At 52.1% G+C, this 57,671-nt stretch carries 50 protein-coding genes, 1 tRNA gene and 1 other RNA gene (2 of these 52 running past the window's edge); 29 read left to right on the top strand and 23 right to left on the bottom strand.

All coding sequences use genetic code 11. The features are described 5' to 3' along the window. On the bottom strand, positions 1 to 854 hold the 5' portion of the coding sequence (gene xylR / locus OGV77_RS07935) for a D-xylose utilization transcriptional activator XylR (RefSeq protein WP_043018691.1). The gene continues 325 nt to the left of window position 1, outside the view; the window shows 854 of its 1,179 coding nt (coding positions 1-854); its start codon is at positions 852 to 854; its stop codon lies off the left edge, out of view. Positions 855 to 1,215: 361 nt separating this feature from the next. Between xylR and xylA the strand changes: the two genes are divergently transcribed. The 4 genes from xylA (at position 1,216) to yiaA (ending at position 5,038) form a co-directional block, all read left to right on the top strand. Beyond that, the gene (xylA, locus tag OGV77_RS07930; RefSeq protein ID WP_003024252.1) at positions 1,216 to 2,538 is read left to right on the top strand and encodes a xylose isomerase; all 1,323 of its coding nucleotides are present in this window, start codon (positions 1,216 to 1,218) and stop codon (positions 2,536 to 2,538) included. 71 nt (positions 2,539 to 2,609) lie between these two features. Further along, positions 2,610 to 4,064 (top strand): xylulokinase, encoded by a 1,455-nt coding sequence (gene xylB / locus OGV77_RS07925; protein WP_087050765.1) that lies wholly within the window; start codon positions 2,610 to 2,612, stop codon positions 4,062 to 4,064. Between the two features lie 167 nt (positions 4,065 to 4,231). Further along, positions 4,232 to 4,600 (top strand): inner membrane protein YiaB, encoded by a 369-nt coding sequence (gene yiaB / locus OGV77_RS07920; protein ID WP_047407954.1) that lies wholly within the window; start codon positions 4,232 to 4,234, stop codon positions 4,598 to 4,600. Next, positions 4,601 to 5,038, top strand: coding sequence for an inner membrane protein YiaA (yiaA, locus tag OGV77_RS07915; RefSeq protein WP_075145496.1), 438 nt, complete (start codon positions 4,601 to 4,603; stop codon positions 5,036 to 5,038). It begins immediately after the preceding gene. 40 nt (positions 5,039 to 5,078) lie between these two features. Here yiaA and OGV77_RS07910 read toward each other — a convergent pair whose 3' ends face one another. Continuing rightward, the gene (locus tag OGV77_RS07910) at positions 5,079 to 6,074 is read right to left on the bottom strand and encodes an acyltransferase (protein WP_087050766.1); all 996 of its coding nucleotides are present in this window, start codon (positions 6,072 to 6,074) and stop codon (positions 5,079 to 5,081) included. 172 nt (positions 6,075 to 6,246) lie between these two features. Between OGV77_RS07910 and OGV77_RS07905 the strand changes: the two genes are divergently transcribed. From OGV77_RS07905 to glyS, 3 genes are all read left to right on the top strand, one after another. Next, entirely contained in the window at positions 6,247 to 6,555 is a 309-nt protein-coding gene (locus OGV77_RS07905) for a YsaB family lipoprotein (RefSeq protein ID WP_043018685.1), read from the top strand. 95 nt (positions 6,556 to 6,650) lie between these two features. Continuing rightward, positions 6,651 to 7,562: a glycine--tRNA ligase subunit alpha gene (gene glyQ, locus OGV77_RS07900; RefSeq protein WP_001168551.1), complete on the top strand. Its 912-nt coding sequence runs from the start codon at positions 6,651 to 6,653 to the stop codon at positions 7,560 to 7,562. Between the two features lie 9 nt (positions 7,563 to 7,571). After that, entirely contained in the window at positions 7,572 to 9,641 is a 2,070-nt protein-coding gene (gene glyS, locus OGV77_RS07895; protein WP_043018684.1) for a glycine--tRNA ligase subunit beta, read from the top strand. A gap of 66 nt (positions 9,642 to 9,707) precedes the next feature. On the opposite strand, the gene cueP is transcribed toward glyS, so the two are convergent. The 3 genes from cueP to OGV77_RS07880 form a co-directional block, all read right to left on the bottom strand. Next, complete coding sequence (gene cueP / locus OGV77_RS07890; protein WP_047407962.1) at positions 9,708 to 10,247, bottom strand: copper-binding periplasmic metallochaperone CueP; 540 nt, start codon at positions 10,245 to 10,247, stop codon at positions 9,708 to 9,710. 186 nt (positions 10,248 to 10,433) lie between these two features. Then, complete coding sequence (gene cspE, locus OGV77_RS07885; protein ID WP_000014594.1) at positions 10,434 to 10,646, bottom strand: transcription antiterminator/RNA stability regulator CspE; 213 nt, start codon at positions 10,644 to 10,646, stop codon at positions 10,434 to 10,436. Between the two features lie 279 nt (positions 10,647 to 10,925). After that, positions 10,926 to 11,216 carry an HTH-type transcriptional regulator gene (locus OGV77_RS07880; RefSeq protein WP_005133819.1) on the bottom strand — a complete coding sequence of 97 codons (291 nt, stop codon included), beginning with the start codon at positions 11,214 to 11,216 and terminating at the stop codon, positions 10,926 to 10,928. Between the two features lie 380 nt (positions 11,217 to 11,596). On the opposite strand from OGV77_RS07880, the gene OGV77_RS07875 reads away from it, so the two are divergent. Next, positions 11,597 to 12,307, top strand: a complete 711-nt coding sequence (locus OGV77_RS07875) for a DUF3053 domain-containing protein (RefSeq protein ID WP_016154915.1) — start codon at positions 11,597 to 11,599, stop codon at positions 12,305 to 12,307. Between the two features lie 58 nt (positions 12,308 to 12,365). Here the strand turns inward: OGV77_RS07875 and ghrB are convergent, their stop codons facing one another. The 6 genes from ghrB to OGV77_RS07845 all read right to left on the bottom strand — a co-directional run bounded on the left by ghrB (position 12,366) and on the right by OGV77_RS07845 (position 18,282). Beyond that, the gene (gene ghrB, locus OGV77_RS07870; RefSeq protein ID WP_087050767.1) at positions 12,366 to 13,340 is read right to left on the bottom strand and encodes a glyoxylate/hydroxypyruvate reductase GhrB; all 975 of its coding nucleotides are present in this window, start codon (positions 13,338 to 13,340) and stop codon (positions 12,366 to 12,368) included. A 22-nt stretch (positions 13,341 to 13,362) separates the two neighbouring features. After that, the gene (locus OGV77_RS07865; RefSeq protein ID WP_003827389.1) at positions 13,363 to 14,643 is read right to left on the bottom strand and encodes an MFS transporter; all 1,281 of its coding nucleotides are present in this window, start codon (positions 14,641 to 14,643) and stop codon (positions 13,363 to 13,365) included. Positions 14,644 to 14,707: 64 nt separating this feature from the next. Next, positions 14,708 to 15,646, bottom strand: a complete 939-nt coding sequence (locus OGV77_RS07860) for a sugar kinase (RefSeq protein WP_043018681.1) — start codon at positions 15,644 to 15,646, stop codon at positions 14,708 to 14,710. Between the two features lie 3 nt (positions 15,647 to 15,649). Further along, positions 15,650 to 16,399 carry a sugar phosphate isomerase/epimerase family protein gene (locus OGV77_RS07855; RefSeq protein WP_075145501.1) on the bottom strand — a complete coding sequence of 250 codons (750 nt, stop codon included), beginning with the start codon at positions 16,397 to 16,399 and terminating at the stop codon, positions 15,650 to 15,652. A gap of 99 nt (positions 16,400 to 16,498) precedes the next feature. Continuing rightward, a complete protein-coding gene (locus OGV77_RS07850; RefSeq protein WP_047407969.1) occupies positions 16,499 to 17,515 on the bottom strand; it encodes a LacI family DNA-binding transcriptional regulator in 1,017 nt (338 codons plus the stop codon). Positions 17,516 to 17,619: 104 nt separating this feature from the next. Then, the gene (locus OGV77_RS07845; RefSeq protein ID WP_043018678.1) at positions 17,620 to 18,282 is read right to left on the bottom strand and encodes an OmpA family lipoprotein; all 663 of its coding nucleotides are present in this window, start codon (positions 18,280 to 18,282) and stop codon (positions 17,620 to 17,622) included. Positions 18,283 to 18,441: 159 nt separating this feature from the next. On the opposite strand from OGV77_RS07845, the gene OGV77_RS07840 reads away from it, so the two are divergent. Continuing rightward, positions 18,442 to 20,775, top strand: a complete 2,334-nt coding sequence (locus tag OGV77_RS07840) for a molybdopterin guanine dinucleotide-containing S/N-oxide reductase (RefSeq protein WP_087050768.1) — start codon at positions 18,442 to 18,444, stop codon at positions 20,773 to 20,775. Here the strand turns inward: OGV77_RS07840 and OGV77_RS07835 are convergent. Continuing rightward, positions 20,744 to 21,184 carry an N-acetyltransferase gene (locus tag OGV77_RS07835; RefSeq protein ID WP_047407975.1) on the bottom strand — a complete coding sequence of 147 codons (441 nt, stop codon included), beginning with the start codon at positions 21,182 to 21,184 and terminating at the stop codon, positions 20,744 to 20,746. The two genes, OGV77_RS07840 and OGV77_RS07835, sit on opposite strands and share 32 nt — an antisense overlap. Next, the gene (gene tag, locus OGV77_RS07830) at positions 21,174 to 21,743 is read right to left on the bottom strand and encodes a DNA-3-methyladenine glycosylase I (protein WP_003846107.1); all 570 of its coding nucleotides are present in this window, start codon (positions 21,741 to 21,743) and stop codon (positions 21,174 to 21,176) included. The genes OGV77_RS07835 and tag overlap by 11 nt, the downstream gene beginning before the upstream one ends. Before the next feature lie 159 nt (positions 21,744 to 21,902). On the opposite strand from tag, the gene OGV77_RS07825 reads away from it, so the two are divergent. From OGV77_RS07825 to OGV77_RS07805, 5 genes are all read left to right on the top strand, one after another. Beyond that, positions 21,903 to 22,604, top strand: a complete 702-nt coding sequence (locus tag OGV77_RS07825; RefSeq protein ID WP_047407981.1) for an autotransporter outer membrane beta-barrel domain-containing protein — start codon at positions 21,903 to 21,905, stop codon at positions 22,602 to 22,604. A 251-nt stretch (positions 22,605 to 22,855) separates the two neighbouring features. Next, positions 22,856 to 24,058: an L-lactate MFS transporter gene (locus tag OGV77_RS07820; protein ID WP_047407984.1), complete on the top strand. Its 1,203-nt coding sequence runs from the start codon at positions 22,856 to 22,858 to the stop codon at positions 24,056 to 24,058. Between the two features lie 211 nt (positions 24,059 to 24,269). Beyond that, a complete protein-coding gene (gene eptB, locus OGV77_RS07815) occupies positions 24,270 to 25,964 on the top strand; it encodes a kdo(2)-lipid A phosphoethanolamine 7''-transferase (protein WP_087050769.1) in 1,695 nt (564 codons plus the stop codon). A gap of 91 nt (positions 25,965 to 26,055) precedes the next feature. Beyond that, positions 26,056 to 26,132, top strand: a tRNA-Pro gene (locus OGV77_RS07810). A 34-nt stretch (positions 26,133 to 26,166) separates the two neighbouring features. Next, a non-coding RNA gene (locus OGV77_RS07805) (RtT sRNA) lies at positions 26,167 to 26,299 on the top strand. Between the two features lie 208 nt (positions 26,300 to 26,507). On the opposite strand, the gene OGV77_RS07800 is transcribed toward OGV77_RS07805, so the two are convergent. Both OGV77_RS07800 and OGV77_RS07795 read right to left on the bottom strand, forming a co-directional pair. After that, a complete protein-coding gene (locus OGV77_RS07800) occupies positions 26,508 to 27,707 on the bottom strand; it encodes a hypothetical protein (protein ID WP_087050770.1) in 1,200 nt (399 codons plus the stop codon). Between the two features lie 324 nt (positions 27,708 to 28,031). After that, the gene (locus OGV77_RS07795; RefSeq protein ID WP_286502644.1) at positions 28,032 to 29,393 is read right to left on the bottom strand and encodes a hypothetical protein; all 1,362 of its coding nucleotides are present in this window, start codon (positions 29,391 to 29,393) and stop codon (positions 28,032 to 28,034) included. Between the two features lie 714 nt (positions 29,394 to 30,107). Between OGV77_RS07795 and dppA the strand changes: the two genes are divergently transcribed. From dppA to OGV77_RS07765, 6 genes are all read left to right on the top strand, one after another. Next, positions 30,108 to 31,715, top strand: a complete 1,608-nt coding sequence (dppA, locus tag OGV77_RS07790) for a dipeptide ABC transporter periplasmic-binding protein DppA (protein WP_043018669.1) — start codon at positions 30,108 to 30,110, stop codon at positions 31,713 to 31,715. Between the two features lie 166 nt (positions 31,716 to 31,881). Next, positions 31,882 to 32,901, top strand: a complete 1,020-nt coding sequence (dppB, locus tag OGV77_RS07785; protein WP_003837733.1) for a dipeptide ABC transporter permease DppB — start codon at positions 31,882 to 31,884, stop codon at positions 32,899 to 32,901. Positions 32,902 to 32,910: 9 nt separating this feature from the next. After that, positions 32,911 to 33,813, top strand: a complete 903-nt coding sequence (gene dppC / locus OGV77_RS07780) for a dipeptide ABC transporter permease DppC (protein ID WP_016154902.1) — start codon at positions 32,911 to 32,913, stop codon at positions 33,811 to 33,813. 10 nt (positions 33,814 to 33,823) lie between these two features. After that, positions 33,824 to 34,807 carry a dipeptide ABC transporter ATP-binding protein gene (gene dppD / locus OGV77_RS07775; RefSeq protein ID WP_005133837.1) on the top strand — a complete coding sequence of 328 codons (984 nt, stop codon included), beginning with the start codon at positions 33,824 to 33,826 and terminating at the stop codon, positions 34,805 to 34,807. Next, positions 34,804 to 35,808: a dipeptide ABC transporter ATP-binding subunit DppF gene (dppF, locus tag OGV77_RS07770; RefSeq protein WP_087050772.1), complete on the top strand. Its 1,005-nt coding sequence runs from the start codon at positions 34,804 to 34,806 to the stop codon at positions 35,806 to 35,808. Before dppD ends, dppF begins: the two co-directional genes overlap by 4 nt. A gap of 176 nt (positions 35,809 to 35,984) precedes the next feature. After that, positions 35,985 to 37,187: a sigma-54 interaction domain-containing protein gene (locus OGV77_RS07765; protein ID WP_087050773.1), complete on the top strand. Its 1,203-nt coding sequence runs from the start codon at positions 35,985 to 35,987 to the stop codon at positions 37,185 to 37,187. Positions 37,188 to 37,222: 35 nt separating this feature from the next. Here the strand turns inward: OGV77_RS07765 and OGV77_RS07760 are convergent, their stop codons facing one another. Further along, positions 37,223 to 38,521 carry an aromatic amino acid transport family protein gene (locus tag OGV77_RS07760; RefSeq protein ID WP_043018665.1) on the bottom strand — a complete coding sequence of 433 codons (1,299 nt, stop codon included), beginning with the start codon at positions 38,519 to 38,521 and terminating at the stop codon, positions 37,223 to 37,225. 117 nt (positions 38,522 to 38,638) lie between these two features. Further along, positions 38,639 to 39,835, bottom strand: coding sequence for a methionine gamma-lyase (gene megL, locus OGV77_RS07755; RefSeq protein ID WP_080625979.1), 1,197 nt, complete (start codon positions 39,833 to 39,835; stop codon positions 38,639 to 38,641). 426 nt (positions 39,836 to 40,261) lie between these two features. On the opposite strand from megL, the gene OGV77_RS07750 reads away from it, so the two are divergent. The 4 genes from OGV77_RS07750 to OGV77_RS07735 all read left to right on the top strand — a co-directional run bounded on the left by OGV77_RS07750 (position 40,262) and on the right by OGV77_RS07735 (position 45,761). Beyond that, positions 40,262 to 40,369 carry a type I toxin-antitoxin system toxin Ldr family protein gene (locus OGV77_RS07750; RefSeq protein ID WP_043018663.1) on the top strand — a complete coding sequence of 36 codons (108 nt, stop codon included), beginning with the start codon at positions 40,262 to 40,264 and terminating at the stop codon, positions 40,367 to 40,369. A gap of 225 nt (positions 40,370 to 40,594) precedes the next feature. Next, positions 40,595 to 42,601, top strand: coding sequence for a biofilm formation regulator HmsP (gene hmsP, locus OGV77_RS07745; RefSeq protein ID WP_286502643.1), 2,007 nt, complete (start codon positions 40,595 to 40,597; stop codon positions 42,599 to 42,601). A 157-nt stretch (positions 42,602 to 42,758) separates the two neighbouring features. Then, positions 42,759 to 44,045: a C4-dicarboxylate transporter DctC gene (gene dctA, locus OGV77_RS07740; RefSeq protein WP_003827429.1), complete on the top strand. Its 1,287-nt coding sequence runs from the start codon at positions 42,759 to 42,761 to the stop codon at positions 44,043 to 44,045. Between the two features lie 222 nt (positions 44,046 to 44,267). Continuing rightward, positions 44,268 to 45,761 (top strand): M16 family metallopeptidase, encoded by a 1,494-nt coding sequence (locus OGV77_RS07735; RefSeq protein WP_043018661.1) that lies wholly within the window; start codon positions 44,268 to 44,270, stop codon positions 45,759 to 45,761. A 49-nt stretch (positions 45,762 to 45,810) separates the two neighbouring features. On the opposite strand, the gene kdgK is transcribed toward OGV77_RS07735, so the two are convergent. Continuing rightward, positions 45,811 to 46,740, bottom strand: a complete 930-nt coding sequence (gene kdgK, locus OGV77_RS07730; RefSeq protein WP_087050775.1) for a 2-dehydro-3-deoxygluconokinase — start codon at positions 46,738 to 46,740, stop codon at positions 45,811 to 45,813. A gap of 230 nt (positions 46,741 to 46,970) precedes the next feature. Between kdgK and pdeH the strand changes: the two genes are divergently transcribed. Both pdeH and OGV77_RS07720 read left to right on the top strand, forming a co-directional pair. Next, on the top strand, positions 46,971 to 47,738 hold the full coding sequence (gene pdeH, locus OGV77_RS07725; RefSeq protein WP_043018659.1) for a cyclic-guanylate-specific phosphodiesterase: 768 nt from the start codon (positions 46,971 to 46,973) through the stop codon (positions 47,736 to 47,738). A gap of 77 nt (positions 47,739 to 47,815) precedes the next feature. Next, positions 47,816 to 49,876, top strand: coding sequence for an AsmA family protein (locus OGV77_RS07720; RefSeq protein ID WP_087050776.1), 2,061 nt, complete (start codon positions 47,816 to 47,818; stop codon positions 49,874 to 49,876). Positions 49,877 to 49,919: 43 nt separating this feature from the next. Here OGV77_RS07720 and OGV77_RS07715 read toward each other — a convergent pair whose 3' ends face one another. The 3 genes from OGV77_RS07715 to OGV77_RS07705 all read right to left on the bottom strand — a co-directional run bounded on the left by OGV77_RS07715 (position 49,920) and on the right by OGV77_RS07705 (position 53,551). Next, positions 49,920 to 51,242, bottom strand: a complete 1,323-nt coding sequence (locus tag OGV77_RS07715; RefSeq protein ID WP_003023312.1) for an MFS transporter — start codon at positions 51,240 to 51,242, stop codon at positions 49,920 to 49,922. 333 nt (positions 51,243 to 51,575) lie between these two features. After that, positions 51,576 to 52,604 (bottom strand): inner membrane protein YhjD, encoded by a 1,029-nt coding sequence (yhjD, locus tag OGV77_RS07710; protein WP_087050777.1) that lies wholly within the window; start codon positions 52,602 to 52,604, stop codon positions 51,576 to 51,578. A gap of 47 nt (positions 52,605 to 52,651) precedes the next feature. Continuing rightward, positions 52,652 to 53,551 (bottom strand): LysR family transcriptional regulator, encoded by a 900-nt coding sequence (locus tag OGV77_RS07705; protein ID WP_043018656.1) that lies wholly within the window; start codon positions 53,549 to 53,551, stop codon positions 52,652 to 52,654. A 119-nt stretch (positions 53,552 to 53,670) separates the two neighbouring features. Here OGV77_RS07705 and OGV77_RS07700 point away from each other — a divergent pair, with 119 nt between their 5' ends. Then, positions 53,671 to 54,429, top strand: a complete 759-nt coding sequence (locus OGV77_RS07700) for an SDR family NAD(P)-dependent oxidoreductase (protein WP_043018655.1) — start codon at positions 53,671 to 53,673, stop codon at positions 54,427 to 54,429. A gap of 15 nt (positions 54,430 to 54,444) precedes the next feature. Here OGV77_RS07700 and OGV77_RS07695 read toward each other — a convergent pair whose 3' ends face one another. Further along, positions 54,445 to 54,909 (bottom strand): YqeJ family protein, encoded by a 465-nt coding sequence (locus tag OGV77_RS07695; protein WP_043018654.1) that lies wholly within the window; start codon positions 54,907 to 54,909, stop codon positions 54,445 to 54,447. Then, positions 54,896 to 55,690: a winged helix-turn-helix domain-containing protein gene (locus OGV77_RS07690; protein WP_051642800.1), complete on the bottom strand. Its 795-nt coding sequence runs from the start codon at positions 55,688 to 55,690 to the stop codon at positions 54,896 to 54,898. The genes OGV77_RS07695 and OGV77_RS07690 overlap by 14 nt, the downstream gene beginning before the upstream one ends. A gap of 567 nt (positions 55,691 to 56,257) precedes the next feature. Between OGV77_RS07690 and OGV77_RS07685 the strand changes: the two genes are divergently transcribed. Together OGV77_RS07685 and OGV77_RS07680 are read left to right on the top strand one after the other, a co-directional pair. Beyond that, positions 56,258 to 56,698 carry a winged helix-turn-helix domain-containing protein gene (locus tag OGV77_RS07685; protein ID WP_043018653.1) on the top strand — a complete coding sequence of 147 codons (441 nt, stop codon included), beginning with the start codon at positions 56,258 to 56,260 and terminating at the stop codon, positions 56,696 to 56,698. A gap of 135 nt (positions 56,699 to 56,833) precedes the next feature. Continuing rightward, positions 56,834 to 57,671 carry the 5' portion of a methyl-accepting chemotaxis protein gene (locus OGV77_RS07680; protein WP_075145516.1) on the top strand. Its footprint extends 1,100 nt past the window's final position, so 838 of the gene's 1,938 nt are visible here — the first part of the coding sequence; its start codon is at positions 56,834 to 56,836; the stop codon falls past the right edge of the window.

Here is a 57,671-nt window from a genome sequence, read left to right as displayed (position 1 = left end):
GGGTCGGTTAAGGAACGGTAGTCGGTTGAGCGACGTTCAATGACACGCACCGGAGGAACCAAAATGCGTTGCAGCGGCAGTTCCTCGTTCGCCAGTAAACGGTGCAGGAGTTTAGCAGCCTGATATCCCATCTGCCTGGCTCCCTGAGCCACGGATGACAGCGCCACCCGGGACAGGTAGCGGGTCAATTCTTCGTTGTCTATTCCTATCACGCACAGTTTTTCCGGTACCGGAATATGCAGGTGTTCGCAGACTTGCAGGACGTGTCGTGCCCGCGCGTCGGTAACGGCGATAATACCGGTTTGCGGTGGCAGAGTTTGTAGCCAGTCCGCCAGTCGATTTTGCGCGTGCTGCCAGTTCTCCGGCGCGGTTTCCAGCCCCTGATAGACGACACCGCGGTACTTCTCTTTGGCAACCAACTGGCAAAACGCATATTCACGTTCCGCGGCCCAGCGTTTACCGCTTGAGGAGGGCAGGCCGTAAAATGCAAAGCGGTTAACTCCCTTCTCTTTCAGATGCAGGAAAGCGCTTTCTACCAGCGCGTGGTTGTCGGTGGCGATGTAATGTACCGGTGGGTAATCTTGCTCCAGATGGTAAGAACCTCCAACGCCGATGATGGGAACATCGACATCGGCAAGTAATTGCGCAATGTCATCATCGTCATAATCAGCAATAACGCCGTCGCCTAACCAGTCTTTAATATTATCGATACGGGCGCGGAAGTCTTCCTCAATGAATATATCCCACTCGGATTGCGATGCCTGTAAATATTCACCCACTCCTTCTACCACCTGGCGGTCGTAGGCTTTATTGGCATTAAATAGCAGAGTGATGCGGTGACGTTTATCAAACATAAGAACCTGTCCTGGAAAGGTTAACGTGGGCCTGTCGATACTAGCAAAACCGCAGGTACGACTGCTTGATGAAGCGTGACAAATTTCTTATTTGCCTGGCGCTACGCAAAATTCACATACTGTCAGCGGGATGACAATTGTCATTTTTTATCTACGCATTACGGTTTTTTGTTTAATGGCTAACCTTCGATCGCGATCGCTTTTTTATTTCTTTTTTCAGCGCGTTTTTTTGGGAGCCAGCGCACGTTTGGGTATTCTCTTAATAGCGGTGTGAAATAACGTAATTGAGCAATAAATCAGGAAATTCCAGTATAGCCATATCGCAGTTTACTTGCCGTATTACCTGATTATGGAGCTTATTATGCCGGCTTATTTTGACCAACTCGATCGTGTTCGTTTTGAAGGCACTCAATCCACCAACCCGCTCGCATTCCGCCATTACAACCCTGACGAAATCGTGTTGGGCAAGCGCATGGAAGATCATCTGCGTTTTGCGGCCTGCTACTGGCATACCTTCTGCTGGAACGGTGCGGATATGTTCGGTATGGGGGCTTTCGATCGCCCATGGCAGCAGCCTGGTGAAGCACTGGCGCTGGCGAAACGCAAAGCGGATGTGGCATTTGAGTTCTTCCACAAGCTGAACGTGCCTTATTACTGCTTCCATGACGTGGATGTTTCGCCGGAAGGCGCGTCTTTGAAAGAGTATAAAAACAACTTTGCGCAGATGGTTGATGTGCTGGCGGCAAAACAGGAACAAAGCGGTGTGAAGCTGCTGTGGGGAACGGCAAACTGCTTCACCAACCCACGCTACGGCGCGGGCGCGGCCACGAACCCGGATCCGGAAGTGTTCAGCTGGGCCGCCACGCAGGTGGTTACGGCTATGGATGCCACGCATAAGCTCGGCGGCGAAAACTACGTTCTGTGGGGCGGTCGTGAAGGCTATGAAACACTGTTGAATACCGATCTGCGTCAGGAACGTGAGCAGATTGGCCGCTTCATGCAACTGGTGGTGGAACACAAACACAAAACCGGTTTCCAGGGCACTTTGCTTATTGAACCGAAACCGCAGGAACCGACCAAACACCAGTACGACTACGATGCGGCGACCGTGTACGGATTCCTCAAGCAGTTCGGTCTGGAAAAAGAGATCAAACTGAATATCGAAGCCAACCACGCCACGCTGGCAGGCCACTCGTTCCATCACGAAATTGCTACCGCCATCGCGCTGGGTCTGTTTGGTTCTGTCGATGCCAACCGTGGTGACGCACAGCTGGGCTGGGATACAGACCAGTTCCCTAACAGCGTCGAAGAGAATGCACTGGTGATGTATGAAATCCTGAAAGCGGGCGGCTTCACCACCGGCGGCCTGAACTTTGATGCCAAAGTGCGTCGTCAGAGTACCGATAAATACGATTTGTTCTATGGTCATATTGGCGCGATGGATACCATGGCGCTGTCGCTGAAAATTGCGGCCCGTATGATTGAAGACGGTGGTCTGGATCAACGCGTGGCTAAACGCTATGCCGGTTGGAATGGTGAGCTGGGCCAGCAAATTCTGAAAGGACAGATGACGCTGACGGAAATTGCGCAGTACGCTGAGCAACACAACCTGGCGCCGGTGCACCAGAGTGGTCATCAGGAATTGCTGGAAAATCTGGTAAACCATTATTTGTTCGACAAATAACGGATCTCTGAGAACGTCGGTAAGCCCGGTCAGCTCGCGCTACCGGGCCTTTCTTTAAGGAACGATGCCCTATGTATATCGGGATAGATCTAGGTACATCAGGCGTAAAGGCTATTCTGCTCAATGAGCAGGGCGATGTGGTCGCTTCGCACACGGAGAAACTCACCGTCTCGCGGCCTCATCCGTTATGGTCTGAACAAGACCCTGAGCAGTGGTGGCGGGCAACGGATCGTGCGGTGACAGCGCTGGGCCAGCAGCATTCACTTCGCGAAGTGAAAGCGCTGGGGATTGCCGGACAAATGCACGGCGCCACGCTACTGGACGAGCAACGGAAGGTATTGCGTCCAGCTATCCTGTGGAATGATGGACGCTGTGCTGAAGAGTGCGTGATGCTCGAGAACCTGGTTCCGCAGTCGCGCGCCATCACCGGCAACCTGATGATGCCTGGCTTTACCGCGCCAAAGCTGCTGTGGGTGCAGCGCCACGAACCGGAGATTTTCAGCCGGGTTGATAAAGTCCTGCTGCCGAAAGATTACCTGCGCCTGCGTATGACCGGCGATTTTGCCAGCGATATGTCTGATGCGGCAGGTACGATGTGGCTGGATGTCGCGAAGCGTGACTGGAGTGATGTCATGCTGGCCGCCTGTAAGCTGACTCGTGCGCATATGCCTGCGCTCTATGAAGGCAGCGGTATTACCGGAACATTGTTGCCAGAGGTCGCCCACGCCTGGGGTATGCAGGAGGTTGCGGTGGTTGCCGGCGGCGGCGATAACGCGGCGGGAGCAGTGGGTGTGGGCATGATGAATGCCGGTCAGGCGATGTTATCGCTGGGTACTTCCGGGGTCTATTTTGCGGTCAGCGACGGCTTTCTCAGCAAACCGGAAAGCGCAGTCCACAGCTTTTGCCATGCCTTGCCTGAACGATGGCATCTGATGTCCGTGATGCTTAGTGCGGCGTCCTGCCTGGACTGGGCGGCAAAATTAACCGGACTGGCGAGCGTTCCTGCGTTGATTGCTGCTGCGCAAGAGGCGGATGAACACGCTGAGCCGGTCTGGTTTTTACCCTATCTGTCCGGGGAACGTACGCCGCACAACAACCCACAGGCAAAGGGCGTATTTTTCGGTCTGACGCATCAGCACGGGCCGGCGGAACTGGCGCAGGCGGTGCTGGAAGGCGTGGGTTTTGCGCTGGCCGATGGTATGGACGTGGTTCATGCCTGCGGCGTGCAGCCCGCCAGCATCACGCTGATTGGCGGCGGGGCGCGCAGCGAATACTGGCGTCAGATGCTGTCTGACATCAGCGGATTGCAGCTGGATTACCGTACCGGCGGCGATGTCGGTCCTGCACTCGGCGCGGCGCGACTGGCGCAAATTGCCATGAATCCGCAGCGGCCTTTATCAAACCTTCTGCCTCAGCTTACGCTGGAACAAGCGCATTATCCGGATGCCGGGCGCCACGCGCTTTACCAACAGCGTCGGGAAACCTTCCGCCAAATCTATCAGCAATTAAAACCGCTGATGTCCTGACCCTAAATCCCCTCTGGTAAACAGTGGGGATTTATCAAATATATATTTCAATCTAATAAATAATTAGCGTGCATGAATTTATTCTGAAAGTCCGGCGTAGTGGCATTTTTCTGTGTTGTCTTTAGCGGGTTATTCATATTGTATCCATGATGGATAAGGAGATCCCAATGAAGACGACAAGGCTGTTGCCATGGATATTATTCCTCTCTGGCGCGTTGATTTACGTTATTGGCTTATGGCGAGCATGCCCGTTATTGAGCAGCAAAGGCTATTTTTTTGGTGCGCTGATGACGGGAATGTTTGTGACGTACGCTTACCAGCGTGCTGAAAATCTCAATCAGAACGACGAACGCTTCGCTTCCGTGTGTCAGATGGTGGCGCTCATAACGATCGGATTGTTGCTGGTGGGGGTGTGGAATACCCCGTTAGCACCCATCGAAATGGGGCTGTACCCGGCGGCATTCTTTGTGTGTTTACTGGGGCAAGTTTTACTCATGCGCCCAGCAGAATATTTATCTAAAGGACAGGAACTCTAAATGGAAAACAGGACATCAACTTATTCACCCGCATTTAGCATTGTGTCGTGGGTCGCGCTGCTCGGCGGTATTGTGGTTTATCTGTTGGGGTTGTGGAACGCCGATATGCAGTTGAACGAAAAGGGGTATTACTTTGCTGTTTTGGTGCTTGGTTTGTTTTCTGCTGCGTCTTATCAAAAAACGGTACGGGATAAATATGAAGGGATCCCGACTACGCCGATTTACTACGTAACCTGCCTGGCCGCGTTTGTTATTGCGGTGGCGTTGTTGGTTATCGGTTTGTGGAATGCCACGCTGCTGCTAAACGAGAAAGGATTTTATGGCCTGGCCTTCTTTTTGAGCCTGTTTGGTACCGTTGCGGTACAGAAAAATATCCGTGATGGTGGTTTGGATCAATCAAAAGAAACGCCAGCAGTAGCGGAAGATTTTACAGAATGATCGCTTGCCCTCGATGGTTACCGATCGAGGGCTTTTCTTTTTAGCTCACCAGCCTGCGCGTATCGATACGCTGCAACAGTATGGACAACAGTAAACTACCAGCCAGCGTAGCGCTGAAAATCCACAGCATATCCAGCGGTGGCCAGCTCTTGAGTTCAAGGCCGTTGGTGCGCAGCGCGTGAATGATCAGCGCATGAAAGCCATAAATGCCCAGCGAGTGGCGGGAAATAAGGCCCAGTACCGGCAAAGTGCGCGTGCTGAGCGTATTTTTGACCAGCGTCAGGAGCGAGACGGCGCAAATAAACACTGCCGGACCGCAGTAGAGATACCAGGTATCGGCAAAATTGCCTCGCCAGCGCAGTTCATGCAACGTGCCCCGAGAAATAATAAACACCGCGGTGATGAACAACGCCGCACAGAGCAAGGTGAGCGTGCGCTTTTGCGTATCCATCATGCCAATCGCCCGACCCAGCAGGCCGTACACGATGTAATAGAAAGTGTCGCCACTGATGTACAGATTGATGGGCAGCCATTCAAAACCGCCAATTTTTTGCGAAACGGTGTTGGGATTGGCAATCACCCCAATCACTACCATGAGCGCCAGCAGCATCTTGCCGCTGATATTTTTCACCTGTATCAGCGGTGAAACCAGGTAGATGACGGCGATCGCGAAGAAAAACCACAGGTGATAGAACACCGGCTTTTGCAGCAGGTTTTTCAGCGACAGCCCGGCGTTGATCGAGGTAAACAGCAGGATATAGGCCAGCGCCACGCTGCTGTAAAACAAAATGCAGAGCGCGATGCGCGTGAAATGGCGCGGTTTGGCGCTGCGCTCGCCAAAAAACAGGTAGCCCGAAATCATAAAGAACAGCGGGACGCTGACGCGAGAGGCTGAATTGAGCACATTGGCCAGATCCCAATTCAGCGGGCTGACGCTTTGCGCATTGGTGATGTACCAGGTCGTGGTGTGGATCATCACGACCATGAGACAGGCTATCCCGCGCAGGTTATCAATCCAGAAAATTTTGGGCTGCATCAGTTCCTCTGTATCCGTTAAAAAAAGTCTGACCGAAATTTTGCGCGCGTAGCTCACTGGAATAATCCGAGTTCTTACGCTAAAGCTTGAGATGGTCTGATGAGATTCTCAAAATAGGATCCGTTTCCAGACACTAATAATAAGACTGACCAGCAAACCAGGCGGTAATAAAATGATGATGAAGTATTTCTTTCCCACGATCGCTACCCTCATGCTGGTAGCGTGCGCTAACACACAGCCGCCTGCACCCGCGCAGAAGGCGCAAAAGGTTAAGGTCAGTGCAACACGCTCGCTGGATATGGAGTCGCTGTGCAAAAATGAGGCGGCACAACTTTATAACACCGGCGCGCAGAAAATTGATATCTCCGGCCTGGAACAATTCCAGGGCAGCTATGAGATGCGTGGTTCGACCTTCCGTAAAGAGAGTTTTGTCTGCTCTTTTGATGCAGACGGGCAGTTTTTGCACCTTTCCATGCGCTAAGTTCCCCCTTTTTCCCGTTTCGTACTGTATATCTTGCAGCCAGCGGGTATACTGACCGCTTCCTTTAAATCCACACGTATCCAGCACGAAATAATATGCAAAAGTTTGATACCAGGACCTTCCAGGGCTTGATCCTGACCTTACAGGATTACTGGGCTCGCCAGGGCTGCACCATCGTTCAACCATTGGACATGGAAGTCGGCGCGGGCACATCTCACCCAATGACCTGCCTGCGTGCGCTGGGGCCGGAACCGATGGCGACTGCTTATGTGCAGCCTTCTCGTCGTCCGACCGATGGCCGCTATGGCGAAAACCCGAACCGCTTACAGCACTACTATCAGTTCCAGGTAGTGATTAAGCCGTCTCCGGACAACATTCAGGAGCTGTACCTGGGTTCTCTGAAAGAGCTGGGTATGGACCCGACCATTCACGATATCCGTTTCGTGGAAGATAACTGGGAAAACCCGACGCTGGGGGCCTGGGGTCTGGGTTGGGAAGTGTGGCTGAACGGCATGGAAGTGACGCAGTTCACCTACTTCCAGCAGGTTGGTGGTCTGGAGTGTAAACCTGTGACCGGGGAAATTACCTACGGTCTGGAACGTCTGGCCATGTACATTCAGGGCGTAGACAGCGTTTACGACCTGGTCTGGAGCGACGGCCCGCTGGGTAAAACCACTTACGGCGACGTTTTCCATCAGAACGAAGTGGAGCAATCCACCTATAACTTCGAATACGCCGACGTGGACTTCCTGTTCACCTGCTTCGAGCAGTACGAGAAAGAAGCGCAGCAGCTGCTGGCGCTGGAAAATCCGCTGCCGCTGCCTGCGTATGAACGTATCCTGAAAGCCGCCCATAGCTTCAACCTGCTGGATGCGCGTAAAGCGATCTCCGTCACCGAGCGTCAGCGCTATATCCTGCGCATTCGCACCCTGACCAAAGCAGTGGCAGAAGCTTACTACGCTTCCCGTGAAGCCCTTGGCTTCCCGATGTGCAACAAAGACAAATAAGAGGCGGCCATGTCTGAGAAAACTTTTCTGGTGGAAATCGGCACTGAAGAGCTGCCACCAAAAGCACTGCGCAGCCTGGCTGAGTCCTTTGCTGCGAACGTTACTGCGGAGCTGGATAACGCTGGCATCGCGCACGGCAACGTGGAGTGGTTCGCCGCGCCGCGTCGTCTGGCGCTGAAAGTCGCGAATCTGGCGCAAGCGCAACCTGACCGTGAAGTTGAAAAACGCGGCCCGGCCATTTCCCAGGCGTTTGACGCTGAAGGAAAACCGAGCAAAGCGGCAGAAGGTTGGGCGCGTGGCTGCGGCATTACGGTTGACCAGGCTGAGCGTCTGACCACCGACAAAGGTGAGTGGCTGCTGTATCGCGCGCATGTGAAAGGTGAAAGCGCTGAAGCGCTGCTGCCGAATATGATCGCCACCTCTTTGGCGAAACTGCCTATCCCGAAACTGATGCGCTGGGGCGCGTCTGACGTGCACTTCGTGCGTCCGGTTCACACCGTGACCCTGCTGCTGGGCGACAAAGTCATTCCGGCAACTATTCTGGGTATTCAGTCAGATCGCGTGATCCGCGGACATCGCTTTATGGGCGAGCCGGAATTCACCATCGATTCTGCCGATCAGTACCCAGAAATCCTGCGTGAGCGCGGCAAAGTGATTGCAGATTACGCTGAGCGTAAAGCGAAAATCAAAGCCGATGCTGAAGAAGCGGCGCGTAAGATTGGCGGTAACGCTGACCTGAGCGAAAGCCTGCTGGAAGAAGTCACCTCGCTGGTGGAATGGCCGGTAGTGTTGACTGCGAAGTTCGAAGAGAAATTCCTCGCGGTTCCGTCTGAAGCGCTGGTACACACCATGAAAGGTGACCAGAAGTACTTCCCGGTTTACGCGAACGACGGCAAACTGCTGCCGAACTTTATCTTCGTTGCCAACATCGAATCGAAAGATCCGAGCCAGATTATCTCCGGTAACGAGAAGGTGGTTCGTCCACGTCTGGCGGATGCCGAGTTCTTCTTCAATACCGACCGTAAAAAACGTCTGGAAGACCATCTGCCGCGTCTGCAAACCGTGCTGTTCCAACAGCAACTGGGTACGCTGCGCGACAAGACTGACCGTATCCAGGCGCTGGCGGGCTGGATTGCTGGTCAGATTGGCGCTGACGTTAACCACGCAACGCGTGCTGGCCTGCTGTCTAAGTGCGACCTGATGACCAACATGGTCTTCGAGTTCACTGATACCCAGGGCGTAATGGGCATGCACTACGCGCGTCACGATGGTGAAGCGGAAGATGTGGCTGTGGCGCTGAACGAGCAGTATCAGCCGCGTTTTGCTGGTGATGACCTGCCGTCTAACCCGGTTGCCTGTGCCGTGGCGATTGCCGATAAGATGGATACTCTGGCGGGTATCTTCGGTATCGGTCAGCATCCGAAAGGTGACAAAGACCCGTTTGCGCTGCGTCGTGCCGCGCTGGGCGTACTGCGTATCATCGTTGAGAAGAACCTGAACCTGGATCTGCAAACGTTGACCGAGGAAGCGGTTCGTCTGTATGGCGATAAGCTGACTAACGCCAACGTGGTGGATGACGTTATCGACTTTATGCTTGGTCGCTTCCGCGCCTGGTATCAGGATGAAGGTTACACCGTCGATACCATCCAGGCAGTACTGGCGCGTCGTCCGACTCGTCCGGCTGATTTTGACGCACGTATGAAGGCGGTTTCGCACTTCCGTACGCTGGAAGCCGCGTCCGCGCTGGCTGCCGCGAACAAGCGTGTATCGAACATCCTGGCGAAGTCTGAAGAGACGTTGAATGACCGCGTAAATGCGGCAACGCTGAAGGAGCCGGAAGAAATTGCGCTGGCGATGCAGGTTGTGGTGCTGCGCGATAAGCTGGAGCCTGTTTTTGCAGCCGGTCATTACCAGGAAGCGCTGGTTGAGCTATCGGCGCTGCGTGAACCGGTTGATGCGTTCTTTGAGAAAGTGATGGTTAACGTGGAAGATAAAGATCTGCGTATTAACCGTCTGTCTATGCTCGAAAAACTGCGCGAACTGTTCCTGCGCGTGGCGGATATTTCTCTGCTGCAGTAATGGTCCTGAGCTGACTTAGAAAATGCCGGATGGCGGCTGTGCCTTATCCGGCATTTTTTTATGTTGTTAGCGCAACTGTAATTTTGTCAGACAGGTCTGGCTGTCTTCCATCGTCGTGATGGGATACTGCGCTGTTTTACCGTTGTAGCTTACTGCGATGGTACCTGTCATATTGCGCGGTAACCATATCCCGACGAAGCCATTTCGACCGCTCTTCATCTCTTTTTGGACCACCAAGCCCCCCTTGTTATCTGTCACTTTGACATTGAATGTTTTCTCCGGCATTTCACCCTGGCAGCCAGAAAGGCTGTGGTTGAAGCAAGGATGTGTTTGCCATTCATAAGGGGCAAATGACAGATAGAACTTGTCACCGAGCGGCAGGGTATAAATCTGATCGCCCGACGAGAGCTTTAATTCGGTACTGGTGATGGATGCGGAGTACGGCAGCGGGCGGCTCTGCGGCGACTGGTCAATGGTTTCGACGATTTGCTCGACGGATTTACCGCTGAGCCCATTCTCCGCCAGAAAAGTCGCTGGCGGGGTTGCAGCGAACGCGCTACCGGTTGTGAGCAAACCTAATATCAGCAGCAGTGAGGATTTCGACATAGCTTCAATTCCTTGTGAATGTTGTGGAATACAGACTGGCTCACTATAAAGCTTGCCCTTAGGGAAAGGTCAAAGGGACGACGGGTAAAGTAATGCAAAGAAGCGTTTGGGGGGAAGTCTTGCGAAGTACAGATAAAAAAAATCCCCGCCGTATGGCAGGGATTCAGAATTTTGAGTTTTTTAAGCTTACAGGCTGGTTACGTTGCCAGCTGCCGGGCCTTTAGCGCCGCTTTCGATGGTGAAGGAAACTTTCTGACCTTCATCCAGAGATTTGTAGCCATCGTTCTGGATAGCAGAGAAGTGTACGAACACGTCTTTAGAGCCATCGTCAGGAGTGATGAAGCCGAAACCTTTGTCAGCGTTGAACCATTTTACGATACCAGTCATTTTACCGGACATAGTGTATTACCTTTTAAAAAATAAGTGTGCCTTTCGGCGATATGGCGTGCTCTACAGATTTTTTAACAGTAAAGGAAATGCTCACTACGAGGGGTATCAACGATAACTCTTGAAGGGACTTGCCTTACTAACTGCTGTAATGGTCTGTACGTCAAACCGTTGAGGGCATTAACTCATTTTACGCATGTGGATGCAACTACTATTTTCTTATTTGTGGATACTCTCCGTAAGGGAACGGTCCTTTTACCGGACCGTTCTTAGGTAAAATTGAAAAATAGTTCAATCCATCAATTGCTTACTTAGTCTTGGGTCTGCCTGAATCAGGCGCATTAACTTCAATTCGGTACTGGAAGGCTTTACGCGTTTAGACTCCCATTCATGAACCATTGCGACCGTAACGCCCATCACCCGGGCAAAATCGTCTGTTTTTAAACCTGTCCCTCGTCGTAGCTGTTCAAATTCGGTGAAAGGGTTGGTTTTTTGCGTCAGAGTGACCGTCTGCGATACATCTTTAAAAACAATCTGCTCCAGACTGCTCAGCAGTTCAAACATAGGATCTTTGTATTCCATTGAGAACTCCTACAAATCACACAGCGGGATCGTGAATTTCATCGAAGCTCATTAAGAGTAGTCGGAAAAAATGAAGCCGGATTTAAGCTTTGCGTGATGGATTCGTTTCAGCGGATCGTGGCCGATAATCTTTTGCAGGCTAACGAACTGATAACGGTCGGGATCTCCGAACGAGCGAACCCGATTGTAAAGATGACTAAAATATGACGCCGTGGGGCAAATGCAGCATTGTTTAGCAAAACGAAGGGTGGCGGGAGTGGTTATTTTCCCCCACAAGATTAAGCGGAAAGGGTATCTTGCGGGGCTGACCTGGACTATCCTTGTCAACGTCAGGCACGCGGGTGTCGTTGTGCGCATTTTTGGGTGAAAGGAGTATTAAAATGGCGACAGGTAAGTCCTGCTCTCGCTGGTTTGCGCCTGTTTTGGCGCTCTTAATGGTAGTTGGCCTGAGTGGGTGTTTTGATAAAGAAGGCGATCAACGCAAAGCGTTTATCGATTTTCTGCAGAATACTGCAATGCGTAGCGGAGAGCGTTTACCAACGCTGACCGCCGATCAGAAAAAACAGTTTGGCCCGTTTGTGTCCGATTACGCGATTCTGTATGGCTATTCACAGCAGGTTAATCAGGCGATGGACTCCGGTCTGCGTCCGGTGGTTGATAGCGTAAATGCGATTCGTGTTCCTCAGGATTATGTGACTCAGCGTGAACCGTTGCGTCAGGCAAATGGTGCGCTGGGCGTGTTAGGGCAACAGTTGCAGAATGCGAAACTGCAGGCGGATGCTGCGCATGGCGCGCTGAAGCAGGGCGAGGATCTGAAGCCGGTCTTTGACCAGGTCTACAACAAAGTCGTCACTGTACCTTCAGAGGCGTTACAGCCGCTGATTCCTGCCGCGCAAATCTTCACGCAGCAGTTAGTGCAGGTCGGTGATTTTGTCGCGCAGCAGGATACACAGGTGAGCTTTGTCGCCAACGGTATCCAGTTCCCAACGTCACAGCAGGCAAGTCAGTACAACACGCTGATTGGCCCGTTGGCTTCTCAGCATCAGGCATTTAATCAGGCCTGGACTGCTGCGGTGAATGCCGCTCAGTAATTAAGACGCTGTAATACATGAAAGGCCGGGTGAGCGTAAGCGCTACCCGGCCTTTTGTTTATGGCGCGACCTGCGGGTTCACGCAGTTTTTCTCAAGGCGTCCTTGCAGCGCATCGATTAAATTATCCACCGCACAGGCCGCCATGTTATAGCGTGTTTCATGCGTGGCTGAACCAATGTGCGGCACGGCAACCACGTTTGGCAGCGACAGCAGCGGTGAGTCAGCCGGTAATGGCTCCTGCTCAAACACATCCAGGCCTGCGGCATGAATTTCCCCATTTTGCAGGGCGGCAATCAGCGCTTTTTCATCTACCACTGGTCCACGTCCGGCATTAATGAAAATGGCGGAAGACTTCATTTTGGCGAACTGTTCGGTGCTGAACAGATGATGCGTTTCTTCGGTTAACGGCAGGATCAGGCAAACAAAATCAGACTCCTGCAACAGCGTATCAAGATCGCAGTAACGTGCATTGAAGCGCTCTTCCGCCTCCTGGTGATGACGACGCGCGTTGTAGAGAATTGGCATGCTAAAGCCGAAATGCGCGCGTTGTGCCAGTGCCAGGCCAATACGGCCCATGCCGACAATCCCCAGCGTTTTGTGGTGTACATCGGTACCAAACCAGTCCGGCCCGATACTTTTGGTCCATTCGCCAACTTTAACTCGTTCAGCGACTTCTACCACGCGGCGAGCGGTGCTTAACACCAGTGCCATCACCGTATCGGCGACGGTTTCCGTCAGCACGGTTGGCGTGTGCATCAACAGCACCTTACGCGCGTTGAGAGCATCGACGTCGAAGTTGTCATAGCCTACGGAAATTGTGGATGTCGCACGCAGCCTGGGCATTTTCTCCAGCAGGGCGGTATTGACGGCTTCACTGGAGCCCAGCAGACCTTCTGCATTGGCAAAAGCGTCGGCGTGCTGTGCGACCGTGTCCGGGCGCAGGTTAGGCACCTGAGTCACAGTAAAATGCTCTTCCAGGCGATGCAGTAAATCGTCAGGTAACGCTTTATAGAGAATAATGGACGGCTTCATGCGAATCTCCGTAAGTTAAAATTTAAGCGTGGCGTGCGCCAATAGGTAGCTGTTGATTATTAGCAGGCTTAACGATCAAAGTTAGCCATACTGAGACAAAAAGCGCTACCCCCATAAAAATGTACGAGGCGGACGGGCTGCCGGTTGCGCCATTTAGGTAGCCGACAAACCATGAACCAAAGAATGAGCCTAGCGCGCCCATGCTGTTTATCAGCGCCATTGCTCCGCCGGCGACGTTGCGCGGCAGCATTTCCGGAATGATGGCGAAGAAGGGGCCATAAGGGGCATACATTGCCGCACCCGCAATAACCAACAGCGTGTAAGAAATCCAGAAGTGGTCTGCGCCCACGGCCCATGAGCCGATAAAAGCGAAAGCGGCAATGAGTAACAGCGGCCAGACAAACAGTTTACGATTTTGCAGCTTATCGGAGGCCCAGGAGACGAGGATCATCGCCGCCGTCGCCGCCAGATACGGTACGGATGACAGCCAGCCAACCTCTACCATCCCCAGATTTGCACCGCCGTTGCGGATAATCGACGGCAGCCACAGGACAAAACCATAGACGCCAATACTCCAGGCGAAATACTGCATGCACAGCAGGATCACGTTACGTGAGCGGAAAGCCTCGCTGTAGTTACGTACGGCTTTGATGCCTTGCTGCTCTTTTTCCAGCTGCGCCTGAAGCGCGGCTTTTTCAGATTCTGACAGCCAGCCGACCTGAGACGGTTTGTCTTTTACCAGCACCCACCAGCAGAACGCCCAGATGATGGCCGGGAAGCCCTCGATGATAAACATTTCCCGCCAGCCCAGCGCCTGAATCAGGTAACCGGAAACCACGGACATCCACAGGACGGTGACCGGATTACCGAGGATCAGGAAGGTGTTAGCGCGCGAGCGCTCGGATTTTGTAAACCAGTTGCTGATATAAATCAGCATTGCCGGCATCACGGCGGCTTCAACGACGCCAAGAATAAAGCGAATGGCGGCAAGCATTGGAATATTGCTGACCATCCCGGTTAACGACGCGCAGGCACCCCAGAGGATCAGACAGACAAAAATCAGTTTTCGTACGCTGCGGCGTTCGGCATAAATTGCGCCCGGGATCTGAAAGAAGAAATAACCAAGGAAAAACAGCGCGCCCAGCAGGGAAGAGATCCCTTTGGTAATGCCGAGGTCCTCGTTGATACCTGCGGCGGAGGCGAAGCTGAAGTTCGCGCGGTCAAGGTACGCCAGGCTATACGTGATAAACACGATTGGCATGATGTACCACCAGCGTTTTGCTGCATTAGTTGAGCTATTCATAGACTGCCCTCTGGTTATGCTGTTACGCCGCCTCTGTATGTAGGGTACAGAGTTGGCCGGGAATTTATTCCCCTAATTGTTCACGTGTGGGTAATCCTTCGCTGTCGCCCTGAACCTGAATGGCCAGTGCGCCAATTTTATTGCCGCGGGTCACCGCCTGATGTAGCGAGCGGCCTTCGAGCAGGGCGCTGATAACGCCCACGGCAAAGCCATCGCCTGCGCCGACCGTATCGACCACGTTGTCGACTTTTACCGGCGCAACGCAGCCTTGTTCACCGCTGGCCGTTTTGTACCAGGCGCCATCAGCCCCGGTTTTAACGATCACGGCCTTCACGCCATGGCGCAGATAAAAGTCGGCGATGGCTTCAGGCGTTTGCTGACCGGTTAAAATCATGCCCTCTTTTAACCCGGGTAGAACCCAGTCAGCCTGAAATGCCAGCCGGTTCAGTTTTTCCACCATCTCGGCTTCGCTTTTCCACAGCACTGGGCGCAAATTCGGGTCGAACGAGATGGTCTTCCCCTGGGCCTTCATGGTGCGGGCGGTATGCGCCAGTAGTTCATAAGAGCTGGAGGAAAGCGCGGCTGCTACGCCGCTCAGGTGCAGGTGGCGCGCGCTGGCGAAATAGGCCTCGTGATAATCCTCAACGCTGAGGCGGCTGGCAGCGGAACCTTTGCGGAAATACTCCACAATGGGATCGGTTCCATTTTCGACCTTGGATTTAAGCTGAAAGCCGGTAGCGTAACGCCCGTCCTGGGTGACTCCCTGCGCATCAATCCCTTCTTTTTCCAGCGACTTAACGATAAAACGGCCAAAACTGTCGTTGCCAACGCGGCTCACCCAGCCGACCTTCAGGCCCAGACGGGCAAGACCGGTCGCCACGTTAAGCTCCGCGCCTGCAACGCGCTTGATAAACTGCTCCACATCCGCCAGTTCGCCAGTTTGCGTGGCGACAAACATCGCCATCGCTTCACCAATAGTGACCACATCCAGTGAATTTTTCATACGTTACTCCTCGCGTAACAGCTCGACGTAGTGGCGGGTAACCGCCGTCAGATCCTGCCCTTCCAGGGGGAACTCAATGCCGCGCGGGACGTCGTTGGGCAGCGTTTTTAGCAGCGCCATCCAGCGCGAGTCTGTTGCATCTGGCGGTACGGCGCGGTAGCTGTCGCGATGTGTGACAGCGGCTTTGACATGGATATAGCCAACGGTTGACGCCAGGTTTTGTGCTGCTTCTTCCGGGGAGTCGCCCACCCACAGCCAGTTGCCCATATCGAAGGTTAAAGATATCGGCAGGTTTTGCGTCTGACAGGCTTCGTTAAAGCGCTGCATCGGTTGCAGGCGTCCGCAGGCGGTTTGATCGTTCTCAACAACCAGCTCCATTCCGCTGTTGTCGAGCCATTCGCGTAAAACGTTGAACTGTTCGGTATGGGAAAAATGGCCGAGGGAGACTTTTAACCACAGCGCCTGCAGGGCCTGCGCTTCTTCAAGTAGCGCGGGAAGTTGAGGGTTGAGGTTACCGTTCGCAAGGAACAATGGCTCAGGCGCTGAGTAACAGGCCAGCAGGCCGAAGATTTCGATAGCAGAAGCCATCGTAGGGAGCGTTTTCAGCTCGGCATCGGTTAATAACTCGCGGCGGATTTCAACGCCGTCAGCACCGGCTTCGGCAATGATAGGCAATAATGCCGTTTGTCCGCCTGCGGCCCGCACCTGGTCTTGGCCGTAAGCGGCGGTGACCACCATAATTTTTCTTTTCATGGAAACTCCAGACTAACGTTCTTGTAATAACGCTAGATGGAACCGGTTCCAAAGAAAAGCCTGGGATGTCGAATTTATGATCACCATCACGAAGGTAATTTAACGGGCGGTAGAGCCGCGTACGATCAGCTCGCCGGAGAAGACCTGTTCCTGAATGGCAGAAGAGCCGCCATCAATTCGGCTTACAACCTGCTCAACGGCAGTGTAGCCAATCTGCCAGGTGGGTTGTTTCAATGTGGTAATACCGACGCCCGCCAGCTCTGCCCATTCCAGTTCGTCAAAACCGAGCAGGCCGATATCGCTGCCCCAGTTAAGGCCAATGCGCTTCAGGGCGCGGGCAACCTGTAGCGTGAGGGCACCATTGGCGGAGATAACGGCTTTACGCATGCCCCGATGCTGCTGGTGGAACTGGCGCAGCGTGTCATCCAGTTGCGTATTGTCCGTTAGCGGGACTTCGGCATTTTGCGCGATAACGCCGGGGTACTGCGCGAGCGTGGCGCGAAAAGCGCTCAGACGTTCGCGGCGCGTATTCACCATGCCCAGCGGTTCGCTGAGGAACAGGATGGCTTCAAAACCTTGCTCGACCAGATGCTCGGTGGCAACCGTTGCCGCCTGGGTGTTATCCAGCCCGACCATATCGCAGGCGAAATCGGGAATTTTACGGTCAATCAGCACCATCGGCAGCGCAGACTGCTGCAGGCGGTTCAGCCCCTCTTCGCGCATCCCGACGGCGTTGACCACAATCCCTTCAACCTGGTAACTGCGCAGCAGGTCGAGATAATGCAGCTCCTGATCCACTTCGTTGTTGGTGTTACACACCAGCGGGGTAAAGCCCTTATCGCGACAGGCGGCTTCAATACCGCTTAACACGTTGACGGAGTAAGGATTTGTAATATCGGCGATGATCAGGCCAATCAGGCGGGTACGACCGTGTTTCAGGCCTCTTGCCATCAGGCTGGGGCGGTAGTCGAGATCGGCAATGGCTTGTTCAATGCGGGCCAGCAGCGCGTCGGAAAGCAGGTGCTTTTCACCGTTGAGATAACGTGAAATGCTGGTCTTGCCGGTTTTTGCGGCTTTCGCCACATCGCTGATGGTTGCTCGTGTTGATTTGCTCATCGCTGATTTCCCTGAGTTTGGTGACAACACCTTAACGCGAAAATCAACGATGGCAAGTGCTTCATGCCGGATGGATTCGACCTGTCTCCATCCGGCACAAAACGTTACTGAAGTGGGCTTAAGGTGATTTCTACGCGACGATTCTGCGCTTTACCTTCTGCCGTGCTGTTGCTGGCGATCGGATTTGCCGGGCCCATACCCTGAGTGCGGATACGGTTAGCCGCGACCCCTTGAGTGATTAAGGCGCTGGCGACGGAGTCCGCGCGCTGCTGCGACAGACGCATATTCAGATCCTGGCTGCCGGTGCTGTCGGTGAAGCCCAGCACGTTGACGGCGGTTTTATTGTACTCTTTCAGTACCATTGCTACGCCGGTCAGGGTGTTGGCACCAGCAGGTTTCAGGTTGGCACTGCTGCTGTCGAAGGTGACGTTATTTGGCATATTCAGAATGATGTTATCGCCACTACGCGTCACGCTGACGCCGGTTCCCTGCATTTTTTCGCGCAGTTTTGCTTCCTGCACGTCCATGTAATAGCCGACACCGCCGCCAACGGCCGCGCCAGCCGCTGCGCCAATCAGTGCGCCTTTGCCGCGATCTTTCTTCGAAGAAGAGAGTGCGCCAATGCCCGCGCCGACCAGAGAGCCAATACCCGCGCCAATGCCGGATTTACCCGCTTCGCGTTCGCCGGTGTAAGGGTTTGTTGTGCAGCCAGAAACCGCCAGGGCGCCGCTCACGATGGCAGCAATAACAAAAACACGTTTCTTCATCTTAATTCCTTAATGACTTTTTCTTCTTTGCCACAGCGACCGTGGCGGTTGATTATGACGTGTGAACATGAAGAAAATTCCAGGGAAGACTCTGAAATTTGTAAGTAACATTGAACGGCATAATAAATAAGCCGTCACATCGCATTCAGGAGCACCATCTTGGCTAATTCACCCGCACATTACTCGGTATTAACCGCCGCTCACTGGGGACCAGTCCTTGTCGAAACCGATGGGGAGACGGTTTTCTCCTCGCGTGGCGCGCTGCCTGGCACCCATCCCAACTCTTTGCAAACCGTGGTGCGCGACCAGGTTCACAGTAAAACGCGGGTACGTTTTCCGATGGTGCGTAAAGGCTTTCTCGCCTCGCCGGATAACCCACAGGGGGTGCGCGGGCAGGATGAATTTGTTCGCGTCAGTTGGGATGACGCGCTAAATCTTATCCATACGCAGCATAAACGCATCCGTGACAGCTACGGCCCGGCCTCGATTTTTGCTGGTTCCTACGGCTGGCGTTCCAACGGCGTGTTACACAAAGCCGCGACGCTGTTACAGCGTTATATGGCGCTGGCGGGCGGTTATACCGGGCATCTGGGGGATTACTCGACGGGGGCTGCGCAGGCCATCATGCCGTACGTGGTGGGCGGCAACGAAGTTTACCAGCAGCAAACCAGCTGGCCGGTGGTGCTGGAGCACAGCGAGGTGGTGGTGTTATGGAGCGCCAATCCGCTGAATACCCTGAAGATTGCCTGGAACGCTTCTGACGAACAGGGGATCGCTTACTTTGCGGCTTTACGCGACAGCGGGAAACGATTGATCTGTATCGATCCGATGCGATCGGAAAGCGTCGATTTCTTTGGCGATAAGATGGAATGGATCGCCCCGCATATGGGGACTGACGTGGCGTTGATGCTGGGTATCGCGCATACGCTGGTGGAAAACGGCTGGCACGACGAGGACTTTCTCGCCCGGTGCACGACCGGTTATGCCCGTTTTGCCAACTATCTGCTGGGTAAATCTGACGATGTTGCAAAAACGGCGGAGTGGGCAGCCGACATTTGTGGCATTCCGGCAGCGAAAATACGTGAGCTGGCGGCGATATTTCACCAAAACACCACCATGCTGATGGCAGGATGGGGGATGCAGCGCCAGCAGTATGGCGAGCAGAAGCACTGGATGATCGTCACCCTGGCCGCCATGCTCGGACAAATCGGCACGCCAGGCGGTGGCTTTGGGCTGTCGTACCATTTTGCCAACGGCGGCAACCCAACGCGCCGGTCTGCGGTGCTGGCCTCAATGCAGGGCAGCATTAAAGGCGGCACCGACGCGGTGGATAAAATCCCGGTGGCGCGTATTGTCGACGCGCTGGAGAACCCCGGCGGTTTTTACCAGCATAATGGAATGGACCGCCATTTCCCGGACATCCGCATGCTGTGGTGGGCGGGCGGCGCTAACTTCACTCATCACCAGGACACCAACCGTTTAATTCGCGCCTGGCAGAAACCGGAGCTGGTGGTTATCTCGGAATGTTTCTGGACTGCCGCAGCGAAGCATGCCGATATCGTGCTGCCGGCGACAACGTCGTTTGAGCGTAATGATTTGACCATGACCGGCGATTACAGCAACCAGCATCTGGTGCCAATGAAGCTGGTCGTACCGCCGCAGGACGAAGCGAGAAATGATTTTGATGTCTTTGCCGAGCTGAGTGAACGCTGGGAAAAAGGCGGATATGACCGATTTACCGAAGGTAGAAGCGAACTGGCGTGGCTGGAGACCTTTTACAATATTGCCGGGCAACGCGGGGCCAGTCAGCAGGTGACATTGCCGCCTTTCGCCGAGTTTTGGCAGCGCAACGCCCTGATCGAAATGCCAGAAAACGCCGCCAGCGCGCAGTTTATCCGTTTCGCGGATTTTCGCCGCGACCCGCAGGCGCATCCGCTGAAAACGGACAGCGGAAAAATTGAAATCTACTGTGAGAGGATTGCCGGTTACGACTACGCAGACTGTGCGGGACACCCGATGTGGCTGGAGCCTGATGAGTGGTTCGGTAACGCAGAGCCGGAGCAGTTACAGTTGCTTTCCGCTCATCCGGCTCACCGTTTGCACAGCCAGCTTAACTACAGCGCGTTGCGCGAACAGTATGCGGTAGCGGATCGTGAGCCGGTCACGATCCACCCGCAGGACGCCCACGCGCGCGGCATTGTGGATGGCGACACGGTCAGGGTGTGGAATCAGCGAGGACAAGTTCTGGCGGGAGCGGTGGTGTCGGCAGGTATTAAACCTGGCGTCATCTGTATTCATGAAGGCGCCTGGCCTGATTTGGATCTCGCTGCTAACGGTATTTGTAAAAATGGCGCCGTCAACGTGCTGACCAAAGATCTCCCCAGCTCGAAGCTGGGGAATGGCTGCGCGGGCAACACTGCGCTGGCGTGGCTCGAAAAATACAGCGGACCAACGTTGACCCTTACGGCGTTTGATCCGCCTGCCAGCCCATAATCCACGTGGGATGGTGAGTTTCCTCCTGCCATGCGCCGTCTTCAATGCGAAAACCCAGCGCATGGTAGAAGTTCACCGCCGATTGGTTCTTCTGGTAGACCTCAAGGCTGAGTATCGAAAAGCGCTGCTGCACATGCTGCACCAGCGCTTTGCCGATCCCGTTTCTGATGGCGGCAGGCGCGACAAACAGCGCGCCGAGAAAGCGGTCATCAATAACGCTGGCAAAGCCTTTGAGCTCGCCTTCTTCTTCCCACACCCAGGTTTGCGCGGCGGGCAGGTAAACATCACGCACGATGGATTCACTTTCGCGCCAGTAGCGCTCTTCGATAAACGGGTGGGCATGGATTGTGCTTTCCATCCATAGCGCCAGAATCGCCGGTAGATCGTCAGCCTTTGATTCACGAATCATGTTGTTCTCCCGGATAGCAGATGCAACTGGTGACATGATCGTTGACCAGGCCGCACGCCTGCATAAAGGAGTAACAAATGGTGGTGCCGACAAATTTAAACCCGCGTTTTTTTAACGCTTTAGACAGCGCATCTGACGCAGGCGTCGAGGTGGGGATATCGCTCAGGTTGGCGGCGCGGGTCACTTGCGGTTGGTTATCAACAAATGACCAGACGAACTCGCTAAACGACTCTCCGTTTTGCGCCATGGTCAAAAAGGCGCGAGCGTTGCCGATAATGGCCTGAATCTTTCCGCGATGGCGAATAATGCCAGCATCCAGTACCAGCCTCTCCACATCCTCTTCAGTCATGGCCGCCACTTTTTCCGGGTCAAAATGGTGGAAGGCGTGGCGATAATTTTCCCGTTTCTTTAGTACGGTAATCCACGATAATCCGGCCTGCTGGCCTTCAAGGCAGATCATTTCGAACAGCTTTTTGCCATCGGTTTCGGGGACGCCCCATTCCTTGTCGTGGTAGGCAATGTAAAGTGGGTCCTGGCTGACCCATCCGCAACGCTGCATATTCTTCCTCGCTGTTTTTACTGGCGTAAAAATTTCATTCGGCCCGCCTTGACGCGCCAGCTAAAAAGACAATATTTAATACAGGGCCTGATGGGCCCGATATCCTTCACACAATGACAATAATATCGCCGAATTCGGCTCTTTTCTGGAGTCGCGTTGATGATTATAAGAAACAGTAGTGGTCGCCAAAGGTTAACTCTGGCGAGCGTCATAGTTTGTGCGCTGTCCATCAATACAGCATATGGCTGGCAACAAGAATATATCGTTGATGCGATGTCAGGGCATACGGCTGAACGTTATACATGGGACAGCGATCACCAACCACGTTATAACGACATTCTGGAAGAACGTATTCGCTCCACTCAAAACGTGGCGGGGCCCGTGGTGAATCTGGCGGATGAGACGCCTATGGAGGCAACCAGCGGCATGAGTATGGGCTGGAACTTCCCGCTTTCAAGGCAGGTGACAACCGGTCCGGTTGCCGCGCTGCATTATGACGGTTCAACCACGTCTACTTACAACGAGTTTGGCGATAGCGCGACGTCGATAGCGCAGAACGATCCGTTGTGGCATGCCAGCGTCAGCACGTTAGGCTGGCGAGTGAACTCCCAGTTCGGTGATGTGCGACCGTGGGCGCAAATCAGCTATAACCAGCAGTTTGGCGAGAATATCTGGAAAGCGCAGTCGGGACTCAGCCGCATGACGGCGGCGGGTCAGGACGGTAACTGGCTGGATGTTACCGTCGGTGCAGACATGCTGTTGAACCCGCACATGGCGGCTTATGCGGCGCTCTCGCAGGCGGAAAATAGCACCAACAACAGCGACTATATGTACACCATGGGTGTGAGCGCCAAATTTTAACGTAAAAAATCATCAGGAAAACATCTCTGTTACATATTGAGATCAACAATCACACGCGCCTCAGCGATAGCGTGTACTAACTCATGCGATAAAATTCAGTAACCCGACTTTTTGTCTCGTCATTCATTCCACAATCCAGGCATTTCATTCCGTCCTGGCGGCATTTCATGCCGTTTTCTCCTGCTCATAAAAGCGCTTCGGTATGGTTGTTGGCAGAGAATTTCCCATTTTGTTTATGCAGGAAGACTGCCATGAAAACTTCTGATTATCAGCGTACCCGCTGGCTGACTCTGATCGGCACCATTATTACCCAATTTGCTTTAGGTTCTGTTTATACCTGGAGCCTGTTTAATGGCGCACTCTCTTCTAAGCTTGATGCGCCAGTGAGCCAGGTTGCATTTTCCTTTGGCTTGCTGAGCCTCGGGCTGGCGATTTCCTCTTCCGTTGCCGGCAAGCTGCAGGAGCGTTTTGGCGTGAAACGCGTCACCATGGCCTCCGGTGTTTTACTCGGCGTCGGCTTCTTCTTAACCGCCCACTCCGACAGCCTGATTATGCTGTGGCTGAGCGCCGGTGTGCTGGTTGGTCTGGCGGATGGTGCAGGTTACCTGTTAACGCTTTCCAACTGCGTGAAATGGTTCCCGGAGCGTAAAGGGCTGATTTCCGCCTTTGCCATCGGTTCTTATGGCCTTGGCAGCCTCGGTTTTAAATTTATCGACAGCCAGTTACTGAGTACCGTAGGCCTGGAAAAAACCTTTATGATCTGGGGCGCGATTGTGCTGGTAATGATCGTCTTTGGCTCCACGCTGATGAAAGATGCGCCGAATCAGGAAGTGAAAACGAAAAATGGCGTGGTCGAGAATGACTTCACCCTGGCGCAGTCCATGCGTAAACCGCAGTACTGGATGCTGGCGGTCATGTTCCTGACGGCGTGTATGAGCGGCCTGTATGTGATTGGCGTGGCGAAAGATATCGCACAAAGCCTGGCGCATATGGATGTGGCAACGGCGGCAAATGCGGTTACCGTGATTTCTATCGCGAACCTGTCGGGCCGTCTGGTGCTGGGGATTCTGTCCGATAAAATCTCCCGTATTCGCGTTATCACCATTGGCCAGGTCGTTTCGCTGGTGGGTATGGCTGCTCTGCTGTTCGCGCCGCTGAATGACGTCACTTTCTTTATGGCGATTGCCTGTGTCGCATTTAACTTTGGCGGCACCATCACCGTGTTCCCGTCACTGGTCAGCGAATTCTTCGGTCTGAATAACCTGGCTAAAAACTACGGTGTTATCTACCTGGGCTTCGGTATTGGCAGTATTTGCGGTTCCATTATCGCCTCGCTGTTTGGCGGGTTCTTTGTGACCTTCTGCGTTATCTTTGCGCTGTTAATCATTTCGCTGGCGCTTTCTACCACCATTCGTCAGCCACAACGTAGCGTCTACACCGAGGCGCACGCCTAAACCTATTAGTGGTCTGATTAATACCTGGCGCATATATTTACAAAAATATATGCGCCATTTTCATTCTCTATAAGCACTTTTTCTCCCTCCTGTGGTCTACTTACCCGCGCCCGTAGACATTTCACTTCTGCTGTTGTCGCATTTTTCCTCTGTCCGGTCTGATTGATCGCTGCACAGGGTGTTTTTATCCCGATTTCCAGGGTTTGTTTGCATGAGATACATTAAGTCGATGACGCAGCAGAAACTCAGTTTCTTGCTGGCAATCTATATCGGTTTGTTTATGAACTGTGCCGTATTTTTCCGTCGCTTTAGTGGATATACGCACGAGTTTACCGTCTGGAAAGGACTCTCCGCGGTTGTTGAATTGGCCGGCACTGTGCTGGTGACCTTCTTTTTACTCCGACTTCTCTCGTTATTTGGCCGACGCGCCTGGCGTGTGCTGGCAACCTTTGTGGTGCTGTGTTCTGCCGGCGCCAGTTATTATATGACCTTCCTGAACGTGGTAATTGGCTACGGCATTATCGCCTCCGTTATGACCACGGATATTGATTTATCGAAAGAAGTCGTCGGCTGGCATTTCATCGTGTGGCTGGTTTCGGTCAGTATTATCCCATTGGTGCTGATCTGGAGTAACCGCTGCCGCTATACCCTGATGAGACAGATTCGTACACCGGGTATGAGATGGCGTAGCGTGGGGGTAGTATTGTTAGCTGGCCTGCTGGTATGGGCGCCGATTCGCCTGCTGAGCATGCAACAGAGAAGCGTTGAACGTGAAACGGGGATCGATCTACCCAGCTATGGCGGGGTTGTGGCGAACTCTTATTTGCCGTCAAACTGGCTCTCAGCGCTGGGTCTGTACGCCTGGGCACAGGTGGATGAATCTTCAGACAACAAATCGCTGATGAACCCGGCGAAGAAGTTCACCTACGTTGCGCCCAAAAATCTCGACGACACCTATGTGGTCTTTATTATCGGGGAAACCACGCGTTGGGATCATATGGGGATTTTTGGCTATGAGCGCAATACTACGCCAAGACTCGCCCAGGAGAAAAATTTGGCCGCATTCCGGGGATATTCCTGCGATACGGCAACTAAACTTTCGCTGCGCTGTATGTTTGTACGTCAGGGCGGGGCGGAAGAAAACCCGCAGCGTACCCTGAAAGAGCAAAACGTCTTTGCTGTGCTCAGCCAGTTAGGGTTCAAGACCGACCTCTACGCGATGCAAAGCGAGATGTGGTTCTACAGTAATACCATGGCGGAGAACATCGCTTACCGTGAGCAGATTGGCGCTGAGCCGCGTAACCGTGGCAAAAACGTTGACGATATGCTGCTGATTACCGAGATGCAGCAGTCTTTGCAGAATAATGAAGATGGTGACAAGCATCTGATTATTCTGCACACCAAAGGCTCGCATTTTAACTACACTCAGCGCTACACCCGCGAATATGCGCAGTGGAAGCCGGAGTGCGTCAATGTTGATAGCGGCTGCTCGAAGGCCGAGATGATCAACTCGTTTGATAACTCGGTAACCTATGTTGATCACTTTATTACCAAAGTGTTCGATCAACTGCGCGATAAGAAAGCGATTGTGTTCTACGCCGCCGACCACGGTGAGTCGATTAACGAGCGTGAGCACCTGCACGGTACGCCGCGTAAAATGGCGCCGCCAGAGCAGTTCCGCGTTCCTATGATGGTGTGGATGTCAGACAAATATCTGGAAGACCCAGACCATGCGAAGGCGTTTGCACATCTGAAGCAAGAAGCTGATATGAAGGTGCCGCGTCGTCATGTGGAACTGTACGACACTATTTTGGGTTGCCTCGGTTATACCTCGCCAAATGGCGGTATTAACGAGAATAACAACTGGTGCCGCATTCCGGACGCGAAGAAGGTTAAGGCTCAGTAATTGGGCTGCTGACTTTCTCACCGATCAAATGGCATTTTGATGCTAAGGGATTGACGGGCGCGCTGCTGAGCAGTAAGATGCGCCCCGCATTCGGTGATTGGCGCAGCCTGGTAGCGCACTTCGTTCGGGACGAAGGGGTCGGAGGTTCGAATCCTCTATCACCGACCAAATTAGAAAAGCCCGCTCTTTGAGCGGGCTTTTTGCATTCCGGAATCCACGAGGATGAGAACCTCCGGGGGCAAGAGGTTCGACTCGAGCGCAGCGAGAGAACGTTGCGCCAGCAACGGCCCGTAGGGCGAGCCACGCAGTGGCGAGTAATCCTCTATCACCGACCAAATTCAAAACCCTGCTCGTTGAGCAGGGTTTTTTACTTTAGCGCCATCAGGCAACGGCTGAACCGCTCAGATCAACATACCAGCCGTCATCACCGCGCGTTACCGCTGTGATTTCCCAGTCAGCCGGGGCATTCAGTAGTGAAATGTTCAATTCATCGGTTGAAGCATTTTCGATGATAAGCCCGCAGTCACCGGTCCAGGTGACGGTCTAGCCATCCTCACTCAGCGAACCATAACGCAGGTTGCATTCATGGTAATCAAGTTTAGAGGCGCTATAGGGGGCAATGCACAGCAAGCCAGGCTGGGTATCCGGTTTGCTCATGCAAAAAGAGGTATAATCTCGTGGGTTGAACTGGATAAAATCGGTAATAAACTCGCTTTGGAGGACAAAACCTTCCCAGTTTTCGGCGTCTACTGTATTCGTCAGGCGCACAAAGACCGGCACGGCATTACTTGTATAAACTGCGGTTACGGCAGCGGAGGTGTGGTTTAATGCGACAGGAATATTATCCACACCCGTATTGGTGATCAAGTTGCGAAACTCATTGAAGTCAAAACCTACGCCATCTGTAGGGTAAGGTGTTGTGAAAAAAAACAGCGGTGAATTTGCTGTACTAAAAATTGATGCTGATTGGTACAGCCAGTTATTTGCATCATCTTTTAAATTCACGCTGAACTGAGTGCTTAAAACTGACATGTCACCGCGATATTCCTCTTGATCGTAAAAAAAACTATGGTCGTAGTTTTCCACAATGTATTCGTAGTGAACAATAAAATGGTTGTCACTCAATTTTTCAATCGTATAGTGTAATACACTGACATCTGGCGTTAGGGTAATCGTCTCTGATTCAGGTAAATAAGTGACGGTAACGCTGGCTAATTTATCGTAACTGGATTGACAGCCTTCGGGATATTTGGCCGTCGTAGCCTCGGCAGTCAGTGAGGTAGACTCAGAAAGCTGCGTTTCTGGGTTTAAAAAAACCATAACGCCAGGGATGTTTTGCTGGGTATGATTAAAATAACAATCCGTGTTAATATGGGGTAATGATGAAACATATGAATCTATAGATGTTCTGAAGTTATTCAGTTTGTTAGTGACATCCATGCTGACAATAATTTCATTTTCAGGTAGGGAAATTGCAAAAACGCCAGATAAGTTCTCAATATTATTTGTCAGTACTGTCAGGTCGCTGACATCCTCATTAATAAAAAGCTCTGAACGATAAGGAATAACCGACTCATTTTCCTGAACAGCATCAATACTCTGAAGAAAAAGTTTATTCCCGTTTACCTTAACCGAACGAAATGCCCAGATACCATACTCAAAGACATCTAATACTTTATGCACTGGCAGGGTAATGGATGTGCCCTGAAAATTGGTCTCAGTATAAAAAATCATATCGCTCATTATATTTCTCCATTTCATATTTAATTGTGGATGCGGCTGGTTGTTAGCCGTGAATCAAATTTAATGGAGAAGGCAGGGTTAAATGAAATCACATCAGATAAAAATCGGTTTATTTATAATTTTGATAGAAAAATGCAGCTGGCATCTATGATGCTGTGTGATTTAATGGGAGATGGTGATGTCGGCTGTTGAGGCCAACGCGCCAATTTTCACTCAGGTCTTGCCCCTTATAATGCGAACTTAAGATAAGTTTGAAAGCATAAAAAAGCCTCATCAGAGAATCAATGAGGCTTTTGTCGTCTTATAAAAGGAGATTATTGCCTGTCAGGCAGGAACAGAGCCGCTCAGATCAACGTACCAGCAGTCGTCACCGCGTGTTACGGCTGTAATCACCCAGTCTTCAGGAGCATCACTACCCAGCGACAGGGTCAGAGTATCAGTGGAAGCATATTCAATGTTAAGCGTTGTTTCTCCTGCCCAAGTGACGGTCGCACCATCAGTACTCAGAGAGCCATACCGAAGTATGCAGGTATTAAAATCCTGAAGATTATTGTTCTCATTTACCACGCATACCATACCGGGTTGTGCAGCATCTGGGTTATTAGCACAGAAAGTATGATATTCAATGGGGTAATGGATAGTGAATATTTTGGTGTTAAAGTAGCTTTCAATGACAAAATCTTTCCAGTTTGCGGAAGCATCTGTATTTGCCAGTCGTAATAACACCGGGATTCCGCCTGCGCAATACGCCAATGACACTTGATTTGAGCTACCGCTGTCAAAAATATTATTGAATCGAGGTAAGGAAGTTGATGTTGTAAAACTGCGATATTGGCTCATATCATATCCATCGCCGCCTGCAGGGTAATCTGTCCAAAGCCACGATGTTTTATAATTAGAATCTGAAATAATCTCCATGGATTTATAGTTCCAGGCGCCGCTTTCATTTCTGACGTTAGAAAACTGATCTTCAGGAGTAATTGCATTATAACTACGATAATCCTCCTCAGGATGCATTATACAATGATCGTAGATCCCGCAGTCATAGGTAAAATGAGCGAGGAAGTGATTCTCATCCACTTTTTCTACGGTAACAGAGACTTGTTTGGCCGCGGGTGTCACGACAACGTCTTTTGTTTCTGGAGAGTACGTAATCGTCGCAGTCGTTGCTGTTCCATAACCTGCACCAATGCTGCCGACTGAGTAAATTGAAACTGATTCACAGGTCAGATATACAGATGAGGATAGTAACGTCACCGGGTTCAAAATAGCGAGCGTGCCTGAAATAGTATCTGCACTGTAGTTTTCATAGCAATACGAATCGAACAGAGGCGGTTGTTTTGCTTCACTATCAATGTTTGTTTTAAACCCTCGCATGTCACAGTGCGGATCCATACTGACAATGATATCATCACTGTTTAGGTTAAAAACCGTGACTGATGACAAAGAGTCCTTCACATGAATAGTGTCCGCTAAATCACGGATATCTTCACTCATGAAATTTTCTTGTTGATTGACAGGATCAAAGTCGATATATGATGCGCTAACCATAGCCTTGTTATTTTTAAGTCTTACTGAGCGATACGTCCATTTTTTTAGAGCATATACTTCAACTTTGTCATGGCTTGCAACAGTCAGGCTTTCTCCCTGGAAATCTGGTTCAGTATAAAAAATCATGTCACTCATTGTATTTCTCCATTTCATATTTAATTTTGGATACGGCGGGTTGTTGGCCGTGAATCAAATTTAATGGAGGTAACAGCAATGAATGAAATCACATTAGATAAAAATGGCTTTATTTATATATTTATAGCGGAACGCCATCCCCTCAATGATGCTGTGAGATTTTACGAGAGGAGATGATGTCGGCTAGTGAGGATAACGTGCCATTTTGTGACATCTTCTATTGATTTTATGTATGAGCTTGCGCTGAGAAAGGTGTCTGAACTTATGTCTGAAAGTAGCATTTTCACCTGTGCGTTTTAACGTTCACAGAAGGTCATGCTCACATATTCAGCAAAATGTGAGTTATTTTTCATAATCTGCGTAAAATTTATACTCTAAGTGTTGCAATATGTTTGGTTTTTTATGCTGAGTCAGAGGGCGTAGCATAAATTTCCCTGCTGGAAATGTTTCAGAAATGTTTTTTTTATCTTTGTTCGGGATTTCTCATCCTCCGCGTAAATCAAGGCTCCCTTATTGACGTTTACACATTCTGTTGACAGATTGTAGGGCATGAGGGGCATTTCATGGAGAATCCGCACTGCAACTCAGTCGCTTATGTGAACGGAATCCCCATCCTCTTAACGCCGACCCGGCCGGGTAAAAAACAAAAAAGGCCAGGCGGTGCAAACCCACTGCAAAGGGTAAAACAACAAACATCACATTTGGAGCAGAAGAATGAGTATTTCCTTGAAGAAGTCAGGGATGCTGAAGCTTGGTCTGAGCCTGGTGGCCATGACCGTCGCAGCAAGCGTACAGGCTAAAACTCTGGTTTATTGTTCAGAAGGATCTCCTGAAGGCTTTAACCCGCAGCTTTTCACCTCTGGCACCACCTATGATGCCAGCTCCGTACCGATCTATAACCGCCTGGTTGAGTTCAAAACGGGTACAACTGAAGTCATCCCGGGCCTTGCTGAGAAGTGGGAAATCAGCGAAGACGGTAAAACCTATACCTTCCACCTGCGCCAGGGCGTGAAGTGGCAAGACAACAAAGATTTCAAACCGACGCGCGATTTAAACGCCGATGACGTGGTGTTCTCTTTCGATCGTCAGAAAAATGCCCAGAATCCGTACCACAAAGTGTCCGGCGGCAGCTATGAATACTTCGAAGGGATGGGTCTGCCAGATCTGATCGCCGAAGTGAAAAAAGTGGACGATAAAACCGTTCAGTTCGTCCTGACTCGCCCGGAAGCACCGTTCCTGGCTGACCTGGCGATGGACTTCGCTTCTATTCTTTCCAAAGAATATGCGGATAACATGCTGAAAGCCGGTTCCCCGGAGAAAGTGGATCTGAACCCTATCGGTACCGGTCCATTCCAGCTGCAGCAGTACCAGAAAGACTCCCGTATTCTGTATAAAGCATTCGAAGGTTACTGGGGCACCAAGCCGCAGATCGACCGTCTGGTCTTCTCCATTACGCCTGACGCTTCCGTGCGTTACGCCAAGCTGCAGAAGAACGAGTGCCAGGTGATGCCGTACCCGAACCCGGCAGACATCGCGCGCATGAAGCAGGATAAAAACATCAACCTGATGGAGCAGGCCGGTCTGAACGTTGGCTACCTCTCTTTCAACACCGAGAAGAAACCGTTTGATGACGTGAAAGTCCGTCAGGCGTTGACCTACGCGGTGAACAAAGAAGCCATCATTAAAGCTGTTTATCAGGGCGCTGGCGTCGCCGCGAAGAACCTGATCCCGCCGACCATGTGGGGCTATAACGACGATGTTAAAGACTACACCTACGACCCTGAGAAAGCCAAAGCGCTGCTGAAGGAAGCCGGTCAGGATAAAGGCTTTACCGTTGAGCTGTGGGCGATGCCGGTACAGCGTCCGTACAACCCGAACGCTCGCCGTATGGCGGAGATGGTTCAGGCCGACTGGGCGAAAATTGGCGTTCAGGCCAAAATTGTGACCTACGAGTGGGGCGAGTATCTGAAACGCGCCAAAGCGGGCGAGCATCAGGCGGTGATGATGGGCTGGACCGGTGACAATGGGGATCCGGACAACTTCTTCGCCACCCTGTTCAGCTGTGCGGCAGCGAAAGACGGTTCCAACTACTCTCGCTGGTGCTACAAGCCGTTTGAAGACCTGATTCAGCCGGCGCGTGCGACTGACGATCACAACAAACGTATTGAACTGTACAAGCAAGCGCAGGTAGTTATGCACGATCAGGCTCCGGCTCTGATTGTTGCTCACTCCACCGTGTACGAACCAGTGCGTAAAGAAGTGAAAGGCTATGTGGTTGATCCATTGGGCAAACACCACTTCGAAAACGTTTCTGTCGAATAATTAAAAGCAATTAAGGAAGCGCTGCGCCCCGGTATTGTGTAGGCCGGATAAGCGCAGCGCCATCCGGCGTAATGCTTTACCCGCGATGCAGTTTGCGTGGGATAAGATTTGTGAGCAATACAGACTCACGGTTCCAGGCCGTGCGTCATTAGAGAGAATCCGGGTTATGTTGCAGTTCATTCTCCGACGTTTGGGACTCGTCATCCCCACGTTTATCGGTATCACTCTTCTCACTTTTGCCTTCGTCCATATGATCCCCGGCGATCCGGTAATGATCATGGCGGGTGAACGTGGAATCTCCCCTGAGCGTCATGCTCAACTGTTGGCTGAACTCGGTCTGGATAAACCGATGTGGCAGCAGTACCTCCACTATATCTGGGGGGTTATGCATGGTGACTTAGGTATCTCGCTGAAAAGCCGCTTACCGGTATGGGAAGAGTTCGTACCTCGCTTTAAAGCAACGCTGGAACTCGGCGTTTGCGCGATGATTTTCGCCGTCGCGGTGGGTATTCCGGTGGGCGTACTTGCTGCCGTGAAGCGCGGCTCTATTTTCGATCACACCGCCGTTGGCCTGGCGCTGACCGGTTACTCCATGCCGATCTTCTGGTGGGGCATGATGCTGATCATGCTGGTTTCCGTGCAGTGGAACCTGACGCCGGTTTCCGGTCGGGTGAGCGACATGGTGTTCCTTGATGACTCCAATCCCCTGACCGGTTTTATGCTGATAGACACCGCCATCTGGGGGGAAGAGGGCAACTTTATTGATGCGTTGGCGCATATGGTTCTGCCGGCGATGGTGCTGGGTACCATTCCTCTGGCGGTCATTGTGCGTATGACCCGTTCATCGATGCTGGAAGTGCTGGGCGAGGATTACATTCGCACCGCGCGCGCCAAAGGCCTGACCCGTATGCGCGTCATCATCATTCACGCTCTGCGTAACGCGATGCTGCCCGTGGTAACCGTAATCGGCCTGCAGGTCGGTACGCTGCTGGCTGGGGCGATCCTGACCGAAACTATCTTCTCCTGGCCGGGGCTGGGGCGCTGGCTGATCGATGCGCTGCAACGCCGTGATTATCCGGTGGTGCAGGGCGGAGTGCTGCTGGTCGCGACGATGATTATTCTCGTCAACCTGCTGGTAGACCTGCTGTACGGCGTGGTGAACCCGCGTATTCGGCATAAGAAGTAAGGGGCCATCATGTCACAGGTTACTGAAAATAAAGTTATTGCTGCACCGGTGCCAATGACTCCGCTGCAGGAGTTCTGGCACTATTTTAAACGCAACAAAGGTGCGGTTGTTGGGCTGGTGTACGTTGTGGTGATGATCCTGATTGCGGTCTTTGCCAACGTCCTTGCGCCGTACAATCCGGCAGAACAGTTCCGCGATACGCTGCTGGCTCCTCCTGCGTGGCAGGAAGGCGGTACCATGGCGCATCTGTTTGGTACTGATGATGTGGGCCGCGATGTGCTGTCCCGCCTGATGTACGGTGCGCGTCTGTCGCTGCTGGTCGGCTGTCTGGTGGTGGTGCTCTCCCTGCTGATGGGCGTGATTCTCGGGCTTATCGCCGGCTACTTTGGCGGGATTGTCGATAACGTCATTATGCGTGTGGTCGATATCATGCTGGCGTTGCCGAGCCTGTTACTGGCGCTGGTGCTGGTGGCGGTGTTTGGCCCCTCGATTGGCAACGCCGCGCTGGCGCTGACGTTCGTGGCATTGCCGCACTATGTACGTCTGACGCGCGCCGCCGTGCTGGTGGAAGTTAACCGCGACTACGTCACCGCATCCCGCGTGGCGGGAGCCGGTGCGATGCGCCAGATGTTCGTCAATATTCTTCCTAACTGTCTTGCGCCGCTGATTGTTCAGGCGTCGCTGGGCTTCTCTAACGCCATTCTCGATATGGCTGCTCTCGGCTTCCTGGGGATGGGCGCACAGCCGCCTACGCCGGAATGGGGCACCATGCTCTCTGACGTGTTGCAGTTTGCGCAAAGCGCCTGGTGGGTCGTGACCTTCCCGGGGCTGGCAATCCTGCTGACGGTGCTGGCATTTAACCTGATGGGTGACGGTCTGCGTGACGCGCTCGATCCCAAACTGAAGCAGTAAGAGGTTCGAGATGGCGTTATTAAATGTAGATAAATTATCGGTGCATTTCGGCGATGTCGGTTCCGAATTCCGCGCCGTAGACCGCATTAGCTACAGTGTGAACCAGGGTGAAGTGGTTGGCATTGTTGGGGAGTCAGGCTCTGGTAAGTCCGTCAGCTCGCTGGCGATTATGGGATTGATTGACTACCCAGGCCGGGTAATGGCCGAAAATCTGGAATTTAATGGTCGCGACCTGAAGCGCATCTCTGAGAAAGAGCGTCGCCAGTTAGTGGGCGCGGAAGTCGCGATGATCTTCCAGGACCCGATGACCAGCCTTAACCCGTGCTATACCGTTGGTTACCAGATTATGGAAGCCATCAAGGTGCACCAGGGCGGCAACAAAAAAACGCGTATTCAGCGGGCGATTGACCTGCTGACGCTGGTGGGGATCCCCGATCCGGCCTCGCGTCTGGATGTATATCCGCACCAGTTGTCCGGTGGGATGAGCCAGCGCGTCATGATCGCGATGGCGATAGCCTGTCGTCCAAAGCTGCTGATTGCCGACGAACCGACCACGGCGCTGGATGTGACTATTCAGGCGCAAATCATCGAGCTGCTGCTGGAGTTGCAGCAAAAAGAGAACATGGCGCTGGTCTTGATTACGCACGATCTGGCGCTAGTGGCCGAAGCAGCGCACAAAATTATCGTGATGTACGCCGGGCAGGTTGTGGAAACCGGGGCCGCGCAGGATATTTTCCGCGCGCCGCGTCACCCGTATACCCAGGCGTTGCTGCGCGCGTTGCCGGAGTTTGCTCAGGATAAAGCGCGTCTGGCTTCGTTGCCGGGCGTGGTTCCCGGTAAATATGACCGTCCGAACGGCTGTTTGCTGAATCCGCGCTGCCCCTATGCGACCGACAAATGCCGCGCTGAAGAACCTGAACTGAACCTGCTGGAAGGCGGTCGTCAGTCGAAATGCCACTACCCACTTGATGATGCCGGGAGGCCTGGGCTATGAGTACGCAAAAGGCCGCTTTGCCACAGCCGCTGTTGCAGGCAATTGACCTGAAAAAACACTACCCGGTGAAAAAGGGCATGTTCGCCCCGGAACGCCTGGTGAAAGCGCTGGACGGTGTCTCCTTTACCTTAGAACGCGGTAAAACATTGGCGGTGGTCGGCGAGTCGGGCTGCGGGAAATCCACCCTTGGCCGCCTGCTGACAATGATTGAAGTTCCGACCGGCGGTGAGCTGTATTACCAGGGGCAGGATCTGCTTAAGCACGACCCGCAGGCTCAGAAGCTGCGTCGGCAGAAAATCCAGATTGTGTTCCAGAACCCGTACGGTTCCCTGAACCCGCGTAAAAAAGTCGGGCAGATTCTGGAAGAGCCGCTGCTAATCAACTCCGCGCTGAGCAAAGAGCAGCGTCGTGAAAAGGCGCTGGCGATGATGGCGAAAGTGGGGCTGAAAACTGAGCACTACGATCGCTATCCGCACATGTTCTCCGGCGGTCAGCGTCAGCGTATTGCCATCGCTCGCGGGCTGATGCTTGACCCGGACGTGGTGATTGCCGACGAACCGGTCTCGGCGCTGGACGTTTCCGTTCGTGCGCAGGTGCTAAACCTGATGATGGACTTGCAGCAGGAACTGGGGTTGTCATACGTCTTCATCTCCCACGACCTGTCGGTAGTTGAGCACATTGCCGATGAAGTGATGGTGATGTACTTAGGCCGCTGTGTGGAAAAAGGAACGAAGGATCAGATCTTCAATAATCCGCGTCATCCGTACACGCAGGCGCTGCTTTCCGCAACGCCGCGCCTGAACCCTGACGATCGTCGTGAGCGTATCAAGCTGACCGGTGAGCTGCCAAGCCCGCTGAATCCGCCGCCGGGCTGTGCGTTCAACGCGCGCTGCCGTCGTCGCTTTGGTCCGTGTACCCAGCTTCAGCCGCAGTTGAAAGATTACGGCGGTCAACTGGTCGCCTGTTTCGCCGTTGACCAGGATGAAAACCCGCAGCGATAAACGTGGGTTATGACCCAATAACCGGAGCCTTGTGCTCCGGTTTTTTTATATTTTGTTTTTACGCCCACAATGTGAGTCCTCTGGCAGAACATTATTCCATAGCGTCTAAAATGTAGTCAGATTTTCTCTTGTCACAGAAATATCTGTTTCGCAGTTGCTAACTATCAGGAGCAAATGTGGTCACGATACGCTGGGATATTAAAACAATTGATCGTCTGTCGATGGTTGAGGATGTCCTGAAGGAATTTTCCTGCTGCGATATCAATATCATCTCGATGAAAGTCACGCCTGGACGGATCCTGATTAAATCCTGGTGCCGCCAGTTACAGGATATTTCCTGCGTGCAATCCTGTTTAAGCCAGCGCGCCGATATTATTAACGTCGCTTACCTGTGCGAAGAGATAAGCGAGCTGTCGATGTCTGAGCCGGAACGCCCGCGCTATTTCTCTGACATTATTTGCAGCAGCCAGAGCATGCACTCGCTTATCGAAAAGGCGATAAAAATTGCCGACAGCAAATACACTGTTCTGATCCGCGGTGATACGGGTACCGGCAAAGAGCTGTTAGCCCGGGCTATCCATAATTCCGGGCAGCGGCGTTTTTATCCGTTTATTCCGGTCAACTGCTCTGCGCTACCTGAGTCGCTGATGGAGAGTGAATTCTTTGGCTACGAGAAAGGGGCCTTTAGCGGCGCAGACGGTAAAGGCAAAAAAGGGCTGTTTGAAATGGCCGATAAAGGCACCCTTTTTCTCGATGAATTTGGTGAAATGCCGCTGAGTTTACAGGCTAAATTACTGCGTGTTCTTCAGGATGGCGGGATCCGTCGCGTTGGCGGGGCGCAAATTATTCCGGTCAATGTGCGCATTATTGTGGCCACCAACGCCAATCTGGAAGAGAGGGTGGAACAACGTCTGCTGCGCGCGGATCTCTATTACCGCATCAACGTGCTTTCACTGACTATTCCGCCTTTGCGGGAGCGCCCACAGGATATCAGCCTGCTGATTCGCCACTTTGTGCAGAAATACGCGAAGGAATTCCAGCGGCGGATCATTCTGGATAAAGCCTGCTTTGATGCCCTGCATCATCACAACTGGCCGGGAAACGTGCGTGAACTGGAAAATACCATTATTCGCCTGATGCTGATGGCGGAATCCGATGTTATTACGCGGGAAGAATTAGGGATGGTGAATTTGCCCGCCGTTGAGCAGGCACCGACAGAACGTCCTTTTAAAGAACAGGTTTTGTGTGCTGAACGTCAGCTTATTGAACAGATGGTGGAAGAGAATGTGTCGTCGCGGCATATTGCCAAAGCGCTGGGGGTATCACATACCACGGTACTGAATAAAATTCGCAGCTATCAACTGGAGGGTGTGGATTAAGCGCCGCCAGTGGCTGACGGCGCAGTATACGTGGATTATTCAATCAGCTTCAATAATGGCGACAGGCACAGCAGGATCCCGTACAGCAGGATGAGCCAGGTTTTCAGCCCGCGCAGTTTTTCCAGTTGCGTTACTTTATAGATCAGGAAAAACGGAATAATACACGACACAATCCCGTACAGTGGGCTACCCAACTGGAAGAACACCAGTACCGAGACGCGAAATGATACCCAAATGACCAGGGTGATAACAATAAAGGTGCAAATACCTAGTGTAAGCACCAGGGGATTAATTTTCTCGACGTCAATAACGCGACTCAGAACGTTAAGAATAATACCTTTAATCGCCTCGTGGAACCCCAGATAAATACCAAAGAATGCGGTTAATACGGCGAAGATATTCAGCACCGTGGAGGTGATATGAATAATTTGCCCTGGAATGACCTGCGCCGCCAGCGCCAGTGCGGAAATATTTTGTTCAAAGGCCGAAACGGCCTCTTCATGGCTAATAGAAAAGGTAAAAGAGAAAGAGAAAAACAGAATGACCGCAATCAGCGTAATGTAACTGATCCGATGCGTACGGATTGCCATACGCGTGGCCAGCACCCGATCCGCCACCCGTTTGCGGTAGGCGATGTTCATTGGGTTCAACACCTGAATAAACACCGCTGAGAAGAAGCAGAACGGGATGGTCAGCAGCACGTCGCGAAAGAAGACCGATGCTTCAGGGAATGCGCTGATATTAGCGAAGTTCCAGTGCGGAACCATCGCAAAACCAAACACGATGATGATACCCACTTTGACTACCACCATCGGACCGGAGATTTTGAACAGCAGTTTTTCTCCCCCGGAAGCAATGGCGACCAGCACGGCAAAAATGGCCACTTTGTAGATTATCGACTGTGAGAGATCGGCCTCGGTCAAGCCGAAAGTTTTGATATATGAGGCACTGTCAAAAACCACGGATAAGGAATAGATAAATATGCCGTGAATAATCATCAGAAAATAGATGACGCCAAGAAATACGCCCCAGTTCTTGCCCAGATAATGACTAATAATATCAGTATAGTCATTACAGGTTTCACTTTCTGATAATGTTTTTAAATAAATATCCTGCACAATATAGGTTGCCGGATAGGCAATAATAAAGGCGACAATGAATACCCAAATGCCTGTTAAACCTATTTGTACCGGCATCAGTACCGTTCCGGCGCCAATTGCCATGCCGATGCACAGTAATACCCAGCCAAAATCGTATTTCGTGAATGGTATTTTCTTTGAGAATGGTACGGCGGTTGCTGTATTGTTGCTTAGTTGTAGTGTGTTGTCCTGCATAGAACCCCCTGCCCAAAATACGCGCTCCCCCCGAAACAGGATTGCGCGTATTGCCAGACTGTTGTGCCTTGATTCTCAACAACCTGAACCGATCTGCGTCGGTTCAGGTCATAATGGTCAGAATGTTGCCTTTCTGATGGCGTGTTCAAGGTCGTTAATAATATCTTCTGGATCTTCAAGACCCACAGAAAGACGGATAAGCCCGTCGGTAATACCTGCTTTAAGCCGTTCCTCTGGCGCAACGGGCGAATGTGTCATAGACGCTGGGTGCTGAATGAGGGTTTCGGTATCACCGAGACTGACCGCGAGGAGGCACAATTCTACAGAATTGATCATCCGTCTGCCAGCCTCGAGGCCGCCAGCGATTTCGAAGCTGATGATTCCTCCTGGCAAGCTCATCTGCCGCTGACCCAGCTCATACTGCGGATGCGAAGACAGGCCAGGATAATAGACCCGGGTAATGGACGGATGCCCTTCGAGGAAGCGGGCGATTTTCAACGCGTTTTCACAGTGGCGCTCCATACGAATACCCAGCGTTTTAACGCCGCGCAGCGTCAACCAGGCGTTGAACGGACTCATGCAGCCGCCGGTGATATCTTTCAGCCCAACAAACCGAGCCTGGTCGATAAACTCCTGCTTGCCGACGATAATGCCGCCAATCACGTCCCCGTGGCCGTTGATGTATTTAGTGACGCTGTGCACCACGATGTCTGCGCCCAGTTGCAAAGGCTGCTGACAGTAGGGCGACATAAAGGTGTTATCCACCACCAGCAATGCGCCTTGCTGATGGGCAATGCCGGCCACCGTTTCAATATCAACCAATGAGAGCGTCGGGTTAGCGGGTGTTTCGATATACACCACTTTGGTTTCCGGACTCATGGCGGCGCGAATTTCTTCAGGCTTAGCCGCATCGACAAAGCTGACGTTAATGCCAAACTTCGGCATGCTGTGCGACAAAAACGCGTGGGTACAGCCGTAAATCGCGCTGGCGGAAACAATATGGTCGCCCTGCTGGCATAACGTCAGCAGCGTTGTGGTGATGGCAGAAATACCGGACGCGGTTGCCAGCCCGGCTTCACCTCTTTCCAGTACCGCCAGCTTTTTCTCCAGCGCATCGGTGGTGGGGTTACCCAGGCGGGTGTAAATGTACCCGGACTCTTCGAGCGCAAAGCGGGCGGCACCTTGTTCGGCGCTGTCAAAAACAAACGTTGAAGTCTGGAAAATAGGCGTACTGAGCGCGCCAGTTGAAGGGTCGGGTTGTTGCCCCGCGTGAACGATCTGGGTGTTGAATCCGTAAGTACGACAGTCAGACATGATATCTCCTTTAATTCGGAACAGAACAGCTCACAGTCAAATAGCAATCGCTGTGCCAGAAATTGAATTAATAGATATCAATTGGTTATGTGTTTTCCTGGATTGATAGTCGGCAGGAATGTTGCCAACTGGCAAGAATCTTTCCAGCGTACTGGCGAGAAAAAAGGGTGAAATGCGAGGCGCTACGCAGAGCGGAATATTGCGCAGTGATATGGCAAGTGGGCTACCGTAGAATCAGCGGCAAGCTGGGAATTCCCGGTGAGGCGCAATGTTGCGGGGGCTTGATCCCCGGCGGCATCGGTTGCTGGAAAGAGAAAACCCCCGCACGTTGTTCGGTATAAACCTGGCAACAAAACGGGGGCTAACTTGACTCCAGACAAGTTAAGGATAGCCGCGAACAGTTGCCATTGCAACACAGGCGGCTATATGACGCTCGCACAGTTAGGCGTGGCCTTCTGGCACGATTTAGCGGCTCCAGTCATCGCTGGCATTATTGCCAGCCTGATTGTGAGCTGGCTGCGTAACAGGAAGTAATGCGCTTTGTGGGCGTCTGTCTGCCGCGATGGCAACATGCGCCCGAACCAGGCCGCAGGGGCGACCTTGCGGCCTTTTTCGGCTTAAATGCAGATAAATCTCGTCGTCAGGTGCCTATCCTGTCGCGATAATGCATGCTGGGAAGTTTTCAGATACCGCCTCTCTTAATACCGCTACGATCGGGTATACTCTGACGGCAGTTTCGTCTATCCGTGGAGAGTCAGTTTGCGTGTCAGTCGCTCGTTAACAATTAAGCAGATGGCAATGGTTGCGGCCGTTGTCATGGTGTTTGTGTTTATTTTTTGCACCGTTTTGTTGTTCCATTTGGTCCAGCAGAACCGCTATAACACGGCTACGCAACTGGAAAGTATCGCTCGCTCCGTCCGTGAGCCTCTGTCGGGCACAATCCTGAAAGGGGATATTCCCGAAGCGGAAGCCATTTTACGAAGTATTCGGCCTGCAGGCGTGGTCAGTCGTGCCGATGTGGTGCTGCCCAATCAGTTTCAGGCGTTGCGCATGAGCTTTATCCCTGAGCGTCCGGTTCCGGTTACGGTGACCCGTCTGTTTGAGCTTCCGGTACAAATCTCGCTACCGGTCTATTCTCTTGAGCGTTCTGCGAACCCGCAACCGCTGGCGTATCTGGTGCTGCAGGCGGATTCTTACCGCATGTATAAGTTCGTGATGAGTACGCTCTCAACGTTAGTGACCATTTACTTACTTCTATCGTTAATCCTCACAATAGCCATCTCATGGTGTATTAACCGATTGATTTTGCATCCATTACGTAAAATAGCTCGTGAGTTAAACGATATTCCCCAACAGAATCTGATTGGCTATCAGCTGACGCTGCCGCGTCTGCATCAGGATGATGAGATTGGCCTGCTGGTGCGTAGCTACAACCTCAATCAGCAGCTGATTCAGCGCCACAGTGAAGAACAAAGCGACAATTCAATGCGGTTCCCGGTTTCCGAACTGCCCAACAAGTCGTTTCTGATGGAACTGCTGGAGCAGGTTGTTACCCGCCAGCAGACGACGGCGCTGATGATTGTCACCTGCGAAACCCTGCGTGATACCGCGGGTGTGTTATCCGAGACCCAGCGGGAAATCCTGTTGCTTACGCTGGTGGAAAAGCTGAAGTCAGTATTGGCCCCCAGAATGGTGCTTACCCAGGTGAGCGGCTATGACTTTGCCATCCTCGCACATGGCGTAAAAGAGCCCTGGCACGCGATTACACTAGGTCAGCAAGTACTTACTATCGTTAATGAGCGATTACCGATTCAGAGTATTCAACTCCGTCCTGCCTGCAACATTGGGGTGGCGATGTTTAATGGCGATTTGACCGCAGAACAGCTATACCGCCGGGCGCTCTCGGCCGTGTTAACGTCGCGCCACAAGGGTAAAAACCAGATTCAGTTCTTTGATCCGTTGCAAATGGAAGAGGCGCAGCAGCGTTTGACGGAAGAGAACGATATTCTTACCGCGCTGGATAACCGTCAGTTTGCGCTCTGGATGCAGCCGCAGGTGGAGATGTCCAGCGGAAAGGTATTGAGCGCAGAAGCATTATTGCGAATGCAGCAGCCGGACGGAAGTTGGGAGCTGCCAGAAGGGTTAATCGACAGGATTGAGTCCTGTGGTCTGATGGTAACGGTCGGTTACTGGGTGCTGGAAGAGACATGCCGCCAGCTGTCAGCCTGGCAGGAACGCGGTCTGATGCTGCCTCTGTCGGTGAACCTGTCTGCGCTACAGCTGATGCACCCGAGTATGGTGTCGGATCTGCTGGAATTGTTAAATCGCTATCGCATCAAGCCAGGGACGTTGATTCTGGAAGTGACCGAAAGCCGGCATATTGATGATCCTAATGCCGCTGTGGCTATTTTACGCCCGCTGCGCAACGCAGGCGTGCGTATCGCACTGGACGATTTTGGCATGGGGTATGCCGGTCTGCGACAGCTGCAGCATATGAAGTCGTTACCGGTAGATGTACTTAAAATCGATAAGATGTTTGTCGATGGCGTTCCTGAAGATTGCAGCATGATCTCCGCCATTATTCAGCTGGCTCATAGCCTTAATTTGCAGATGATCGCCGAAGGCGTCGAAACCGAAGCGCAACGCGAATGGTTATCACAAGCCGGAGTTGAAGTGGCGCAAGGGTTCCTGTTTGCAAGGCCGGTCCCGGCAAATATCTTCGAAGAACGTTATCTGACGCCGGAAAACGCTGATTACAAAAGTTAAAAAAGGTCTCGCTTGTGCGAGCCAGCTCAAAATTTTTAACATTTCTGTATCAATTATGATCCAGGTGCATTTCTGTCATGTTGAGTGGGTGTTACTTTAAGGCCGCAGGTTAAACAAAACCTTACAAGACCTGTGGTTTTTACTTTAAGGACACCCTATGAAAACCTCTATATTCAAAAGCCTTTACTTTCAGGTCCTGACAGCAATTGCCATAGGTATTCTCCTTGGCCATTTCTATCCTGAATTAGGCGCACAAATGAAGCCGCTTGGTGATGCTTTCGTTAAGCTCATCAAAATGGTCATCGCACCTGTCATCTTCTGTACTGTCGTTACCGGCATTGCAGGCATGGAAAGTATGAAAGCCGTAGGCCGCACCGGTGCGGTTGCACTGCTTTATTTTGAAATTGTCAGTACGATTGCGCTGATCATCGGCCTTATCATCGTCAACGTGGTGCAACCCGGTGCCGGGATGAACGTCGATCCGGCGACGCTGGATGCCAAAGCGGTTGCAATGTATGCAGAGCAGGCAAAAGACCAGGGGATCGTAGGTTTCCTGATGGATATTATCCCGGCGAGCGTCATTGGCGCGTTTGCCAGCGGTAACATCCTGCAGGTATTGCTGTTTGCAGTAATGTTTGGTTTTGCGCTGCATCGTCTGGGTAGCAAAGGCCAGATGATTTTCAACGTGATTGAAAGTTTCTCACAGGTTATTTTCGGCATCATCAATATGATCATGCGCCTGGCACCGATCGGTGCTTTCGGTGCCATGGCCTTTACCATCGGTAAATATGGCGTCGGGACGCTGGTCCAACTGGGTCAGTTGATCATCTGCTTCTACATCACCTGTATTTTGTTCGTGGTGCTGGTGCTGGGCTCAATTGCGCGCGCAACTGGCTTCAGTATCTTTAAATTCATCCGCTATATCCGTGAAGAACTGCTGATCGTTCTGGGGACTTCCTCTTCCGAGTCCGCGCTACCGCGCATGCTCGATAAGATGGAAAAACTGGGCTGCCGGAAGTCGGTTGTCGGATTGGTTATACCCACGGGCTACTCGTTTAACCTTGATGGGACATCAATCTATCTGACGATGGCGGCGGTGTTTATCGCACAGGCCACCAACAGCCATATGGATATCTTCCATCAGATAACCCTGTTGGTAGTACTCCTGCTCTCCTCAAAAGGTGCTGCGGGTGTGACCGGGAGTGGCTTTATTGTTCTGGCCGCGACTATCTCTGCGGTGGGGCATTTGCCGGTTGCAGGTCTGGCGCTGATTCTCGGTATTGACCGCTTCATGTCAGAAGCCCGTGCGCTGACCAACCTGATTGGTAACGGTGTTGCAACTGTCGTTGTGGCTAAATGGGTGAAAGAATTGGACACCAAAAAGCTGGATGATACGTTGAATAACCGTGCGCCGGATGGCAAAACGCACGATTTATCCTCTTAATCTCGTCACTTATGCCCGTAGTCCCTTCCAGGACTGCGGGTGTTTGCGCATAATTACCCCCTGTGCCTGAAACTGCCGATTCGGCGGCGTCGGGATTTTTTCACTTCCTCCGTGACATTTTTATGTTCTTGCGGTCTAACACGAAGTGTTTTTAACGTCATATTCAGAGAGTCCTTTCACGGGCTGTCTTTTTATTTCCAGGATAGTTGATCAGGGGTTCACATGCAGGGCACAAAAATTCGACTTTTAGCGGGCGGCTTGCTGATGATGGCCACTGCCGGCTATGTGCAGGCAGATGCGCTCCAGCCTGACCCGGCGTGGCAACAGGGTACGCTGGCAAATGGTTTACAGTGGCAAGTCTTGGCCACTCCCCAGCGCCCCAGCGACCGTATTGAGGTTCGCCTGCTGGTTAATACCGGTTCACTCACCGAAAGTACGCAACAGAGTGGTTTCAGCCATGCGATCCCGCGTATCGCGCTGACGCAAAGCGGCGGCCTCGACGCCACGCAAGCCCGTTCACTTTGGCAGCAGGGGTTCGATCCCAAACGTCCCATGCCGCCCGTTATCGTTTCCTATGATTCCACGCTGTATAACCTCAGTCTGCCTAACAGCCGTAACGATTTGCTGAAAGAGTCGCTTTCATATCTGGCCAATATTTCCGGCAATTTGAGCATTACCCCTGAAACGGTCAATCATGCGCTGAGTAGTGAAGACATGGTGGCAACCTGGCCGTCAGATACCAAAGAGGGATGGTGGCGCTATCGTCTGAAGGGATCGACGCTGCTGGGTCATGATCCAGCCGATCCGCTGAAAACGCCTGTCGATGCGACGAAAATCCAGTCCTTCTACCAGAAATGGTATACCCCGGATGCGATGACGCTGATTATCGTCGGTAACGTAGATGCGCGCAGCGTGGCTGAGCAAATCAACAAAACCTTTGGCGAATTAAAAGGTAAACGCGAAACCCCGGCGCCGGTACCGACGCTCTCTCCGCTGCGTGCAGAGGCTGTGAGCATCATGACTGATGCGGTACGTCAGGATCGTCTGTCTATTATGTGGGATACGCCGTGGCAGCCGATCCGTGAATCTGCCGCACTGCTACGTTACTGGCGCGCTGATTTAGCTCGCGAAGCGTTGTTCTGGCACATTCAGCAGGAGCTCACCAAAAACAATGCCAAAGATATTGGCCTTGGATTCGACTGTCGGGTGCTGTTCCTGCGCGCGCAGTGCGCCATCAACGTTGAATCACCGAACGGTAAGCTGAATGCGAACCTCGGTACGGTTGCGCGTGAGCTGGCCAAAGTGCGTGATAAGGGGCTGCCGGAAGAAGAGTTTAATGCGCTGGTGGCGCAAAAGAATCTGGAACTGCAGAAGCTGTTTGCCACCTATGGTCGCACCGATACCGATATTTTGATCAGCCAGCGTTTGCGCTCACTGCAAAATCAGGTGGTGGATATTGCGCCTGAACAGTATCAGCGTTTACGCCAGAGCTTCCTGAACAGCCTGAGCGTTGAGATGCTGAATCAGGACCTGCGTCAGCAACTGTCGCAAGACATGGCGTTAATCCTGCTGCAGCCAAAGGGTGAGCCTGAATTCAATATGAAGGATCTGCAGGCGACGTGGGATAGCATTATGGCGCCGGTTACCGCAGCGGCAACCTCGGTTGAGACGGATGAATCACATCCTGAAGTGTCGGACATCCCGCCGGTACAGTAGACCTGTAGGCCGGGCAAGCTAAGCGCCCCCGGCCTACAAGAACAACACGTTATTGCGGCATGGCGTCGCGGGGGATAATCGCCCCACGATGCTGAATGACGGTGCTTGCCGTCAGATGGCCGCGTTTTGCGGCATCAGCGGCATCGCCACCGGTCAGACGTACCGCCAGATACCCGGCGCTGAAGGAGTCTCCCGCAGCGGTGGTATCGATCACCTTCTCTTTCGGTAGTTTTACGGCCGGAACGTCGATCAGTTCTTCGCCTGCAATGGAAACCAGGCAAGAGTCTGCGCCGCGCTTCACAACCACTTCCTGAACGCCAGCAGCGTGAGTACGGGCAATCACCTCGGCAACGGGTTTTTCACCCCACAGCGCGTCTTCATCGTCCAGCGTCAGGAACGCAATATTGGTGCATTGCAGCATCTCCTGATACACCTGCTGGGTCTCTTCTTTACTGCTCCACAGGCGTGGACGGTAGTTATTGTCAAAAATGACTTTTCCACCGTTGGCACGGCATTCACGCAGCAATGACAGCAGCTTGTCACGACTTGCCGGGCTTAAAATCGCCAGGCTGATTCCGCTCAGATACAGATAGTCAAATGTCGCCAGCTCTTCGCAAATCGCGGTGGACTGTTCGCTCTCCAGCCAGAATTTTGCGGCGGCTTCATTACGCCAGTAATAGAAGGTGCGCTCGCCGGTGCTATCGGTCTCAATGTAATAGAGGCCCGGCAGGCGGTTTTCCATGCGCTGAGTTAATGAGGTATCGACGTTTTCGCCCTGCCAGGATTCCAGCATTTGTTGGCTAAAACTGTCGGTACCCAGTGCAGTCACATAGTGTACGGAAAGTGCCGCAGCATCGACCTGACGGGCGATATAAACGGATGTATTCAACGTGTCGCCACCGAATCCGCGCTGAACGTCAGCGCCTTTCTGTGACAGCTCAATCATGCATTCGCCAATCACGGCAATCTTTCTGGACATAGTCGTAACCTGCTCTGAAAAAAATTAGCGTTAGTGTGCGCTGTGGGTGTTAAGTGGTCAACTATATTAAAACATCGTTCCATTATTTTTTTGAGCCAGCACGTGTTCTGCGTCGTTTTTTGCCGCTTAGTTTCTATTTTGCGTACGGCTGAACGTAAAGTTCTGCGCCTGAGCGCCGATAACCTTTGACGAGTCCGGTCAGTCACACTCTTATTTACAGGACATCTCAGATGATAAAGCAGGTTACCCAGCAGCTAATTACGCCCGATGCGAGTATTGAAAGCTTGCAGGAGAGACGCTATTGGCTGCAGTGCGAGCGTGCTTACACCTACCAGCCGATTTACCAGACCAATGGTCGGCTGATGGCCGTTGAGCTGCTGACCGTCGTGAGCCATCCTGAAAACCCCTCCCAACGCATCGCGCCAGACCGCTATTTTGCCGAAGTAGCCGTCCGACATCGTGTCGATGTGGTGAAAGAGCAGCTTTTACAGCTTGAACAAAAAGCAGCGTTTTTCCGGGTTAATAATCTGCTGGCATCAGTGAATGTCGACGGGCCAACGCTTATTGCCATGCGCCAGGATCCCGAAATCCTGAAAATCATCGAATGCCTGCCGTGGCTGCGCTTTGAACTGGTGGAGCATATCCGTTTGCCGAAGGGCTCGTCGTTCGCCTCAATGTGCGAATTTGGCCCGCTCTGGCTGGATGATTTCGGTACCGGTATGGCGAACTTCTCGGCCCTGAGCGAAGTGAGTTACGACTATATCAAAGTGGCGCGGGATCTGTTTGTCATGCTGCGCCAGACGCCGGAAGGCCGCAATCTCTTCACGCTACTGTTACAGCTGATGAACCGCTATTGCCGCGGCGTAATTGTTGAAGGCGTCGAAACGCTGGAAGAGTGGCGTGATGTGCAAAACTCACCGGCTTTCGCGGCCCAAGGCTATTTTCTCTCTCGTCCAGTGCCCCTGGATACCCTCGAAGACGTTATTCTGTCCCTTTGATGAGGATGTAGAGCGCCTCCTTTTCTTCTACTGGACTATCTTTAGGACAGGCAAGGAAGGAAGTAAGGAGGTTAGACATGACGAGAACAGGTAAAATAACCACTTCAGTAATAGGGGTTTTCTTGTTGTTGATCGTCGTACTCATCATTGTGATTGCGACATTTGACTGGAACCGGCTCAAACCGACCATCAACCAGAAAGTCTCTACAGAACTCAACCGGCCCTTCGCCATACGAGGGGATTTGGGCGTGGTTTGGCAGCGCCAGCAGCAGGAAACCGGCTGGCGTAGCTGGGTTCCGTGGCCGCATATCCATGCCGAAGATATTATCCTCGGCAACCCGCCAGATATTCCTGACGTTACCATGGTACATCTCCCGCGCGTTGAAGCCACGCTCGCCCCACTGGCGCTGCTGACAAAAACCGTCTGGCTCCCGTGGATCAAGCTGGTCAAACCCGATGCGCGGCTTATCCGCCTGTCGGAGAAAAACAATAACTGGACCTTTAACTTAGCAGGGGATGAAAATCGCGATCCCAATGCGCCGCCATCCGCGTGGTCGTTCCGGCTGGATAACATTCTGTTCGATCAGGGACGTATCGCCATTAACGATAAGGTGACGAAGTCAGAGCTTGAGATCCTGGTCGATCCGCTGGGTAAACCGTTGCCCTTTAGCGAAGTGACCGGCGCAAAGGGTAAAGAGAGCAACGCCCGCGTCGAGGACTACGTATTTGGGCTGAAAGCGCAAGGGCGATATAACGGCGAACCGCTAAGCGGTAGCGGGAAAATAGGCGGAATGCTGGCGCTGCGTGGTGAAAATACCCCTTTCCCGATTCAGGCTGATTTCCGTTCGGGCAATACGCGCGTGGCGTTTATCGGCACGATAAACGATCCGTTGAACATGGGCGGGGCGGATCTGCGGCTTAAATTCTCGGGAGATTCGCTAGGGGATTTGTACGATTTGACCGGCGTACTGCTCCCGGATACGCCGCCGTTTGAAACCGACGGGCGTCTGGTGGCAAAAATCGACCCGGAAAAATCCTCTGTTTTTGATTATCGCGATTTTAATGGCCGCATTGGCGATAGCGATATTCACGGAACGCTGGCCTATACCACCGGTAAACCGCGACCCATGCTGAAGGGGGATGTTGAGTCTCGCCAACTGAGGCTGGCTGATTTGGGTCCGTTGATCGGTGTGGATTCAGGTAAAGGGGCAGAACGGGCAAAACAATCTGAACAGCGCAAAGGTGAGAAGAGCGTTCAACCTGCGGGCAAGGTCTTGCCGTATGACCGTTTTGAAACCGACAAATGGAACGTGATGGACGCTGACGTGCGTTTCAAAGGACGGCGTATTGAGCACGGCAGCAGCCTGCCGATCAGCGATCTCTCCACCCATATCATCCTGAAAAATGCCGACCTGCGCCTGCAGCCGCTGAAATTCGGTCTTGCGGGCGGCAGCATTGTTTCCAGCATCCATCTGGAAGGGGATAAAAAGCCGATGCGGGGGCAGGCGGATATCCAGGCTCGCCGCCTGAAGCTTAAAGCGCTGATGCCGGATGTGGAACTGATGCAAAAAACGCTTGGTGAAATGAATGGTGACGCCAGGTTTAGTGGGAGCGGAAACTCGGTCGCTGCGCTGCTTGGTAACAGCAATGGCAACCTCAAGCTACTGATGAACGATGGTTTGATCAGCCGGAATCTGATGGAAATTGTGGGCTTGAATCTGGGTAACTATATCGTCGGGCAGATATTTGGTGATGACGAGGTGCGGGTGAACTGCGCGGCGGCGAATCTGGATATTGTGAACGGCGTGGCGCGTCCGCAGATTTTTGCTTTCGACACGGAAAACGCGGTCATCAATGTCACCGGTACGGCGAGCTTTGCGTCGGAGCAACTGGATTTAACCATCGATCCAGAGAGCAAAGGCATTCGTATTATTACGCTGCGTTCGCCGCTGTATGTTCGCGGCACCTTTAAGGATCCGCAGGCTGGCGTGAAGGCCGGGCCGCTGATTGCGCGCGGTGCGGTTGCTGCCGCGCTGGCAACACTGGTGACGCCAGCGGCGGCCTTGCTGGCGCTAATTTCGCCGTCAGAGAGTGACGCGAATGAGTGCCGGACGATCCTGTCGCAGATGAAGAAGTGACGTCTGGCCGGATGCGGTGGTTACACCGTATCCGGCAATAGAATCACAATGACTGATGGCGGGTTTCGTGGGTTAACAGCAGCGCAATCAGCGTTAACGCCGCCATCGATGCCAGATACGTACCGACCGCCGCCAGACCGTAATTCGCCTGCAGCCATGCGGCAATGTAAGGGGCAACGGAAGCGCCAAGAATCGATGAAACATTGTATGAAAACGATGCCCCCGTGTAGCGCACTTCGGTCGGGAACAGCTCCGGCAGCAGCGCGCCCATCGGACCAAATGTCAGTCCCATCAGACTCAAGCCCAGCAACAGGAAGGCGAAAACCAGCACCGGATTGCCAGAGCCGAGCAGTGGTTTAAAGGCAAACAACGCAAACAGAATGATAAGCGTGGTGATGATGAGCATGCTCTTGCGACGACCAAACGCGTCGGCCAGCAGACCCGCCACCGGCACCATAACGCCAAAGCCAATAACCGCCATCATCAGCATCCACAACACTTCATTACGCGGCAGGCCAAGTCCTACAGGTGCTGCAGCGGTGCTGAACGTCATCGAATAGACGGTCATGATATAGAACAGCGTATAGGTCGCCAGCATGATGAACGTGCCGAGGATCGTCACGCGGACATGTTTTGTCAGCAGGGTTCCCAGCGGGATTTTCACCTGTTTTTTCGCCGCAGCCACTTTGGCGAAGACCGGAGATTCATGCAGCGAGACGCGTACGTACAAACCGATAATCACCAGCACCGCAGAGAAGATGAACGGCACGCGCCAACCCCAGCTCATAAACTGCTCGTCGGTCAGCAACCAGGAGAGCAACAGGAAAGTGCCGTTGGCGAAGAAGAAGCCGATAGGCGCGCCCAACTGCGGAAATGATCCGTACAGCGCGCGTTTACGCGGCGGTGCGTTTTCCGTCGCCAGCAGCGCAGCACCACCCCATTCACCACCCAGACCTAACCCCTGGCCAAAACGCGCCAGAGCCAGCAGCAGCGGGGCGAAAATGCCGATAGTTTCATAGCCCGGCAGCAGGCCAATGACAACCGTCGAGATCCCCATGGTGAGTAGCGAAGCAACCAGCGTGACTTTGCGCCCTACGCGATCGCCAAAATGGCCGAACACAGCGGAACCGATCGGCCGTGCGACAAAGGCGATAGCAAAGGTGGCGAGCGACTGCAGCGTAGCAGCGGTCGGATCCCCCTGGGGGAAGAAGATATGCGGGAACACGATTACCGCAGCGGTGGCGTAAATATAGAAGTCGAAGAACTCAATGGCGGTGCCAATGAGCGAGGCGACGACGACTTTATTGCGCGAGTTGACCGGGGTATGTTCCTGTTCGTTGTCGAGCGTTGTGGCTGTTGCTTGCATAATATTTTCTTATTTTAGGTCGAACGAAAGGTCATATTACGCACAGCAAAAGAGACATTTCAATCTGTAACAAACCTTGGCGTTGGTCAAAAATGGAGCAAAAAGTGGATAATTTTTAGGCTGGAGATTTCACTTCCATGAAATGCTTCACAAAATTTAAAACTTGGATGATAAAACTGGTTTTTGGTTAAATAAAAGTTACAGGCTGGATTTATTCACTAAATCAGTGAGAACAGGCGGCATTATAATTGCCGGATGGCGCTGCGTTTATCCGGCCTACAAACTCACCCGTAGGCCGGATAAGCGCAGCACCATCCGGCCAGTTAACAAAGATTAGCGGTGGGTTTTACCCGGCATACGCGGGTCATCTTTGTATTCCGCCGTGGCAATCCAGGCTGCGCAAAACAGCGTCAGACGGGCGAAGAAGTAGAAAAATGCCATCAGTCCAAGCACGGAACCAAATGCCGCGCCTGACGGTGATTGGACCAGCGATGGCAGCGTGTACGTCATGATCATTTTGATGACTTCAAACCCCAGCGCCGCGATAAACGTACCGCGAATGAGCGCTTTCTTACGCGGTCGGTGACGCGGTAGCCGCCAAAAAATCCAGAAGAACAGCAGGTAGTTGGCGAAAATAGAAATGGCCAGGCCGATCAGTCGCCAGGCGGGCTTCAACCAGTCGATACCGTCGAGATACAGCGCAGAGATAATCATCTGCTGGGCGGAACCGGCGATGGAGGTAATGGACAGAGTAACAATCAGCGCAATCAATAAGCCAATCAAGGACACAAAATCACGCAGATATTTGACCCAAATTTTTTCCTGATCCTGTGGGGTACGCTCCCAGACATCCCGCGACTGGGCACGAATCGCTTCGCGCAGATTGCCCATCCAGTTAATTCCGGAATAGAGCGCAATGCCAAGCCCGACCAGACCCACGGTGGTACGTTGCTGAACGGCGGTATTGATGGTGTTTTTCAACGTGGAGGCGAGCGTCGGGTCGCTGACGTTGAGCAGAATTTTGCTGAAGATATCCTGCAACAGCGTAGGGTGCGAAGCGAGAATAAAACCTGCGGCGGCAAACGACACCATCAGAATGGGGATCATCGACAGAAACGAGAAGTAGGTGATGGCGGCGCCAAACTGGTTTCCCATGCGGTCATTAAAACGCTCTGCAGCACGAATCATATGGGCGATGACGGGCTGACGTTGAATTTTATCGGCGAAGGTCAGGGCGGTTTTCAACGCCTGATTGGTCGTACCGTCGGTTTCTGTTTTTTTACGCTCCTGGGTCTCAATTTTTGGGATCGGTGCGTGCTCAAGTTCCTGAATGGGGCGTTTAATTTCTTTTTCCTGCGTCATCAGGGCAGTAATCCTTGTTTTATTCATTCTCAAGACAGTATAGCTTGTCAGTCCACGTAGTCTTTCATCACGCCGGTCAACCATTCCATAAACAGGTGTACCCGGCGGGAGAGGTTGCGGCGATGCGGATAGAGCAATGAAACCGGTAATGGCTCGGCGCGATATTGCGGCAATACTTCGACCAGTGTACCGGCGCGCAGGGCTTCACGTACACCCACGCGCGGTACCTGAATAATGCCCAGACCGGCAAGACATGCCGCATGATACGTTTCGGTACTGTTCACCGTCAGCATACCGCCGGTTTTAACCCATTTAGCACCGTTGTCTGTCGCCACTTCGAAGCCTTGCGCACGCGTTCCCAAATTGACCGAGTAGTGCACCACCGCATGGGAGGCTAAATCTTCGAGGCTTTCCGGATAACCAAAGCGGGCGAGATATTGTGGGCTGGCGCAGTTAATCTGGGTGAGTTTTCCCAGCGGGCGTGCAATCAACCCTGAATCTTTCAGCGTTCCCACGCGTACTACACAGTCGAAGCCTTCGCGGATCAAATCCACCAGACGGTCGCTGCTGCTGAGTTCGAGCTCAAGGCCCGGATATTGATGCAAGAAGGTCGGTAAGCGGGGCATCACCAGATTTCTCGCCACGCCAACCGGCATATCGACGCGCAGCTTGCCGCTGATGCTGGCCGGATCGTGATGAAATAGCCCATCCAGTTCATCCAGGTTGCTCAACAGATCTTTCGCACGTTCGTAATAAATCATGCCGTCTTGCGTGAGCTGAACGCGACGGGTAGTGCGATGCAACAACTGCGTGCCCAGATGATTTTCCAGGGCCTGGATTTGGCGCGATACGCTACCTTTAGGAAGTCCGAGGGTGTCTGCCGCGCGCGAAAAGCTCTCCAGTTCTGCGACGCGGATGAACAACTGCATTGCGTGAATTTTATCCATTCTCATGCCCTATTGTTGTTCTAAATGAAACAGTAATGCGCAGTCAGCGGTATTTATTGTTTTTCTACCACCTAATAAGCTTTATCTCAATTTTAACAACACCTGAAATGAGGTTTCTTATGACGCAACGTATCGCATTGGTGACCGGCGGCGGCCGTGGACTCGGTAAAAACGCGGCGCTGAAGCTGGCGAGTAAAGGAATTGGTATCATCCTGACGTGGAACAGCAATGAAAAAGAAGCGCAGCAGGTTGTGGAGGAGATCCGCCAATCTGGCAGTAAAGCAGCGGCATTGCCGTTGAATGTCGGCGATATTTCGACTTTCCCACAGTTTGTTAAACAGGTGCAGGAAACCCTACGGACGCACTGGCAAAGCGACACCTTTGATTATTTATTGAACAATGCCGGGATTGGCATTAACGCACCGTATCCGGCGTTCACCGAAGCGCAATTTGACCAGCTTTTGAACATCCATTTTAAAGGTCCTTTTTTCCTGACGCAGAACCTGCTGCCGTTGATCAACAGCGGTGGACGGATCCTTAATGTTTCGACCGGGCTGGCGCGCTTTGCGCTGCCAGGCTACAGCGCTTACGCTGCCATGAAAGGCGCGATGGAGGTGTTAACCCGTTATCAGGCAAAAGAGCTGGGCGAGCGCGGTATTACGGCGAATATTATAGCGCCTGGCGCAATAGAGACGGATTTTAGCGGCGGAAACGTGCGGGATAATGCGCAACTGAATGCGTACATCGCATCGCAAACGGCGTTGGGGCGCGTTGGGTTACCGGATGATATTGGCGACGCTATTGCTGCGTTGCTCAGCGATGAGCTGGCCTGGATGACGGCGCAGCGTATCGAAGTCTCTGGCGGGATGTTCCTGTAATCGACCCTCTTTTGGTCAGCCTTTGGAGCAATAGAAAACTGGCGCGCTATCATAGTTAAAAATATAGCTGGTGGCGTTTGCCGGTATTATCTGAAATCTGATCCCGCGATCGCGGTGCTGAAAGAAATCGGGGATAAACGTTCTGAAGAATTCATTCTTCTTCGGGAGTGGATTTGTTTCATCAGAAACCATGATCACTTCCCCATCCTCATGCCAGTATTTAAACGTCACTTTATTACTGACGGACTGAGACTGAGCGCCATCTTCTGTATATTCCCCCACGGCTTCATAGTTACCATTACCGTTATTAAGATTAAAGTCCAGGATCATATCCAGTACCGAATTGTCATACACAATGGCGGTGTGGATCTCACAGCTAAAATTCGCTCGCTGATGTTGAATATAAATGGCGGCCAATAGCGGTGCCGCAATCGCCAGAGCAATCAGCGACCAGATTAGAAGACCCTTATTTATTTTCATTATATTGCTGCTTGTAATAAATGGAGCGGCAACGTGTGGCGCTCTTTTGTGGGTTATTATCGCAAATTAACACCGTTACACCACGCTGCGCATGGTTGAGGGTTAAATAAGCATTTTCGCCTTCATGACAACTGAATGGATAGCGACCGGACAACGCTTCAAATGCGCTTTGGCTTTTGTCACGATCGTACCAGGAAGAGAAAACCGTGCATCCGTTCATTTGGCCAACAGGGTGATAGCGAGCAAAAATGGGCTCTTCATATTTCCAGGTCTGATAAAGGACGCTGCAGGAGAGAATAAACAGCAGGAGAGCTACCCAGTACGGCCACAAACGCTTTGGTGATGTTTTAGTGGCCTCGACAAATGCTTCTGTTTGTTCAGATGATGGTGCGATTAAAACGGGGTCGGCAGATATTTTCTGCGGTTTAATAAAATTGTCCCGCTCACCCGCAACAACCCGGGCGATACACTTAAAGCCCGCCTTGGGCAGCGTTTTTACCACATCATCAGCCAGACCCGCCGCCTTCAGCGCTTTGCGGATGGATGAAATCGTCTGATAAAGCGCATTGGTCGTGACAACCGCTCCCTGCTTTTCCCATACGGCAGAGAAAAGATAACGTTGTGTAAGTACTTCTCCATTGTGTTCAAGTAGTTGCGCCAGGCATTCATTTACCGGGCCATGCAGAGTGACCGCGCGTTCCGGGTAACTCGCTAATGACCCAAGGCGGCGAAGTTCCGGTTCAAATATTACCGTTTCGTTTATCAGAAACACTTTATTCATGACATGACCATTTGCGGCCGTTCAGGGGCCGGATTGTCCGCGATGTTTAACTGGCTTGCGCGTAAAACTTCTGATTCAGATTTTTTAGTTTGTAAATCAAATAATTATCGTTATATCTGTCAGCGTGTTTCACGCGTTTCCCCTCAAGTTGTGCGCTATGATTCAGTATAAATCAAAAAATATCACTGCTTCTTGTGGCCGATTGCTCTTATCGTGGCGTCAATGTGATAAAGGGAGCAGACGATACAGCGAGTCAGGGGGGTAAGGATTTAATTCTTTAGAATTATAAAAATTCGACATTAAAAGTTGAGTGTTCGATCGCTTATGCGCAAACAGGGTACATACTCTGAAAATTTCACATATGAAGAATAATAAACCGTGAATTTAATTTATAACTTCTAATCTACCATAAACGAATGCTAAACGACCGGTTCCTTATAGTACATCGGGTTGTGGATTGGAAAGCATTCATAGCAGCCATATAATCCACCACATAAACGGTATGGATTATCTCAACGCTTATATGTAGAGGTGCATGTTAGTCTTCATTTAACGTGGGTATAAGATATGGGCTATCGTCTATATGGATTTATGATCGGTGATGAAATTCATTTTGACATTTCTAATCGCCGACTGTATCGGCTTACAGGTAGCCATACCGAGAAAAGCCTCGCTTTTGCGTCAATTTATTTTAATGAAACAATGTTAAGGCTTTTCCTGTATTTATTAATGAATGCCAGGAGCCAGCCGGTAACGAAAGAAGAGTTATTTGAAAAAATCTGGGAGGCGCACAGTCTGAGCCCCTCCACGCAAAGATTATGGCAGGTTCTGCACAATCTTAATAATAAACTTAGCCTGCTGGGGTTACCCAGGGATTTTATTCTTAATATAAGAGGGCGGGGGTATATTATCAATTATCCTGATGTCATCCCCGTTTATTATAGAGTGAGCGAACTCCCGACTCACGCCGTTAAAAAAAGGGAGAAGACAGATAACCTGAGTGAGTGATGTCAACCCAGGTATTTGCCCTGAGCACGCAGGTGTGAGGGGCTTTTTTTTATCGTTACCTTTTCTATATCTATTTTCTATTAATGTTCGTTAAATAGCATTGTTGTTCGGTATATACCGACTCTGGGGTAATATATGGGCATAATTAATCGGTTTACCAATTTAAAAGTCAGTAAGAAATTATTCTTTGGATTTTCAATCGTCCTGCTTGTTACGCTTGCTATTCTGGTTTCGGGTTTGCTTGGTTTGGCAAATATCCAGGACAAAGTGAGAAAAAACGGACATACCACCGATCTGTTTAACGCGCTGTCCGAGGTACGCCTGGGACGCACGAATTTTCAGTATACGCTGGACCAGAAATATCTGGATCAAATCAACGCCGCCACCAAACGCATGCAGGGTATTGCCGTTGAGATGGATACGTTGTCCTGGTCCCAGGAGGGGAAAAAGGCGCTGGACGATACGGTAAATGCAGTCAATAGCTACGTTGCGAGCCTTGAACCCTTTACGAAAGCGCTTTCTGAAAAGAAAATCAGCGAACAAAAACTGAATACCCAGGGACTGTGCGATAACTCTGAGCTGGCTTCAACGCTGAGCCGGAATGGTACGCTGGACGCCCAACATGCGCTTGTTGCGGCGCAAATCGCATTTATCATGAGTGACATTGACTCACAGATGTCGCTGTATAAACAGCATCCGACAGATGAGTTAATGAATGGGATCCGCAAACGTCTGGAGACGGCAAAGTCCGATACCGGGCAACTGCTGTTGGTTGCTTCTGAAGATCAAAAGGTCTGGTTGCAGTCCGGGCGTGAAAACATGCAGAGCGTAGCGGCTGAGCTGGTCAATTACAAAAGCGTTTGGGATCAACAGGCAGCGCTCTCCGATACCTTGACCGGCAAAGCGGTCACGCTGACCCAGGCGATTCAGACCTTATTTAGCATGCAGCAGAAAAAGGTCACCGATACGGTAG

Origin of the sequence: Citrobacter sp. Ce129 (assembly GCF_030334545.1) — a bacterium.
Lineage (GTDB): Bacteria > Pseudomonadota > Gammaproteobacteria > Enterobacterales > Enterobacteriaceae > Citrobacter > Citrobacter europaeus.
Note: the sequence above shows the minus strand (reverse complement) of the source record. Positions and strands in the feature narration are given on the sequence as shown.

Bases quoted from the DNA above. Each gene is read 5' to 3' on its own strand.
- xylA (WP_003024252.1), top strand. From the start codon at position 1,216: ATGCCGGCTTATTTTGACCAACTCGATCGTGTTCGTTTTGAAGGCACT.
- xylB (WP_087050765.1), top strand. From the start codon at position 2,610: ATGTATATCGGGATAGATCTAGGTACATCAGGCGTAAAGGCTATTCTG.
- yiaB (WP_047407954.1), top strand. From the start codon at position 4,232: ATGAAGACGACAAGGCTGTTGCCATGGATATTATTCCTCTCTGGCGCG.
- yiaA (WP_075145496.1), top strand. From the start codon at position 4,601: ATGGAAAACAGGACATCAACTTATTCACCCGCATTTAGCATTGTGTCG.
- OGV77_RS07910 (WP_087050766.1), bottom strand. From the start codon at position 6,074: ATGCAGCCCAAAATTTTCTGGATTGATAACCTGCGCGGGATAGCCTGT.
- OGV77_RS07905 (WP_043018685.1), top strand. From the start codon at position 6,247: ATGATGATGAAGTATTTCTTTCCCACGATCGCTACCCTCATGCTGGTA.
- glyQ (WP_001168551.1), top strand. From the start codon at position 6,651: ATGCAAAAGTTTGATACCAGGACCTTCCAGGGCTTGATCCTGACCTTA.
- glyS (WP_043018684.1), top strand. From the start codon at position 7,572: ATGTCTGAGAAAACTTTTCTGGTGGAAATCGGCACTGAAGAGCTGCCA.
- cueP (WP_047407962.1), bottom strand. From the start codon at position 10,247: ATGTCGAAATCCTCACTGCTGCTGATATTAGGTTTGCTCACAACCGGT.
- cspE (WP_000014594.1), bottom strand. From the start codon at position 10,646: ATGTCCGGTAAAATGACTGGTATCGTAAAATGGTTCAACGCTGACAAA.
- OGV77_RS07880 (WP_005133819.1), bottom strand. From the start codon at position 11,216: ATGGAATACAAAGATCCTATGTTTGAACTGCTGAGCAGTCTGGAGCAG.
- OGV77_RS07875 (WP_016154915.1), top strand. From the start codon at position 11,597: ATGGCGACAGGTAAGTCCTGCTCTCGCTGGTTTGCGCCTGTTTTGGCG.
- ghrB (WP_087050767.1), bottom strand. From the start codon at position 13,340: ATGAAGCCGTCCATTATTCTCTATAAAGCGTTACCTGACGATTTACTG.
- OGV77_RS07865 (WP_003827389.1), bottom strand. From the start codon at position 14,643: ATGAATAGCTCAACTAATGCAGCAAAACGCTGGTGGTACATCATGCCA.
- OGV77_RS07860 (WP_043018681.1), bottom strand. From the start codon at position 15,646: ATGAAAAATTCACTGGATGTGGTCACTATTGGTGAAGCGATGGCGATG.
- OGV77_RS07855 (WP_075145501.1), bottom strand. From the start codon at position 16,399: ATGAAAAGAAAAATTATGGTGGTCACCGCCGCTTACGGCCAAGACCAG.
- OGV77_RS07850 (WP_047407969.1), bottom strand. From the start codon at position 17,515: ATGAGCAAATCAACACGAGCAACCATCAGCGATGTGGCGAAAGCCGCA.
- OGV77_RS07845 (WP_043018678.1), bottom strand. From the start codon at position 18,282: ATGAAGAAACGTGTTTTTGTTATTGCTGCCATCGTGAGCGGCGCCCTG.
- OGV77_RS07835 (WP_047407975.1), bottom strand. From the start codon at position 21,184: ATGATTCGTGAATCAAAGGCTGACGATCTACCGGCGATTCTGGCGCTA.
- tag (WP_003846107.1), bottom strand. From the start codon at position 21,743: ATGCAGCGTTGCGGATGGGTCAGCCAGGACCCACTTTACATTGCCTAC.
- OGV77_RS07825 (WP_047407981.1), top strand. From the start codon at position 21,903: ATGATTATAAGAAACAGTAGTGGTCGCCAAAGGTTAACTCTGGCGAGC.
- OGV77_RS07820 (WP_047407984.1), top strand. From the start codon at position 22,856: ATGAAAACTTCTGATTATCAGCGTACCCGCTGGCTGACTCTGATCGGC.
- eptB (WP_087050769.1), top strand. From the start codon at position 24,270: ATGAGATACATTAAGTCGATGACGCAGCAGAAACTCAGTTTCTTGCTG.
- OGV77_RS07800 (WP_087050770.1), bottom strand. From the start codon at position 27,707: ATGAGCGATATGATTTTTTATACTGAGACCAATTTTCAGGGCACATCC.
- OGV77_RS07795 (WP_286502644.1), bottom strand. From the start codon at position 29,393: ATGAGTGACATGATTTTTTATACTGAACCAGATTTCCAGGGAGAAAGC.
- dppA (WP_043018669.1), top strand. From the start codon at position 30,108: ATGAGTATTTCCTTGAAGAAGTCAGGGATGCTGAAGCTTGGTCTGAGC.
- dppB (WP_003837733.1), top strand. From the start codon at position 31,882: ATGTTGCAGTTCATTCTCCGACGTTTGGGACTCGTCATCCCCACGTTT.
- dppC (WP_016154902.1), top strand. From the start codon at position 32,911: ATGTCACAGGTTACTGAAAATAAAGTTATTGCTGCACCGGTGCCAATG.
- dppD (WP_005133837.1), top strand. From the start codon at position 33,824: ATGGCGTTATTAAATGTAGATAAATTATCGGTGCATTTCGGCGATGTC.
- dppF (WP_087050772.1), top strand. From the start codon at position 34,804: ATGAGTACGCAAAAGGCCGCTTTGCCACAGCCGCTGTTGCAGGCAATT.
- OGV77_RS07760 (WP_043018665.1), bottom strand. From the start codon at position 38,521: ATGCAGGACAACACACTACAACTAAGCAACAATACAGCAACCGCCGTA.
- megL (WP_080625979.1), bottom strand. From the start codon at position 39,835: ATGTCTGACTGTCGTACTTACGGATTCAACACCCAGATCGTTCACGCG.
- OGV77_RS07750 (WP_043018663.1), top strand. From the start codon at position 40,262: ATGACGCTCGCACAGTTAGGCGTGGCCTTCTGGCACGATTTAGCGGCT.
- dctA (WP_003827429.1), top strand. From the start codon at position 42,759: ATGAAAACCTCTATATTCAAAAGCCTTTACTTTCAGGTCCTGACAGCA.
- OGV77_RS07735 (WP_043018661.1), top strand. From the start codon at position 44,268: ATGCAGGGCACAAAAATTCGACTTTTAGCGGGCGGCTTGCTGATGATG.
- kdgK (WP_087050775.1), bottom strand. From the start codon at position 46,740: ATGTCCAGAAAGATTGCCGTGATTGGCGAATGCATGATTGAGCTGTCA.
- pdeH (WP_043018659.1), top strand. From the start codon at position 46,971: ATGATAAAGCAGGTTACCCAGCAGCTAATTACGCCCGATGCGAGTATT.
- OGV77_RS07720 (WP_087050776.1), top strand. From the start codon at position 47,816: ATGACGAGAACAGGTAAAATAACCACTTCAGTAATAGGGGTTTTCTTG.
- OGV77_RS07715 (WP_003023312.1), bottom strand. From the start codon at position 51,242: ATGCAAGCAACAGCCACAACGCTCGACAACGAACAGGAACATACCCCG.
- yhjD (WP_087050777.1), bottom strand. From the start codon at position 52,604: ATGACGCAGGAAAAAGAAATTAAACGCCCCATTCAGGAACTTGAGCAC.
- OGV77_RS07705 (WP_043018656.1), bottom strand. From the start codon at position 53,551: ATGGATAAAATTCACGCAATGCAGTTGTTCATCCGCGTCGCAGAACTG.
- OGV77_RS07700 (WP_043018655.1), top strand. From the start codon at position 53,671: ATGACGCAACGTATCGCATTGGTGACCGGCGGCGGCCGTGGACTCGGT.
- OGV77_RS07695 (WP_043018654.1), bottom strand. From the start codon at position 54,909: ATGAAAATAAATAAGGGTCTTCTAATCTGGTCGCTGATTGCTCTGGCG.
- OGV77_RS07690 (WP_051642800.1), bottom strand. From the start codon at position 55,690: ATGAATAAAGTGTTTCTGATAAACGAAACGGTAATATTTGAACCGGAA.
- OGV77_RS07685 (WP_043018653.1), top strand. From the start codon at position 56,258: ATGGGCTATCGTCTATATGGATTTATGATCGGTGATGAAATTCATTTT.